Origin of the sequence: Leptospira gomenensis (genome assembly GCF_004770155.1) — a bacterium.
GTDB classification, from domain to species: Bacteria; Spirochaetota; Leptospiria; order Leptospirales; family Leptospiraceae; genus Leptospira; species Leptospira gomenensis.
Window position 1 is genome coordinate 115,344 of record NZ_RQFA01000046.1, and the last position, 57,671, is coordinate 173,014.

Annotated in this window: 52 protein-coding genes and 2 pseudogenes (1 of these 54 only partly in view); 28 read left to right on the plus strand and 26 right to left on the minus strand. The window is 46.6% G+C overall.

Annotated features, from left to right (window positions below):
- Positions 1–36: 36 nt before the first annotated feature.
- On the minus strand, positions 37–981 hold the full coding sequence (locus EHQ17_RS11225; protein ID WP_135594504.1) for a helix-turn-helix transcriptional regulator: 945 nt from the start codon (positions 979–981) through the stop codon (positions 37–39).
- A 167-nt stretch (positions 982–1,148) separates the two neighbouring features.
- Between EHQ17_RS11225 and EHQ17_RS11230 the strand changes: the two genes are divergently transcribed.
- Positions 1,149–2,570, plus strand: coding sequence for a hypothetical protein (locus EHQ17_RS11230; protein WP_135594502.1), 1,422 nt, complete (start codon positions 1,149–1,151; stop codon positions 2,568–2,570).
- 57 nt (positions 2,571–2,627) lie between these two features.
- The gene (locus tag EHQ17_RS11235; RefSeq protein WP_135594500.1) at positions 2,628–2,903 is read left to right on the plus strand and encodes a hypothetical protein; all 276 of its coding nucleotides are present in this window, start codon (positions 2,628–2,630) and stop codon (positions 2,901–2,903) included.
- A 159-nt stretch (positions 2,904–3,062) separates the two neighbouring features.
- Here the strand turns inward: EHQ17_RS11235 and EHQ17_RS11240 are convergent, their stop codons facing one another.
- Positions 3,063–3,398, minus strand: a complete 336-nt coding sequence (locus EHQ17_RS11240; protein ID WP_135594498.1) for an LIC10421/LIC12816 family protein — start codon at positions 3,396–3,398, stop codon at positions 3,063–3,065.
- Between the two features lie 1,319 nt (positions 3,399–4,717).
- On the opposite strand from EHQ17_RS11240, the gene EHQ17_RS11245 reads away from it, so the two are divergent.
- The 4 genes from EHQ17_RS11245 to EHQ17_RS11260 all read left to right on the plus strand — a co-directional run bounded on the left by EHQ17_RS11245 (position 4,718) and on the right by EHQ17_RS11260 (position 7,491).
- Entirely contained in the window at positions 4,718–5,140 is a 423-nt protein-coding gene (locus tag EHQ17_RS11245) for a VOC family protein (protein WP_135594496.1), read from the plus strand.
- 104 nt (positions 5,141–5,244) lie between these two features.
- The gene (locus EHQ17_RS11250; protein WP_135594494.1) at positions 5,245–5,700 is read left to right on the plus strand and encodes an acyl-CoA thioesterase; all 456 of its coding nucleotides are present in this window, start codon (positions 5,245–5,247) and stop codon (positions 5,698–5,700) included.
- Between the two features lie 65 nt (positions 5,701–5,765).
- The gene (locus EHQ17_RS11255) at positions 5,766–6,230 is read left to right on the plus strand and encodes a MarR family winged helix-turn-helix transcriptional regulator (protein ID WP_135594492.1); all 465 of its coding nucleotides are present in this window, start codon (positions 5,766–5,768) and stop codon (positions 6,228–6,230) included.
- Positions 6,231–6,309: 79 nt separating this feature from the next.
- Positions 6,310–7,491 carry a thiolase family protein gene (locus tag EHQ17_RS11260; protein ID WP_135594490.1) on the plus strand — a complete coding sequence of 394 codons (1,182 nt, stop codon included), beginning with the start codon at positions 6,310–6,312 and terminating at the stop codon, positions 7,489–7,491.
- A 21-nt stretch (positions 7,492–7,512) separates the two neighbouring features.
- On the opposite strand, the gene EHQ17_RS11265 is transcribed toward EHQ17_RS11260, so the two are convergent.
- Positions 7,513–8,565 carry a helix-turn-helix transcriptional regulator gene (locus tag EHQ17_RS11265; RefSeq protein WP_135594488.1) on the minus strand — a complete coding sequence of 351 codons (1,053 nt, stop codon included), beginning with the start codon at positions 8,563–8,565 and terminating at the stop codon, positions 7,513–7,515.
- Between the two features lie 110 nt (positions 8,566–8,675).
- On the opposite strand from EHQ17_RS11265, the gene EHQ17_RS11270 reads away from it, so the two are divergent.
- The 5 genes from EHQ17_RS11270 to EHQ17_RS11290 all read left to right on the plus strand — a co-directional run bounded on the left by EHQ17_RS11270 (position 8,676) and on the right by EHQ17_RS11290 (position 17,157).
- Positions 8,676–8,888 (plus strand): hypothetical protein, encoded by a 213-nt coding sequence (locus EHQ17_RS11270; RefSeq protein ID WP_135594486.1) that lies wholly within the window; start codon positions 8,676–8,678, stop codon positions 8,886–8,888.
- A gap of 408 nt (positions 8,889–9,296) precedes the next feature.
- Positions 9,297–10,400 carry a DegT/DnrJ/EryC1/StrS family aminotransferase gene (locus EHQ17_RS11275; protein ID WP_167881183.1) on the plus strand — a complete coding sequence of 368 codons (1,104 nt, stop codon included), beginning with the start codon at positions 9,297–9,299 and terminating at the stop codon, positions 10,398–10,400.
- Positions 10,401–11,017: 617 nt separating this feature from the next.
- Positions 11,018–14,350 (plus strand): efflux RND transporter permease subunit, encoded by a 3,333-nt coding sequence (locus EHQ17_RS11280; protein WP_135594482.1) that lies wholly within the window; start codon positions 11,018–11,020, stop codon positions 14,348–14,350.
- A 354-nt stretch (positions 14,351–14,704) separates the two neighbouring features.
- Complete coding sequence (locus EHQ17_RS11285; RefSeq protein ID WP_135594480.1) at positions 14,705–16,210, plus strand: PAS domain-containing sensor histidine kinase; 1,506 nt, start codon at positions 14,705–14,707, stop codon at positions 16,208–16,210.
- Positions 16,211–16,356: 146 nt separating this feature from the next.
- Positions 16,357–17,157 (plus strand): enoyl-CoA hydratase/isomerase family protein, encoded by an 801-nt coding sequence (locus EHQ17_RS11290; protein WP_135594478.1) that lies wholly within the window; start codon positions 16,357–16,359, stop codon positions 17,155–17,157.
- Between the two features lie 200 nt (positions 17,158–17,357).
- On the opposite strand, the gene EHQ17_RS11295 is transcribed toward EHQ17_RS11290, so the two are convergent.
- The 5 genes and pseudogenes from EHQ17_RS11295 to EHQ17_RS20415 all read right to left on the minus strand — a co-directional run.
- On the minus strand, positions 17,358–17,759 hold the full coding sequence (locus tag EHQ17_RS11295; RefSeq protein WP_135594476.1) for a DUF3052 family protein: 402 nt from the start codon (positions 17,757–17,759) through the stop codon (positions 17,358–17,360).
- A 50-nt stretch (positions 17,760–17,809) separates the two neighbouring features.
- Complete coding sequence (locus EHQ17_RS11300) at positions 17,810–18,310, minus strand: LIC10604 family protein (RefSeq protein ID WP_135594474.1); 501 nt, start codon at positions 18,308–18,310, stop codon at positions 17,810–17,812.
- Between the two features lie 66 nt (positions 18,311–18,376).
- Positions 18,377–18,853 carry a MarR family winged helix-turn-helix transcriptional regulator gene (locus EHQ17_RS11305; RefSeq protein ID WP_135594472.1) on the minus strand — a complete coding sequence of 159 codons (477 nt, stop codon included), beginning with the start codon at positions 18,851–18,853 and terminating at the stop codon, positions 18,377–18,379.
- 144 nt (positions 18,854–18,997) lie between these two features.
- Positions 18,998–20,779, minus strand: a pseudogene (locus tag EHQ17_RS11310) (sulfatase family protein); the annotation flags it as partial.
- Between the two features lie 189 nt (positions 20,780–20,968).
- A pseudogene (locus EHQ17_RS20415) lies at positions 20,969–21,268 on the minus strand (hypothetical protein); the annotation flags it as partial.
- 156 nt (positions 21,269–21,424) lie between these two features.
- Here EHQ17_RS20415 and EHQ17_RS11315 point away from each other — a divergent pair.
- The 4 genes from EHQ17_RS11315 to EHQ17_RS11330 all read left to right on the plus strand — a co-directional run bounded on the left by EHQ17_RS11315 (position 21,425) and on the right by EHQ17_RS11330 (position 24,140).
- Positions 21,425–22,300 carry an alpha/beta hydrolase gene (locus EHQ17_RS11315; RefSeq protein WP_135594468.1) on the plus strand — a complete coding sequence of 292 codons (876 nt, stop codon included), beginning with the start codon at positions 21,425–21,427 and terminating at the stop codon, positions 22,298–22,300.
- A 116-nt stretch (positions 22,301–22,416) separates the two neighbouring features.
- On the plus strand, positions 22,417–22,869 hold the full coding sequence (locus EHQ17_RS11320) for an FAS1-like dehydratase domain-containing protein (RefSeq protein ID WP_135594466.1): 453 nt from the start codon (positions 22,417–22,419) through the stop codon (positions 22,867–22,869).
- A 1-nt stretch (position 22,870) separates the two neighbouring features.
- A complete protein-coding gene (locus EHQ17_RS11325; protein ID WP_135594463.1) occupies positions 22,871–23,287 on the plus strand; it encodes a MaoC family dehydratase in 417 nt (138 codons plus the stop codon).
- Positions 23,288–23,492: 205 nt separating this feature from the next.
- Positions 23,493–24,140, plus strand: coding sequence for a DUF4349 domain-containing protein (locus EHQ17_RS11330; protein ID WP_135594461.1), 648 nt, complete (start codon positions 23,493–23,495; stop codon positions 24,138–24,140).
- Positions 24,141–24,198: 58 nt separating this feature from the next.
- Here the strand turns inward: EHQ17_RS11330 and EHQ17_RS11335 are convergent, their stop codons facing one another.
- The gene (locus EHQ17_RS11335) at positions 24,199–24,831 is read right to left on the minus strand and encodes a class I SAM-dependent methyltransferase (protein WP_135594459.1); all 633 of its coding nucleotides are present in this window, start codon (positions 24,829–24,831) and stop codon (positions 24,199–24,201) included.
- A 34-nt stretch (positions 24,832–24,865) separates the two neighbouring features.
- Entirely contained in the window at positions 24,866–25,636 is a 771-nt protein-coding gene (locus EHQ17_RS11340; protein WP_135594457.1) for a hypothetical protein, read from the minus strand.
- 87 nt (positions 25,637–25,723) lie between these two features.
- On the opposite strand from EHQ17_RS11340, the gene EHQ17_RS11345 reads away from it, so the two are divergent.
- Positions 25,724–26,182 carry a MarR family winged helix-turn-helix transcriptional regulator gene (locus tag EHQ17_RS11345; RefSeq protein ID WP_135736181.1) on the plus strand — a complete coding sequence of 153 codons (459 nt, stop codon included), beginning with the start codon at positions 25,724–25,726 and terminating at the stop codon, positions 26,180–26,182.
- A 281-nt stretch (positions 26,183–26,463) separates the two neighbouring features.
- On the opposite strand, the gene EHQ17_RS11355 is transcribed toward EHQ17_RS11345, so the two are convergent.
- The 4 genes from EHQ17_RS11355 to EHQ17_RS11370 all read right to left on the minus strand — a co-directional run bounded on the left by EHQ17_RS11355 (position 26,464) and on the right by EHQ17_RS11370 (position 30,312).
- Positions 26,464–27,135 carry a hypothetical protein gene (locus tag EHQ17_RS11355; RefSeq protein ID WP_246057533.1) on the minus strand — a complete coding sequence of 224 codons (672 nt, stop codon included), beginning with the start codon at positions 27,133–27,135 and terminating at the stop codon, positions 26,464–26,466.
- A 230-nt stretch (positions 27,136–27,365) separates the two neighbouring features.
- Positions 27,366–27,641 (minus strand): type II toxin-antitoxin system RelE family toxin, encoded by a 276-nt coding sequence (locus EHQ17_RS11360; protein ID WP_135594453.1) that lies wholly within the window; start codon positions 27,639–27,641, stop codon positions 27,366–27,368.
- Entirely contained in the window at positions 27,631–27,873 is a 243-nt protein-coding gene (locus tag EHQ17_RS11365; RefSeq protein WP_135594451.1) for a CopG family transcriptional regulator, read from the minus strand. The genes EHQ17_RS11360 and EHQ17_RS11365 overlap by 11 nt, the downstream gene beginning before the upstream one ends.
- Positions 27,874–28,212: 339 nt before the next feature.
- The gene (locus EHQ17_RS11370) at positions 28,213–30,312 is read right to left on the minus strand and encodes a SpoIIE family protein phosphatase (protein WP_135594449.1); all 2,100 of its coding nucleotides are present in this window, start codon (positions 30,310–30,312) and stop codon (positions 28,213–28,215) included.
- A gap of 159 nt (positions 30,313–30,471) precedes the next feature.
- Here EHQ17_RS11370 and rssA point away from each other — a divergent pair, with 159 nt between their 5' ends.
- The 3 genes from rssA (at position 30,472) to EHQ17_RS11385 (ending at position 32,926) form a co-directional block, all read left to right on the plus strand.
- The gene (gene rssA, locus EHQ17_RS11375; protein WP_135736182.1) at positions 30,472–31,365 is read left to right on the plus strand and encodes a patatin-like phospholipase RssA; all 894 of its coding nucleotides are present in this window, start codon (positions 30,472–30,474) and stop codon (positions 31,363–31,365) included.
- A 148-nt stretch (positions 31,366–31,513) separates the two neighbouring features.
- Complete coding sequence (locus EHQ17_RS11380; protein ID WP_135590240.1) at positions 31,514–32,305, plus strand: tetratricopeptide repeat protein; 792 nt, start codon at positions 31,514–31,516, stop codon at positions 32,303–32,305.
- A 6-nt stretch (positions 32,306–32,311) separates the two neighbouring features.
- Entirely contained in the window at positions 32,312–32,926 is a 615-nt protein-coding gene (locus tag EHQ17_RS11385) for a DUF2062 domain-containing protein (protein ID WP_135590241.1), read from the plus strand.
- Here EHQ17_RS11385 and EHQ17_RS11390 read toward each other — a convergent pair.
- The gene (locus tag EHQ17_RS11390; protein ID WP_135590242.1) at positions 32,923–33,978 is read right to left on the minus strand and encodes a 2-dehydropantoate 2-reductase; all 1,056 of its coding nucleotides are present in this window, start codon (positions 33,976–33,978) and stop codon (positions 32,923–32,925) included. The genes EHQ17_RS11385 and EHQ17_RS11390 overlap by 4 nt on opposite strands.
- Before the next feature lie 141 nt (positions 33,979–34,119).
- Positions 34,120–35,043, minus strand: a complete 924-nt coding sequence (locus EHQ17_RS11395; protein WP_135590243.1) for a lipase family alpha/beta hydrolase — start codon at positions 35,041–35,043, stop codon at positions 34,120–34,122.
- A 507-nt stretch (positions 35,044–35,550) separates the two neighbouring features.
- Between EHQ17_RS11395 and EHQ17_RS11400 the strand changes: the two genes are divergently transcribed.
- Genes EHQ17_RS11400 through EHQ17_RS11410 form a run of 3 tightly spaced genes read left to right on the plus strand, consistent with a single transcriptional unit; the run spans position 35,551 to position 39,317 of the window.
- Positions 35,551–36,921: an MBL fold metallo-hydrolase RNA specificity domain-containing protein gene (locus EHQ17_RS11400; RefSeq protein WP_135590244.1), complete on the plus strand. Its 1,371-nt coding sequence runs from the start codon at positions 35,551–35,553 to the stop codon at positions 36,919–36,921.
- A 1-nt stretch (position 36,922) separates the two neighbouring features.
- Positions 36,923–38,425 carry a thymidine phosphorylase family protein gene (locus EHQ17_RS11405; protein ID WP_135590245.1) on the plus strand — a complete coding sequence of 501 codons (1,503 nt, stop codon included), beginning with the start codon at positions 36,923–36,925 and terminating at the stop codon, positions 38,423–38,425.
- Positions 38,426–38,435: 10 nt separating this feature from the next.
- Complete coding sequence (locus tag EHQ17_RS11410) at positions 38,436–39,317, plus strand: ribose-phosphate pyrophosphokinase (RefSeq protein ID WP_246057534.1); 882 nt, start codon at positions 38,436–38,438, stop codon at positions 39,315–39,317.
- Here EHQ17_RS11410 and EHQ17_RS11415 read toward each other — a convergent pair.
- Entirely contained in the window at positions 39,314–41,908 is a 2,595-nt protein-coding gene (locus EHQ17_RS11415; protein ID WP_135590246.1) for a SpoIIE family protein phosphatase, read from the minus strand. The two genes, EHQ17_RS11410 and EHQ17_RS11415, sit on opposite strands and share 4 nt — an antisense overlap.
- A gap of 95 nt (positions 41,909–42,003) precedes the next feature.
- Positions 42,004–43,398, minus strand: coding sequence for an OmpA family protein (locus tag EHQ17_RS11420; protein WP_167881099.1), 1,395 nt, complete (start codon positions 43,396–43,398; stop codon positions 42,004–42,006).
- A gap of 94 nt (positions 43,399–43,492) precedes the next feature.
- Between EHQ17_RS11420 and cutA the strand changes: the two genes are divergently transcribed.
- The 3 genes from cutA to EHQ17_RS11435 are packed head-to-tail and all read left to right on the plus strand — an operon-like array spanning position 43,493 to position 45,450.
- Positions 43,493–43,813 carry a divalent-cation tolerance protein CutA gene (gene cutA / locus EHQ17_RS11425; protein ID WP_135590248.1) on the plus strand — a complete coding sequence of 107 codons (321 nt, stop codon included), beginning with the start codon at positions 43,493–43,495 and terminating at the stop codon, positions 43,811–43,813.
- 20 nt (positions 43,814–43,833) lie between these two features.
- The gene (locus EHQ17_RS11430) at positions 43,834–44,670 is read left to right on the plus strand and encodes a patatin-like phospholipase family protein (RefSeq protein ID WP_135590249.1); all 837 of its coding nucleotides are present in this window, start codon (positions 43,834–43,836) and stop codon (positions 44,668–44,670) included.
- Positions 44,671–44,694: 24 nt separating this feature from the next.
- On the plus strand, positions 44,695–45,450 hold the full coding sequence (locus EHQ17_RS11435) for a GNAT family N-acetyltransferase (protein WP_135590250.1): 756 nt from the start codon (positions 44,695–44,697) through the stop codon (positions 45,448–45,450).
- 43 nt (positions 45,451–45,493) lie between these two features.
- Here the strand turns inward: EHQ17_RS11435 and EHQ17_RS11440 are convergent, their stop codons facing one another.
- Both EHQ17_RS11440 and EHQ17_RS11445 read right to left on the minus strand, forming a co-directional pair.
- Positions 45,494–46,762 carry an amidohydrolase family protein gene (locus EHQ17_RS11440; protein WP_135590251.1) on the minus strand — a complete coding sequence of 423 codons (1,269 nt, stop codon included), beginning with the start codon at positions 46,760–46,762 and terminating at the stop codon, positions 45,494–45,496.
- 10 nt (positions 46,763–46,772) lie between these two features.
- On the minus strand, positions 46,773–47,408 hold the full coding sequence (locus tag EHQ17_RS11445) for an LIC_10572 family protein (protein ID WP_135590252.1): 636 nt from the start codon (positions 47,406–47,408) through the stop codon (positions 46,773–46,775).
- A 153-nt stretch (positions 47,409–47,561) separates the two neighbouring features.
- Between EHQ17_RS11445 and EHQ17_RS11450 the strand changes: the two genes are divergently transcribed.
- Positions 47,562–48,851, plus strand: coding sequence for a homoserine dehydrogenase (locus EHQ17_RS11450; RefSeq protein ID WP_135590253.1), 1,290 nt, complete (start codon positions 47,562–47,564; stop codon positions 48,849–48,851).
- Positions 48,852–49,185: 334 nt separating this feature from the next.
- Positions 49,186–49,557 (plus strand): STAS domain-containing protein, encoded by a 372-nt coding sequence (locus tag EHQ17_RS11455; RefSeq protein ID WP_100748246.1) that lies wholly within the window; start codon positions 49,186–49,188, stop codon positions 49,555–49,557.
- Between the two features lie 21 nt (positions 49,558–49,578).
- Here the strand turns inward: EHQ17_RS11455 and hflX are convergent, their stop codons facing one another.
- Positions 49,579–51,303, minus strand: coding sequence for a GTPase HflX (gene hflX / locus EHQ17_RS11460; RefSeq protein ID WP_476737698.1), 1,725 nt, complete (start codon positions 51,301–51,303; stop codon positions 49,579–49,581).
- 216 nt (positions 51,304–51,519) lie between these two features.
- Here hflX and EHQ17_RS11465 point away from each other — a divergent pair, with 216 nt between their 5' ends.
- Positions 51,520–52,950 carry a HEAT repeat domain-containing protein gene (locus tag EHQ17_RS11465; protein ID WP_135590255.1) on the plus strand — a complete coding sequence of 477 codons (1,431 nt, stop codon included), beginning with the start codon at positions 51,520–51,522 and terminating at the stop codon, positions 52,948–52,950.
- Here the strand turns inward: EHQ17_RS11465 and EHQ17_RS11470 are convergent.
- The 5 genes from EHQ17_RS11470 to EHQ17_RS11490 form a co-directional block, all read right to left on the minus strand.
- Entirely contained in the window at positions 52,947–53,360 is a 414-nt protein-coding gene (locus EHQ17_RS11470; RefSeq protein ID WP_135590256.1) for a response regulator, read from the minus strand. The two genes, EHQ17_RS11465 and EHQ17_RS11470, sit on opposite strands and share 4 nt — an antisense overlap.
- Positions 53,357–55,255, minus strand: coding sequence for an ABC transporter ATP-binding protein (locus tag EHQ17_RS11475; RefSeq protein ID WP_135736183.1), 1,899 nt, complete (start codon positions 55,253–55,255; stop codon positions 53,357–53,359). Before EHQ17_RS11475 ends, EHQ17_RS11470 begins: the two co-directional genes overlap by 4 nt.
- Complete coding sequence (locus tag EHQ17_RS11480) at positions 55,252–55,830, minus strand: anthranilate synthase component II (protein WP_135590258.1); 579 nt, start codon at positions 55,828–55,830, stop codon at positions 55,252–55,254. Before EHQ17_RS11480 ends, EHQ17_RS11475 begins: the two co-directional genes overlap by 4 nt.
- Positions 55,831–57,252 (minus strand): anthranilate synthase component I, encoded by a 1,422-nt coding sequence (gene trpE / locus EHQ17_RS11485; protein WP_135590291.1) that lies wholly within the window; start codon positions 57,250–57,252, stop codon positions 55,831–55,833.
- Positions 57,253–57,338: 86 nt separating this feature from the next.
- Positions 57,339–57,671, minus strand: partial view of an acyl-CoA dehydrogenase family protein gene (locus EHQ17_RS11490; protein ID WP_135590259.1) — the 3' portion only. 831 nt of this gene lie beyond the right edge of the window; the window shows 333 of its 1,164 coding nt (coding positions 832–1,164); the start codon falls outside the window, past its right edge; it ends in the stop codon at positions 57,339–57,341.

Here is a 57,671-nt window from a genome sequence, read left to right on the forward strand (position 1 = left end):
CTAATTCTTTTTGAAAAAGACCACATCTACTTTCGCTCAGCGTAAAACCGATCCGATCTCGCCTAAGATACGTTTTACGAGATGTTCGGGATTTTTCAGGATAACGTTTTTTCCGAACGGAAGAAGGATTTCCAAAAACCAATCTTCCTCCCTGATTTTGGCCTTGGACAGATGATAAACGACGCCGTCCGCTTCCTTCCGAATCGAAGTCCTTTCCAAACCCAGTTTTCGATTCAGATTGTAGAAGACCTCTTTCGTGTGCCAGATTTCGGCGACTCCGGAGGAATTTTCCCGATTTTTTCGAAACGTTTCGAACTCGAGGATATAGTCCGATTTTTTTCGGCCGGCGGGTTGTTGAATCGGATCGGTTCCGACGGCGACGGAAAGTATATGATCCAGACGGAAATTCCGCGGAGCGTTTCTTTCGTGGCAATAACCCAACAGATAATCTTCGATCGAATGAAACAAAAACCAAGGATCCACTTTTCTGCGCAACGGCCTGTCTTCCTTTCTGGATTGGTATTCCAAAACGAGCGACTTACCGTTCCGAAGCGCCTCTTCGATCGTATGTTTATAGACGGCGAACGTGTTTTGTCCGGTTACCGGAAGTATGGAAATAATTTTTTGATGAATTTTGTGGGATACGGACCGGAAATTCGGATCTTTTTCGGTCTCCGAAGATTCCTCCAAAATACGGCGTAATAAGAGCCATTCGCGGATGCTCAGCCGAAGATCGGAATCGAAACGAAACGGAAGAAACAAACCGAACGTATCCGTTTCGGAATCGTAATCCACCTGGATCAAATCTGCCACGTGCGGCGTCGTTCCCAAAAAGAAAAGTTCGCCGAGTTGTTCCTTGAGATCCTTATGATTGCCGACTCCGGTGACGCTCGCCAGTTCGTCCAAGGTCATACGTTTGCCGTCCTTAAGATGACGGATGAGATTCAATTTGAAGTTCAGTCGTGCCGTACTAGGATTCATGAAAACCTGCGTCCTCAAAGCTAAAATGTCCGCGCTTTCTGTAAACCGGAAATGACGACTCGTTCCACCGTTTTGCGATTTCGAAACCGAGGAATTTCGGATTCTCCGGTCGAAAACCGCGGGGCATAGGGATTGACAAACGCTCGCGCGGAAAAATCCTCCATGAAATGCGAAAGTCGTTTTGGTTCTGGCTTTTCCTATTCCTTCCGGCGATTTACTATGTCGGAGCGGTTCTCAGTTGGGATAAAAAAAAGAAACTTCCGATCACGGGCGACGAGCCGCATTATATAATGATTTCGGAAAGTCTTTTTGCGGATCGTGACTTCGATCTCGCGAATAATTATCGAGAGGACGAAGTTTCCAAAAGAATAATCGGCCCCGTGGACGTGGAACGACATACGATCGCCAAGGGGGAAAAACGGTTCAGCATTCACTCCGCAGGAACCGCATTTTTGGTTTGGATCGGCTACGCGTTTTCCGGAATCAAAGGAGCAAGAATCGCTCTCGCTCTTTTTGCGGGATTATTGCCGTTCATTTTTTACGGAATCGCAAGGATCTGGGAAATTTCCAAGGTGGAATCGACCCTACTTTCCCTGGCGTATTCCGCGGCTCTTCCCTTCCCCTTGGCCGCGGGACAAATTTTTCCGGATCTTCCTTCGGGAATCGTAATAAGCGCTATCGCGTTATTCGCGTTCGCAATCGAAGAACGGAATAATATATCAAAAAAAAAGAATATTCTGTTTTTTGTATGCGGTTTCTCCGCCGGGTTCCTTGTTTGGTTGCACGTAAAAAACGCTCCGATTTCGATCGTGATTCTCATTTGGATTACGAGCCTAAAACGGACGGAAACCGGGTCGAAACGGGTTCTGTGGACGGGCGCTGCCGTTCCGTTTTTTCTCCTTTTGATTTCCAATCTTCTTTGGTTCGGAAACGGACTCGGGCCGTATTCTGAAACGGACGGATCCGACGTTCCTCCAACGGTCAGCTTCGATCTTGCGCATTGGGTCACAGTTTTTGCGGGACTTTGGACGGATAGAAATCAGGGAATCTGGTTTCAAAACCCGCTCGTTTGGATCTTCGGTTCGATCGGTTGGATTCGGATTTTGAAGAATCGGAAATTCCGAAGAATGGGCGTTCTATTTTCTTTGATCGTGCTTTTACAGCTAAATCTCAACGCGGCGCATCCGTGTTCTTACGGTTGTTTATCCTTGCCGGGAAGGTTTCAGTGGAGCAGCGCCCCGCTTCTATTTACGATCGTGGCCTGCGGCTGGGCGGGAATCCGTCCTCGCTCCGCCAAGATCGCCTTTTCATTGTTAGTAATTTCTGTCGCTTATCAATTTTGGATCGGAAAGTATTGGTTCGATCACGTCGCGTCCTTGTATCATACGATGCAACCGGATCCTTCACTCAGACCCGGCTTTTTTCCCGAGGCGATTCTTTCCTATCTCCCTTCCTGGACGGACACGGAGGAATCTTGGAAAAGCGGATTGAATTGGATTTGGTTGTCTTTTTTCGTTTCCGTGCCTTTTCTCGCGGAATTTTTGTTTACCCGGAACGGGAATCAAAATGAGACCGGTCCCAATCCTTAGTTGACAGAAAACGGAAACCAGAACCAATCATTGAAAAGACGGAGCGCTGATCCAATCATGAAACGTATTTCCCATTTCCTTTTAAAAATCGTTTTCGCGTCGGCCCTTTTCGGAATTCCGACTTCCGTACAGCGGGCTCAGGAAGCGGAACAAGCGCCTCCCAAAGAAAAGATGATTTGTCAAAAAATCGAATTGATCATTAACGGACAACTTTACGACGACGGACACAAATGCGTTTCTCCGGAAGCGATCTGTTACCTCGTGGAGGGGCTTTCCCTGAGTTGTTTTGCGAATCCCAAACCGATTCCCGATCCGAACCGCAAACAGAAGTAAAACCGCATTCGCGTTTTTACTCAAACCGATTCGTCCCCTCATCCGCAACCTCCTTGCTTCGGAACCAAAACGAGAACGAGAAGAAACCGCGGGAAAAGTACAATAAAAAAGGCGTCTTTCCAGACGCCTTTTTTATTCAGTCGAAAAGCCGATTCAGAATCAGAGACTACCTAAAACGGCTTGGTATCTCTGCGCTTCTTTTTCCAGCGCCTGCGCTTGTTTCAGATATTTCTGAGATTGAGCGTTGCTGGCGAGGAATTTTCCTCCGGTGGATCGTTTTGCGAGTTCACGGAGTTCTTCCGCTCTGGTCGCTTTTTGTTGGGCAATCGCTTTCAGATAATTTCCCACGGCGGTTTTCTGTTCTTTGGTTACTGCGCTTTCCACGATCGCTTTTTCAAGAAGCTGATCTTCCACTTCTTCGGAAACTGCGAAAACGGAACCGGTCGCCAAAAGGCCTACAAGGGAGAGCACCGATACGAGTCTGCTTTTATTCATGATTGAAACCTCAAATGAGTTTTTATTTTTTGAAGAACGAATCTTCATTACCAAATAGACTCCGCCCGTTTCGAAAATAAATCAAAAAAATTTTTTACGGGCTTTTTTACCGAAAAAAATCGATCAAACGAATTTCATATATAATAAAATCATTATATTCCATTTTATTTAAGCACGAGAAATCGATTTTTGGTTCAAACTCCGCAACGTTGAAAAAGAGAGCGTATCATTTGTAAGATCCGCCGTTCGATTGATTCCTATTCGCGCACAACGAAATCGGTTGCTGAATCGAGATGCGATTGTTGCGTTTCGATACATCGGGTTTTATTCGTTGAACAGTTCTTTCCGATTTCATACTTGGAATTGAGGAAATCGTATTCAAGATTGCAAATCACAGCTTTCTATTTGAAGAAAGGGGCAATTTTACCGCAAAGTCGATTGGTGCTTATTTTATGGGCATTCATTTTTCAATTAATTTGCCGTTTTTTTGGGCTCCTTTGCACAAAAAAGACCCAAACCTATCAGGAAGTTTTCAGAAAGAATCGAACTTGGGCACGCGAAAAACACGCAAAGAAGAAAGTTTTTCGGTGATTCCCGAGGAAACCGAGGAGTTCCTACGAATTGATTCTTGTATATCGGCCTGGCACTGGCTTCCAGGCGATTCAAGCGACATAATTTAGAAATGCGTTTTTCCGAAACACTGTGTCCGTGGGTGTGAGTTCCCGCGTATTTTCCCCGTAATACAACGAATCCGCCGGAATTCAAAAAACGTATGAGTTCCCACGTTTTGCCGCACTACGCGCGGAGCCGTGTGAGTTCCCACACAATTCCCCCGCAAGCGACACGCAGGGCTTGGTCCCGTATCCAGGTAACAGCCGATCCGAAACGAAAAATACTTCGAAACACGGGGTTTTTAGGACCGAGCGAAGCGAGCCCGAAGTCGGCGCGGTCCGCAAAACGACTTGCACGAAGTAATTTTTCTCACAAACTGCGGTTCGTTTCGCGGATGCGGCCCGCCCCTTTCTTGGTGTGAGTTCCCGCGTATTTTCCCCGTAATACAACGAATCCGCCGGAATTCAAAAAACGTATGAGTTCCCACGTTTTGCCGCACTACGCGCGGAGCCGTGTGAGTTCCCACACAATTCCCCGTAAAACAACAAAACCAGCGTGTCCAACCCCGGACCAAACTCCCAACTCAAGGTCGGTTCTCAACAACACAATGCTCCCTTCCTACGACAAACGATTGGACGAAGGCTGGGGAGCGTTTTTTACGAATTGTGCAAACTCGAATTCGTCAAAATCTTGGAACCGGAGAACCCATGAAATATCTGCACACAATGATTCGAGTTTTGGATCTCGAAAAAGCCCTCGATTTTTTTTGCCTCACGCTCGGACTCGTCGTGGTCCGTAAAAAAGAACATCCGGAAGGAAAATATACGCTCGTCTTTTTATCCACGGGAGAACCGGATGCGCCCGAACTGGAACTCACATACAACTGGGGACAACAGGAACCCTATTCGTTCGGAAGAAACTTCGGCCATGTCGCGTACGAAGTGGACAACATCTACGAAACCTGCGCGCGCGTCGCCGAACGTGGAATCGTAATCAACAGACCGCCTCGAGACGGGAGAATGGCGTTCATCCGTTCTCCGGACAATATCTCCGTCGAACTACTTCAAAAAGGACACGCGCTTCCTCCCCAAGAGCCCTGGATATCCATGCCCAACACGGGAGAATGGTAAACGCGGAATTTTTCTCAGGAATCCGACTTTTCAAACCAGGTCGGATTTTTCTTGACTTTATATAGTGTATATGCACTATATAAAGATAAAACGGAGGAAAAGCGATGGAAGAAAATTTCCGATTCAAACATAGGATTCCAGTTCGTTTCAGCGACACCGACGTAAACGGACACGTAAACAATCGAAACTACAACTCGTATTGCGACGAAGCGAAAATGAGCGCATTCGTGGAATCCGGAGTGGACCTGGACACGATGAAACAAAACGGAATCGGCCCCATAGTCTACAAAGCCGAATACGAATATCTTTCCGATTTGAAATATCCGGATCAAGTGATCGTAAAAACCAAAGTGGAATTCATCAAACGTACCAGGGCTGTTTTTATCCAGGAATTGCGCCGAGAATCGGACGACTCGGTCGTATGCAGAGTTAAGTCCTACGGAATGTGGATCAATTTTTTCACGAAAAAACCCGCCTTCCTACCCGAGGAGGTCCTACAAAAAATGGGAGAATGGAAAAGTAAACCGGAATCGGAAACGAAGGAAGCCATTTCCGTTTAAAACGAAACGATTTACGAAAAAAAATCCTCATCCAATCTGGGCCACAAAACGAAAGGAGAACGATCATGAAATCTTCCGTACAGGATTTGAAACATATCGGAATGACTTGTTTCAACGTAAACCTCCGCAGAACGACACGATTGATCACCTCGTATTACGACTTCGTATTAAAACCTTCCGGTCTGCGGATCACACAATTTACGATCCTCGTGGGAATCGCCCACGGAAAAGAATGTAGCATCACCGACCTTGCGCGGATCACCGACATCGACAGAACCACGTTACAAAGAAGTCTGGAAATTCTCCGGCGGGACGGATGGATCCGGATCGAAAAAAAGGAAACCGGCAACGTCCGACTTTTGTTTCTCACGAAAAAAGGAGAATCCAAACTCGAAGAGGCGATCCTTCTTTGGAAAGAAGCACAAGCCGCGGTGACGGATTCGCTCGGAAAATCCAAATTCAAGGAAACTCTAAGACTTTTATCCGAAGTCAGACGGCTTCCCATTTTGGAAACGATCCCGGAAGTCTGAGGGAAAACCCGTTTCGTTTATCGGAATCCTGTTATAACGTATAAAATATAGTGTATATACACTACATAAGGAGAATTTTATGGTGTTTTTGGTGGACGGAGCAAGGACTCCTTTCGGAAAATTCGGCGGAGGATTGAAGGACTTTTCCTCCTCGGAACTGGCAGTGATCACGGCGAAGGAAGTCCTCCGCAAAACGGAAGTCGATCCCGAATCGGTGGAGGAATCGATTTACGGAAACGTAATACAGGATTCCAAGGATTCCGCGTATCTCGCAAGACATATCGGACTTCGTTCGGGTTTGTCGATACACTCCAGCGCGTTGACCGTAAACCGACTTTGCGGTTCGGGTATGGAGAGTATTCTTTTAGGAGCGCGCAAAATCCTCTCGAAAGAAAATCGAATCGTTTTGGCGGGCGGAACCGAATCGATGAGCAACGCTCCTTTCGTTTTAAAAAACGCGCGCTGGGGAAACAAATACGGAGATTCGATCGCGGAGGACAGGCTTGCGCAGAGCCTCACGGACTGTTTCGTCGATCTGACCATGGGAATGACTGCGGAAAACATCTCGCGACATTTCGATATTTCGCGTTCCGCTCAGGACGAATGGGCCGGAATTTCCCAGGTTCGCGCGGAAGCCGCTTCGATGGATGGAATTTTTTCGAACGAGATCGTTCCCGTTCAAAGCCGTGGAAAAAAACCGGTTCTACTCGACAAAGACGAACAGATCCGAGGCGCGGAATGTGTCCCCCTTTTGAAAAACCTTCCCGCCGCGTTTCTCAAGGAAGGTTCGGTTACCGCAGGAAACGCGTCCGGGATCAACGACGGCGCCGCTTCGGTTCTTTTGGCTTCCGATTCCTGGTTAGACGTTTCCGGGAAAAGACCGTTGGCGTCTATTCTCGGTTATGCGAACGTCGGCTGCGATCCCAAGATGATGGGTTTGGGCCCGGTTTTCGCGGTTCCCCGAGCGCTCGAAAACGCCGGAATTCCGTTAAACGAAGTGGATCTTTTCGAAATCAACGAAGCCTACGCGTCCCAGACTCTTGCCGTGATTCGGGAATTGAAACTGAATCCGGAAAAGACGAACGTGAACGGCGGTGCGATCGCGATCGGTCATCCGCTGGGAGCGAGCGGAACCAGAGTCACCCTCGCCCTCGCCTACGAACTCAAACGGCGAAACCTACGGATCGGAGTCGCATCGCTTTGTATCGGAGGGGGTCAGGGAATCGCAATCGTATTAGAAAATTATGATTTTAAAAAGTGATTCTCGATCGGCGCGATCGGTTTACGCGGAGAATTTCCGGTAATTCTCCGCGATCGCTTCCAATTCTTTTCGAAAAGCGGTCTCGACCGATTCCGGAAGAATTTTCCGTATCGTGTCCCGAGCTTCCAAAAACAAAGGAAACAATCCTTCCCGGTTGGTCACTTTGAGTCGGAAGGAATCCCGTTCGTATTCCTCGTACGGAATTTCCGAGATGGAGTTGCGGACCTTATACGAAAACTCCGGATCGCAGATCAACTCGACTTCGATCGGATCGTGAACTTGAAACAAAGCGGGATGTAGAATCCAATCGCGGGAGATCTCCTTCTTCTGTCCCAAAGGCTGGTATAAGGAATTTTCCGCGATCGATTCCAGCTTGGTGATTTTAGGAATTACGAATCTTCTTCTTTCCTTTTTTTTCCGATCGTATCCGAGCAGATAATAATCCTCTGAATTTTTTCGGATCAGTCGGATCGGATCGACTTCGACACGATACGTTTCTTCGGGAAACGTTTTGTAATACAAAAACTGGACGGGGGATTTCGTTTTCAGTGATTCCAACAATTTTTTTAGCGTTTCTTCCGAAGGTTCGTTTTCCGTCTGACTCAAGGACTTTTGCGTTTTCAGATCCATTTCCAATTCGGGATATACGTCCAACTTTCCTTCGAAAATCTTCTGCGACAAAGAATACAATTCGAGCGACGGCGAATCCTGATACGAACGTAGGATCGTTTCCGCAAGAACCTGCAACTCCTCCTTCTCCAACTTTAATCCGCGATTGGAAACGTTTCGATCGAGCACGTAACCTTCTTGCGTGGATCGGACGAGGAAACCGAGTTCTCCCAATTCCTCCACGTCTCTGGAAAGTTTTTTCCGATCGGAATCGGGGTTCTCCGCATTTTGATAATGATCCGGAAGCAAAGAACGGATCTTGGAAAAACTCATCGGCGAATGATGATTGAGCAGATTGAATAAAAGCGCGGACAATCTGGATTCGGCCTTTCCGGCCTCCCTGACGGGAAGAGGAAATTCTTCTTCGTCGTCTTCGTCTTCGTTCCAATTGTCGGTTTGAGACATAGCGAAACGTTTTCCAATCTCGGGATTCCGATCAACCCGAAAACCTCTTGAATCCTACGGCTTCCCCCGTAAAATCGCGTCATTCTTTCTTTAGAAAAAGGAATTTAAAAATGAACATTTTCAATTATATCATTCCGCATATCGTCGGCTTTATACTGATCGCGATCGGTTGGTACGTAAGCATCTTGAACGTTGGACTGACCCGATTTACGGAAAACGTTTTGATCAGCAAATGGACGGTCGGTGGTTTGATTTTGATTCTGATCGGCGCATATCTTCCTGAAATTTGGATCGGCACGATAAAACTTTTTAAGAAGGATTAGCCGAGACGGCCGATCGTCTTTTGCCGTTTTGTAGGATCTCCTACCCGGTCGAAACTTGTCGGCGTGGTTCCTTGTCGGCGCGGCGCCCGTCTCCCTACGATTCCTTTTTTTCGAATCGAATGCGACGCGGTGAAACGTAGATTTCCGCCTTGGTCACCGTGGACTCAAAAGAAGGTGCACCCAAGTCGGATCGAAACATTTCCTCATTCTTTGTTTTCCCGATCATTTGGGGGAGTTCGTAGGAGTTCTTCTTAGGAGTTCCCACAAAATTCCCCACCCAAGAAGATTTTTCTTGTACTTTTTCCCCCCTTTGTCATTCTCCGTTTGCAGGCTTCCAAAAAGATCTTTACGGGATTTTTCTTTGGACCAGAATGCGACATAATATAATTATAAGAGCTAAAGTTGGATATGAGCAGCACGGAAACCGAAATTCTCGAAAAAAATCCGAAGAAAAAAACCGAGATCGAATTTCATAAACCGACTCTTTCCAGAGAAGATCTCAAAACCGTTTTGGAATGTTTGGTCGAAGATCATCTCACCACCGGAAACGTCACTACTCGTTTTGAGAAAGTGTTCGCTTCCACCTTTCGTTTCAAACACGTCATCTCCGGCAATCAACTGACTTCGGCGTATCATCTTTCGCTTTTGGCCTTGGACATTCAACCCGGAGATAAGGTCGCTTTGTCCACGTTCGCGCCGGCTTCCGCGCTCGATGCGATTTTTCTTCTCAAAGCGATCCCCGTCGTAATCGACTTGGACAAAAATTCCTTCCACATGAGTCCCGAAGGTTTGACAACTGCGCTGGAAAACAATTCCCTCAAAACAATCATTTTGGATCATTCGTTCGGCGCGGTACTCGATTTTAAGAAATACGATTTCCGGGGAATTCCCGTCATCGAGGACATTTCCGAAGTTTTAGGCGCCCAAAGCGAAACCTTTACCCCGGGCAAACAAGGCAGTATCGCGGTGTGTGGACTTTCCGTGGATCAGATGATTACAACCGGAAACGGAGCGATGATCATTACGGATCAGGAGATTCTTGCCAAAAAGATTCGCGCCATGAAAGCGGGAAAAGAGCCGTATCAAAGGAAAGAAGGCCAGGCGAAACTCGATTACAATTTGATCGACTACCAAGCCGCCCTGGGAATCGAACAACTTTCCAAAATCGGAATCATTCTCGAGCGCAAACGAAAAATCGCGCAGGTTTATCTTCAATCGATTTCGGGAACCTCGGTCACAACCTGGTATGGAGATCCCAATCTCGATACGTTCAACCGTTTTATCATCATCGCACCCGGCGCGTATGAACAAGTGGAACGGTATTTCCGTTCTCTTCAAATCGGAACCCAAAGAGCCGGAGAAGAACCGCTCCATCATATCCTGGAACTTTCCAACGCAGAATTCCCGAACGGAGAACGTCTCTTTCAAAGAGGTCATTGTATCCCCGTCTATCCGAATCTTACGAAAGATAATATTCAGAGAATTTCCCAAGCGATCCGCAGAATTTACTGACACGGAACTCCCGCGCGTAGCAAGGCGGTTCGAACGAAAAAAAATCGGATCTCTCGGCTGTGACGTATTTCCGATTTCTCCGACAAACGCAGCGTAAAATCGCACAACGTGCGATCCAATCGGGTTCAGCTTGGGGGAAGGAAGAGGATCCGTCCGCGTCCGAATGGCAAACATCGCGCCCAACCTTTGTCCACCAAAGCCTGACCGAAACTTTCAGCGATGTTCCAGCGGCAAAAACGGAATTCTTCCGAAAACATTCGGGGGAGTTCCCACACAATTTTGTTTCACAAACAGTTTCCGTCGGCTACGGAAGCGGAGCCGTGGAGTTCCAACGTCTTCTCAGCTTGTAAAAACGAATCCACACTCCCGGACCAAGACGATTCGCCCTGGATCGCAAACTTTTCCAATCAAGTTCTATTTTTTTGCGACTTTGACAACAATACCCAGGTCACATTTTCCCTTTTTTCAATACTTTCTTTTTTCAAACCATTCACCAGTTTGAACTTAAAACAATTCATTCTATAATCAGAAATTCTAAAATTTCTGATTACGAGATCTGATATTGATTTCTTTTTTCCGACCGAAACCGGTATCTGGTAGATACACTGAGGTAATTCATGAACATCGCCCAGCTTTCCATCAAACGACCTATTTTCATTTGCAGTATCGTTCTCTTGATGCTTCTCACGGGCTGGGTGGCCTTAGGAAGAATGGGGGTCGATCTTTTTCCGGACGTTAACATTCCCGTCGTATCCGTAACGACGATTTACCCCGGAGCCGGCCCCGAAGAAATCGAAGAACTGATTTCTAAACCGATGGAAGAGGAACTTTCCTCCATCGCCGGTTTGAAAAAAATTTCCTCCCGGAATCAGGAAGGAGTTTCGATCGTCTTCGGAGAATTTACCCTCGCGACCGACATCAAATACGCGGAACAACAATTCCGAGATAAGGTCGGACTCGTGAAACCGAAACTTCCGACGGGAATCAAAGAACCGAAAGTCGTCCGTTTCGACCCGGCCGATCAACCGATCGTTCGTCTCGCCGTCTTCGCGGAACTAGGACAAGCCAAACTTTACGACTTAGCCAAAGAAACCATAAAGTCGAGATTGGAACAAGTGGCCGGAGTGGGTTCCGTAAAAATCGTAGGCGGAACGAGACGGGAAATTCAAATCGAATTGGATCGCGACAAACTCGTTTCGTATCAAATGCCCACGGTCGTAATCGCCAATCGACTGAAAACCGCAGGTTTAAACGTTCCGGTAGGAAAATACGAATCCGGATCCAAAGAAACTTCCTATAGAACCCTCGGTCGTTACGAATCGCTTTCCCAAATCGAAAACACGATCGTCTCCTTTAGCGGAGAAGTGGGCAACGCGGTACTGATCAAACAACTCGGAACCGTACGAGACGGAACCCAAGACGAAGAAACCATCGGTTATCTCTGGGCTTCCAAAGACGACGCAGCGGAGGAGCAACCTTCCCTCTTTACGAGAATCGGAAACTTTTTCAAAGGAAAAAAAGCCGACGCCGCTCCTCCCAAGGAAACCAAACCCGCACTTTTTATTGACGTTTATAAACAATCCGGAGCCAACACCGTGGCCGTCGCAGACGAAGTTCTCAAACGGATCGGCAAACTCAACGAAGGCATCCAGGGAATGGAAGGCAAACCGAAGATCCGGTTGATTCGCGACGGATCAAAGTGGATCCGTTACAACGTCGAAGACGTCACAGAAGCCATCGTCATCGGCGTCCTTCTGGCGGTCGTTACGGTTTATTTCTTCCTCGGGAATTTCCGCTCCACGGTGATCACTGGTCTGGCGTTGCCGAACTCGATGCTCGGAGCGTTCGTTCTTATGTGGGCGATGGGATTTACGATCAACGTTATGACACTCTTGGCCTTATCCTTGGCCGTAGGTCTTCTCGTGGACGACGCGATCGTGGTCCGCGAAAACATATTCCGAAAACTCGAGGAAGGAAAGGGCGTTCTCGAAGCGGCGGAAACCGGAACCACGGAAGTTACGTTAGCCGTAATCGGAACCTCCCTGACGGTGATCGCCGTGTTCCTTCCGGTGGGATTTCTCTCCGGAATCGTAGGCCAGTTCTTCAAACAGTTCGGATTGACGGTCGTGTTTGCGATGTTGATTTCTTTGTTCGACGGTCTCGCCGTGGCTCCTATGCTTTCCGCATACTTCGCCGGTAAGATCGACCACCACGCGCCCAAAAACAAGGCCATTCAGGTTTTCGATAAATTCCAAACCTGGTTGGAAAAACAATACGGAAGAATCATGAAAGTGGCCCTAAAACGTCCGGGTATGGTTCTACTCGCCTCTTTGGGAATTTTTATCCTTTCGATCGTATCCTTAAAGTTGGTGAAAAGTACGTTCCTACCTCCGAACGACCAAGGAGAATTTTTAGTCACGTTGGACCTTCCTCCCGGAACCAGCCTTCAAGGAACCAAACAGGTCGCCGACCAGGTTTTGGAGGTGCTCAAAAAGATTCCTGAAATGGACATGATTGCGGTGACGATCGGTAAACCGGACGGAGGAGAACCCAACGCCGGAACACTCGCGGTAGCATTAGTAAATTCTAAAAAACGAAAACGTAATACGACCCAGGTCAAGGACGAAATCCGAGAACTACTCAAACCGTTCGAATACGCAAGACCGGCCGTTTCCGATTACAGCGCGGTCGGAGGCGGAATTCAATATCCGTTCCAGCTCGTCATCAAGGGTGAAAATCTCGGCGAGATGGAAATCTATTCCAAAAAGGTCGTTGCCCGATTGAAAGGTCTTTCCGATCTTGCGGACATCGACACGGATTACAGAGCCGGAAAACCGGAATATCAGATCCATTTGGACAACATGAAAATGCAACTAGTGGGGGTTCTTCCCGGAGTCGCAGGATCCGAATTGCGTTATCAGATCGCGGGAGACGAGGTCAGCAAATTCTATGACAAGGGAATCGAATACGAAGTGAAGATGAGACTTCGCCCCGATCAAAGAAACCTAAGACAAGCATACGGACAAACCAAGGTTCCGAACATCGCCAACAAACTCATTCCTCTTTCCGCGATCAGCGTGGGAAAGGAAACCGCGGGGCCTTCTCGGATCAATCGAATCGACCGAGCCAGAACCATTGTCATCAACGCCAACTTAGCGCCCGGCGGAGCGGTTCAGGACGCGACTCGTATCACCGAGGAAATCCTGAAAAAAGAACTTCCTCCTCCTCCCGGAATACGATACAACTTCCAGGGACAATCGGAAGACTTTAAGGAACTTTTGGCGAACATCGTACTCGCGTTCGGTTTGGCGCTGGTGTTCATCTATTTGGTGTTAGCTTCTCTTTACGAATCTTTCATCACTCCTATTACGATCCTCTTTGCGATTCCTCCCGCGATCTCGGGAGCTTTTTTCGCATTGGCGTTGACCAACGAAATGCTCAACCTCTTCTCGATGATCGGATTGATTCTGCTCATGGGACTCGTGGCGAAGAACTCGATTCTCCTCGTCGATTACGCGATGCAAGCCATGAAGGAACACGGTAAGTCCAGGGACGAAGCGATCTACGAAGCCGGACTCGTGCGACTCAGACCGATCTTGATGACTTCCCTCGCGATGATTATGGGAACGGTGCCCATTGCATTAGGATTGGGAGAAGCGGCGAAATCCAGAACGGCGATGGGAATCGCGATCATCGGCGGGTTGATTCTTTCCACGGTCGTGACGCTCGTCGTCGTACCGGCGATCTTCGGATTCATCGATCGATTCCGCGAATGGATCGAATCCAAGTTCCGTCCGGAGTATGATCTCAACGCTTCGCTCGTTCAACCTACGGACAAACATTCGGGCAACGGACAAAAAGGTTCGTTCGAAGGCTGGGCGTCCGAAGAGACGGACGAGGAGCCGGAGCCTCCGGTCAAAAAAACGTCCTCGAAAAAATCCAAAAAATAAAATCGATTCAAAGGGAAGGTTCGCGTAAAACGCGCCTTCCCTTTTCATTCTCGTAAAACGACGGCGCCTTATTAAAATCCGAAACACGATCCCGCGAGCCGAATAAAATCGGAAAAGTCTTACACAAAGAAGTAAATTAAGTCTAAACCGGAACAAAAGGTTTAGGAAAGAAAAACGGGCGATCTTCTAAAACACAACCGCCTTACAAAGGCAATGTCAAGTATGACAAAGCAACAGCGCATTATGTTATTTGGGAGTTCACAAACGACGCCGAAAATAAAATCATAAACGTACCCGAAAAGAAAGAACGCTTATTCGTCCAATGAACCATACTCCTCTTAAAGGAAACTGCCTTTGTATTCAAAGAACGAAATCGTATTCGGCAACGTATTCACTCCCGAATCCTCGGAAGTGTTGGATCATCTTCCTCTACTTATAACTAAATTCCTTCCCGACACGACGCTTACCTACATAAACGAAACCTGTTGTAAAACTTTCGGAAAAACCAAACAAGAGTTATACGCCGTTCAATGGATCGGATTTCTTCCCGAAGAAGCCGGACGTAAAATCACCGAAGCCTTGAGAAGCGTAAAAAATTCCCTACAAGCCGAAACCCATTCCTACTGGATCAGAAACATCTCCGGTGAAAGGATGTTCGTCCAATGGAAGATCTATCCGATCGTGGATAAGGAAAACCGATTCCAAGGATATCTGGGAATCGGAAACGACAAAACGAGGGAATCACACGCGGAAACGGAAATACGCAACAAGGACAACCTGATCGAAAAAATGTTGAGTACGATAGACGACGTACTGTGGTCCGTTGACGCGAAAACGAACGAGACATTGTACGTCAGCCGGGCTGCGAAAAAGATATACGGATTGGAATCCGACGCCTTTTATAAAAACAGGGAATTATGGAGAAGCGTCATCCATCCGGACGACAAACATATCGCGGATCAAAAACTCAGGGACTTGGAGGCGGGTGGAAAATATTCCGAAGTACAGTATAGGATCGTCCGTCCCGATCGGGAAACCAGAAATATCAGCGACCGATGTTGGGTCGTCGAAGACGAATTCGGAAATCCGGATCGGATCGAAGGAATAGCGCGCGATATAACGATTCAAAAGGATATGGAAAAACGCGCAGCCTACGAAACCAAAAGCAAAAATCGGCTGATATCGGCCGCGGCCCACGACCTAAAGAATCCGATCAGCGGAATTATAAGCCTCGTCGATTTCCTCAAGGATCAGGTGGAAGGGGAAAGTAATTTAGAATTATTGAATATGATGTCGAAGGCCGGAAACAAGGCGCTTCAGATCATTCAGGACCTTTTGCAGATCGCCGAATTGGAAAACGAAAACTATCGTTTAAAACCGGAAAAGTGCGATCTGAATCTCATGGTTTCCACCGTCATCGATCACAATAAAACCGAAGCCTCTCAGAAAGGAATCGAATTGAACGCGGATTTATATAAAGGTACGATACCGGTTAAAATCGAACTTCTGAACTTCCAAAGGGTATTGGAGAATCTGATCTCCAACTCTCTCAAATTCACGAAACAGGGAGGAAGCATCGTATTACGCACGTTCGTCGATGGAACGAAAGCGATGATCGAAGTGGAGGACGACGGAATCGGAATCCCCGCTGGGTTACAATCCTCCGTATTCGACCAATTCACACGAGCGAAACGACAAGGGCTCAACGGAGAACAAGCCACCGGACTGGGAATGTCCATAGCAAAAGTCATCGTAGAACTTCACAAAGGAAAAATAGGAATTCAAAGTGAAGAAGGCAAAGGAACCAAATGTATCATAGAGATACCGATGGACGTTCCGCACGAAACAAAAACAGAATGAACGTTCTTTCTCTTTAGTTAAATTTTCAAACTAATTAATCGATCAAGTTCGAAAAAAAAGTTTGATGCAAAACTATCAAAACTCGACGTTGGAAAAGAATCACATCGATCGAAACAAATACACGATAAAAAGATAGGGGATAAAACATGAAACTCGCGAAAGAAATCATCACGAATAAAGATTCGAAAGTTGGCGTACTCAAACTCGTTGCGGAAGGACCGATGACTTTGACGTTGCCGTTGATAAAAGAAATGGATTCGATCTTAAAAGAGTTCACGCTCGATCAAGACGTACGCGGAGGAATCGTCTCCGGACCCGAAGGCGATTTTTGTGTGGGGCTGGATCCGGACGCGATCTTAAACGCGGACGAAAACGGCATCGCGGAAATCATGGGAGGAATTTTCAACATGTTCAGTTCCTTACTATCGTTTCCGAAACCGCTCGTCGCCGAAGTGGGAGGAAACGCGATCGGAGGAGGAGCGATCATCGCGTATTGCTGCGACTATCGTTTTATGTTGGACGGAAAAGGAAGAATCGGATTTGCGGAACCGCTGGTCGGCCTTCCTTTGACCAAGTCCCTGATACTGCGTATGAGACAAACGATGTTGCCCACTGCGGTAACCGAAGCCGCACTGGAAGGCGCATTGTATAAACCCGCGGAAGCCGTACAAAACGGATTGTTAACCGAACTCGGCGCGAACCTAGACGAACTCAGAAAAAAATCCCTGAGTAGAATCAACAGCGTTAGTCGCGTTCCCGCGTCCGCAACTCTCGAAACGAAAAAAGCGCTGAACGGAGAAGCCATCGCTGCGGCCAAAGCGGCTCCCAAAGAACTCGGGGACCTGTTCAAAACACAACCGAAGATGATCTACAACTTGTTAGAGGCGATGAAAGCGAACAAGGAACGTAGACGTCCCGCATTGACCCACGAAACCAACTACGTCTAAGTAGGCACTCGGGGCGGCTCCCGCGCAAAAATTTTCGGAAACGTTAAACGAATTCAAAAATACGAATATACTTTCCGATACGCGCGGGACCGGGCTTGCTCCGCGCTTCGGCTAACGCCTACGGTCCCTCTACGAGGGGACCGCTTGACGCGCGCTCCGCATCCCTGCCGCGTCGAAACGGAGGATTTAAACTAAAAAGGTCATTTTTTTCTTCTGTAAAACTTCAAACCGGACCAGATTTCCGAAACGGCGCAAACCTTAACATCCACAACTCCAAGTTTTAGTCCGATATCTCGTACGACGTTTTCGTTCAAATCGGTCGGAACCTTCGAGGAACCTTTGGGCCAGGAAATCCAGATCATTCCTTTATCGCCGAGATGATCGACGAGTTTCGGAAAAAGTATTTCCAATCCCTTGGCCTCTTTCGTGAAAACGTGAAGATAATCCAAAGCCCCCTTTAAGGATTTAAAAACCTCCGCATCGGAAAGATGATCGTTCAGCTCCTCCGAAACGTCCTCGGGAAGGTCCTTAAAAAAAACCTTCATACCTTTTTTGATTCCCAACTTATCTCCCAACGCCTTACCGGAATAACCCGCCGCCATAATCCGTCCTGATCCTTTCGATAGATATATTAAGAAAATTGAATATTTAATCACGGCCCCTGAATTCTGCGATCGACCTGTTCCAAATACGCGCGAATCGTCGCCGTATGGCCGAAAACGTATTTAGAAAAAAAACGGAATATCGGCGAAAAAACCCTACCGTTTTCCGTTATTTCGAGTTTTACTCCACCATCGACGGGAATCAATTCGAACGTCCAAGAGCCTCCGAACGGTTTGTCCTCGTCCATGATCTTGGATTCCAGCAATCGGTCCTTTTCATCCCGCACGAAAGAATACGTCGTCGTTTCCCTATTGGAATCGGTTTCCTTCCAAGAAACCGACGAAATTTCCTCGATCGATTTCAGATTCGATCTCCACGAAGGATATTCCCTCACGTTGCGGATAAGCGCGTAGACGGTTTTCGCAGGAACGGGAAACGTTTTTTCCAAGGAAGAAGTGTGTTCCACGGGAAGAACACTCCCGATTCCGTAAACGACCAAAACAAGCGCGACTACAAAACCGACTCCGTAAATTAAAATCGAATAAATCATAACTATATTAGAATTTCCTTTTATTTTAAAAACTGTATGTACTACGGAGCGATTCCGTGAAAAAAATCATTTTCCCCTGGACCAGGATCTGGATAAACTTTTATTCTTCATTTCCAATTCCGCCGCAAACGCCAACAAACCCAGTCCTTTTACCGCAAGGACCTGCTCTTCCCGATTCAATCGTTTGAGAAGTTTTTTCACCAGAACGGGATCCAAAACCGACTTTTTGCTTTTGATTTTTTCCCCCGCTCTGGAAAGACGGATGAGCGTACCTCTTCCGTCTTTCGGATTCTTTTCCTTGATCAAATATCCGAGGACTTCCAGACGCGAAACCGTAATCGACATCGTAGAGGGAGTCACCCCCATGTGGAGCGCCAAGTCGAACAAACTGACCGGTTCGTCCCCGTCCAAATGATCCAAAACACTCGCTTGATTGGCTGTCAGAATCCGTTTGGTTTTCGGGTCCTCGACGTGTCTCGTATGACACGCGAAAAAAATCCTAGGATAAAACTCTAAAATCTGACTCGCGAGATCCGTGTTCATTCGGGCCAACGATCTATTAAATAGTTTGATTAGTCAAATCAAATTATTTAAATTTGCGAAAACGTAAAGTTCGAACAAGCAGGTTGACGCGGAGCAAAACGATCGGGAGAAAAAGTCGATTAAGACGGATTCACGAACGAAGGATTACTGGTGAATGTAACCCCAGCTTTCCAGAACTTTGCGGACTTCCTTACCCATCGCCGCCTCTTCCGGAGTTTCCGTTCCTCCGGCAAAGCCGGTATGGTAATACAAAAAAGGAAGATCCGAAGACGAATAACGATACGGAATCCTTCCCAAAGAAACGTAATCGGGGTCGCTCGCTAAAACGGCTTCGGCCGCGGAGGAAACGATTCCCCATTTTCCGACTCGGTATGTTTCGGTTTTCCCGTCTTTCAGGATTTGGAGCCGGAACGAAGGATTGGGATCGACCGTTTGGACTCGAAGCTCGCGATCCCCGGAGGAAGAAACATTAGAAATTCTTAAAGTTAAATTTTTGGAATCTTCTTGGATCGTTTCGAAAAGTGCATCGAGTTCGTAACGATAAATTCCTCCTTTTACGAACATTCTAATCTCCCGATCGCATAAGGAAACGCATTTGGGAAGACGGAGAACGAATTCGTTTTTGGAAAGCCGGTTTTTACCCAGAAGCTCGCGCGCCTCCTTCAACAAAGTAGAATTTTCGAATACCAGATTTTTCGTTTCTCCCGGATCGGAACGCAGATCGTACAACTCCTCGGGCATCTTATGCGGAACCCCTTCCCTCGTCCTACGAACCGTATCGTAACCGGGATATCGACGCAGGTATTTGTAATCCGCGGTTCGGATCGATTCGGAAAACCTACCTTCCGTATAAACGACGGATTCGGACTCCGGACCTTCCTTTCCGAAAACGGCGGAGGAATAATCGTTTCCCTTTAACTTTTCCCGCGGAAACGGAATCCCGTTTAATCCTAGTAAGGTGGGGGCGAGGGACAAAAGGGAAACCTGGCCGGTAAATTCCGTTTTCTTAATACGCTCTCGGATCGATTCGGGAGGATGTATGATCCACGGAACACGTATCTCTTTTTCGTAATGTGTTTCCCCGTGCGCATACACGGTTTCGGTGATAAAATGGTGATGATAATAATGGGTTTTTTCCAGAAGTTCGCCGTGATCGCTCGTGATCACGATCCAAGAATCCTCGAAGAGGTTCTGCCTTTTCAGCTCTTCAAAAATCCTCCCCAAAAGCGCATCCGTATAACGGATTTCTCCGAGATACTTTCTCTGATATTCGTCCATGGATTTCCAGAGATCGGGCTCCGCGGAACTTTCCAAAGATTTCATAAAACGCTCCGGCGGACGATATCCCCAGTGCGGAGTGTTCAAGTTGAGATGCAAAAAGAAAAGGTCCTCCCGATGATCGCGGAAAAACTTCTCGGAACGCAAAACCAACTCCTCCGTGTCCAGAGTATCCTTACCCACCTGCTGAATATTATGAAATCCTAAATCAACACCGACGGACGTATAATCCAAAAGAAAGACGTTGTTCATGATACTTTCGGTGAAATAGCCGTTTTGCCGAAAAAGATTGGGAAGAGTCTCCGGTCTTTTGGAATAGAAAATTTTTCTCTGTGAGGCCGAGGTGTAAAACCAGGCGTTCCCTAATCCGAGATTGGACGCGATTTCCGAAGTAAAAAAGGAGATCATGGACGGTTTGGTCCAATTCCCGTTCGAGAAGGTATTTTTGAAAACGATCGAATTTTCGGATAAACGATCCAAAACGGGAGTGGTCAAAACCGGGGAACCGGCCGAGGAAAGGGCGTCCTGACGCATTGCATCGACGACTATCAAAATTACATTATGTTTTTTTGTTTTAGATTTTTTGAATATAATCGGAGAGCCCAGAAAAACACCCGATCCGCGCGGAGAATTCCATCCGATCGTAAGAACGTTTTCCTTTTTGACGTCGAAGGATCCGACGGGCACGGCAAAACCGTTCCATTCTTCCTGAATACCTTCGAAACTTCGGTTGAAAATTTCGATTCCGTTCCAAGAGATACGTAGGGTGCCCGGTCCCGAAATCCCCGCCTCGTTAAACCGAAGAACACGATTCTCCGCCGCGAAATACGAACCGTCCAATTTCAACGAACATTCCGCTCCGGAAGGTACGAACAAGGAATCCTGCGATTCGTTGATGAAAAGAGTTTCGTCCACATACAGGGTCGTTTGAACGTTTTTCCATCGTTCTTTCGAAGCCAATCCGGAATAACGACCCGGATTTTTTTTCCAGTGACTTCGAAACGTTTCGATCGATTTTTCCGTGTCGCCCGTGCACGCCAACTCCGCCGTTTTGAGCAACCTCGTAAGATCGAAGTCGATCGTATTTTTCACGGTTTCGGAATCGGAAACGAATCGGCAGGACAAAAAAAACAAGATCGGAATCAAAAGGATCTTGCCGAAGTTCGGACGTTTTCGATCGAAAAACATGAATCCAAAAAATCAGCAACACCGCTTGCGACAATCGATGAATTTTTCCCGGAGGAATTTTTTTTCTCTTTCCAAAGGACGGTTCAGAGTTATAACACGTCCGCTATGTCATGGAGTAATTCTTACAATCTACAGGACGACACTTTCGCCGGCGGCGGAGGTTCGAAAATTTTCTACAGAAGTTATCAGCCTAAGGAAGGCAGAAAAGGAAATCGTGTTCTCGTGGTTCAACACGGAATCGGAGAACACGGAGGTCGTTACGAGTTTTTGGTCGAAGCTCTCGCCGGAACCGGAACCGCCTTGTATATGATCGATTCGAGAGGTCACGGACGTTCGGAAGGCAAACGGGGCGTCGTGGATTCGTTCTCCGATTTTCTCTCCGACCTGGACCAACTGATTTCCATCGCGGCGGAAAAGGAAAAGGTTTCCAAGGTCAACCTGCTCGGTCATTCCATGGGTGCGGCCATCGTAACGTTGTATGCGGAGGAAGGAACCAACCAAGGAAACCTGAATTCTCTCGTCGTCTCCGCACTCCCGATCCGAGTTCGTCTGGATTTAGTGATGAAGATCAAAAAAGGGATCGCTCCGTTGATGGCGGATCTTCTTCCCAACCTTACACTCCCCACCGGTTTGGACATCAACGCTCTCAGTCACGATCGTGCAGTGGTGGAAGCCTACAAAAACGATCCTCTCGTCCACGGGATGGCCTCCGCTTATTTAGGAAATATGTTATTGAATAGCGAAGAACCGATCCTCGGCAACGCCGGCAAAATCAAAATTCCGATTTATATCTTTCATGGAAAAGAGGATTCGATCGCGGATTACACGGGAAGCGAGGCCTTTTTTGCGGTCGTAGGTTCGCAGGATAAATCTCTAAAAATTTACGATCATTTGTTTCACGAAACCATGAACGAACGTTTAGAAGATAGAACCAAGGTTCTCTCCGATCTCAAAAAATGGTTTGAATCCCATACCTCTTAGCAGACAGAACGTTTGTTCTGTTTTTTCCTAAAAAAATCATCGACCGGATTCTTCTCCTTTGGTATCGTTGAATCCGGTCGAAAGCCCTTCTCAAAAACAATTCTCAGGAACTTTATATGTCAGCGAAAGAAATATCCAAAGACCTGATCGGAACTAAACTGGATCGTTACGAATTCGATGTGGAAAAAGGAAAGATCCGCGAATTCTGTCAGGCGATCGGAGAGACCAATCCGATTTACTTCGATCTCGAAGCCGCAAAAAAAGCCGGGTATGAGGACATTCCCGCGCCTCCTACGTATCCGACGGTAATTCAATTTTGGGGTTATCCAAAAATTTGGCAGGATATGGAGAACATGGGAGTTGATACTTCCAGAATTCTTCATCTTAAGGAAAAATACACGTATCTCAAACCGATTTATCCCGGTAAGGTCTTCTCACAAGGGGAATGTATCAACGTAACGGTCGGCAAAATGGATACGATGACCTTTAAGACCACGATTCAAAACGCGAAAGGCGAAGCGATTGTGGAGGCCGAAATGTCGATCTTCATCAGAAAACCGGAGGCTTGATATGGCTAAGATAGATTACGATAAAGTGGAAGTGGGACAAGAACTTCCTCCCCTCAAAACGGACGTGATCACTCACGCGCATTTAGTGCGTTATGCGGGCGCTTCCGGAGATTTTAATCCGATTCACAACGATCCGGACTTCGCACGCAAAGCGGGATTGGACGGAACGATCGCCCACGGTATGTTCGTTATGGCCCAAGTGGGAAGACTCTGCACTTCCTGGGCTGATCAGGATCAAATCCGCGAATTCGGAGTCACGTTTAAGAACATGACCAAACCCGGACAAAAGTTAACCTGCACGGGCAAGATAAAACGTAAGAAGGAAGAGAACGGTCAGAGATTGGTAACCGTTTCGGTCGAAGCCGCCGACGATTCCGGAGAAGTAAAATGCTCCGGAGAAATGGTGGTTGTCGCTTAACAAAATTTTGTGTTCCCGAAATCGGATTCCGAACGGATCCGGTTTCGGGAGAATCCTTCGCGCTCCTTTTCCACGACATTCCAAAACGAACCGATTCCGATTTGTTTTCAATCCTCGCTCCTAATCCGATCCTCCTTACGACGGCTTTCCGTCCGAAAGAAAAAGAAATTGACTTCCTTATTCCAACCGATACCGATACTTCACTATGCTTTCGTCCTTCCGTCTGATTCTCGTAATCGTTTTGTTTCTGATTCAATGTTCTTCACAACGACTCGCGAAAGCGGAGGCAGGGCAGAGACCGAACTCCGATCCAAACGAAACCAACGCGATCAATGAAAGAAAAATTTCCTATACCGCCTACGTCACGTTAAACGTAAACGATTTGGAGGAATCCAGAAATAAGATCAAGTCACTGGTCAAAAGCCACAAGGGTTTCATAACCCGAAACAGCAAAAAAAACGCGTTAGTCCGCGTTCCTTCCGAAAGTTTCGAAATCTTTCTTTCCGAATTAAAACGTCTCGGCGACGTGGAAAACGAGGAGATCGTCGGTTTGGATATCACGGATTCGTATCGGGACAACCTGATCAAATTGGAAAGTCTTAAAAAAATCAAAACGAAATACCAAAACTTGATCGAAAAAGCCGTCAACGTTCAGGACATGTTGGCGATCGAAAAAGAATTGGAACGGGTCAACGTCGAAATCGAAAAACTGGAAGGAAGCAAACGGGCTTCCGATATGATGGTTCAATATTCCAGCGTTTACGTCGATCTCAACACGGAAAGACCCGGACCGATCGGTTGGGTATTCTATCTCGGATACAAAACGATCAAATGGCTCTTCGTTTGGGATTGATCGAATCCCAAAACGGAAAGCCATTTTTCAAACCGAAATCGAGCAAAGACGTCTAACGTTATCGAAAAGCCTTACCCGAAATATGAGGAACGATGGGAAGAAAGATCGTATTCATCGAATATTTATCCAAGACCAAGGTTCGAAATCCCGCCTCCTCCAGTGTTTTCGCCGTGTCCCTATTTAAATTACATCCTTCGAAAAACCAGTGCCAGAATCGATGTATCTTCTTTTGCAAAAACGCGAGCGCGCTTTTTTCCTCGGCGGCGACGTGTTCCAAAAAGGCGAATACTCCGCCGGGTTTTAGTACCCTTTTGATTTCGGAGAGCGTTTTTAACGGATCGTTCACGGTACACAAAACCAAAGTACATACGATCGCCTCGACGCTGGAATCCGGAAGATCCAATACTTCCGCGCCGGAAACCCGCAAGTCCAATTCGATTCCGTAATATTCCGCGTTCCTCCTCAGCAAAACGTGCATGTGAGGATTCGGTTCGATCGCGATCAATTTCGTACCTTTTTTGTAATATCTCAAATTCGGACCGACCCCGGGACCCAATTCGACTACAACTTCCGGTAACGAATCGAATAAATCTTTTTTGGTTTTTCCGTATTTTCGGTGCATATATCCTTCCATAATCTTGAAGAAATACGCGTTGATTCTTCCTCGGACGGGATTTCCTTTCGTATTCATTTTAGTTTATCCTACTATTCGAATATATCTTTCGTTAGTTTTTTTTCTGATTTTCGGAATTCCAATTTCCGGGAACCATCCACCCTCCTTCGGAGTAAGCGACGCAGAAGTCCTCTTTTTCCCTAAAGATCGCCGTTCCCGCCGTTCTAACTCTTCGATTCCTAGCGATTTCCCAGGAAAGGATACGATACGATTCTTCGGCTTGTATAGGAGCGAGAATTCGTCCGCTTAACTTGGCTAAGACGATCATTTGCGGATCTTCGACGGATACCGCGAAACCGCCAGGACAATCCAATGCGGCCCAGATCACCTCCTTACGAATCGAACCTGAATCGTCGCTCAGCTCCTTCCAAGGTCGCCAGATCGCGGCGTGCAGATGTTTAAAACCCGGTTGATCGGGAATTTTACCGGAAAAAATTCGCATCCCGTCCTTCTCGTTTCTTTCCGGACCGCAAACGAAACAGGACGGGAAAGGATGTTCGACAAATCCGAGATAACTTCCGGACGCTTCTAAAATCGCGTCCATCGACACGGGTCGCGGTAAATCAAGACGGAAATCCGGCGCAGGCTCCGCTTCCACAGCGACGGAGCCGGAGGAAATATCGACTAACGACGAATAGGTGTTCGGATCGAAATTCACTCGAAGTTCCGTGTCCAAGGGAATCGGAGCCTTGATCTTCACGATCGAAGAAAGGGAATTCAATTTTTTTGCCGCACTCCCCGCGGAAAATCCTCCGTTTCCGCTGAGGGGAGGTCCGCAGAATTTAGAGGGAATGGTAATCGTTTCGTTTTTTAGTTGAATCATAAATATCTCCGACTTTCATCGAGTTGTATTCAGCGAAACGGTCAACCGATTCCGAGGATTTCTTGTTCCTCGATCGAATTAATTGCTTTGCATACAAATCATTTCTGTTACGATAAAACGATGCACCATCCCGATCGAATCGCGCACATTATCAGCGGAATCAGTGATAAGATATTTCTGGATCTGACCTTGAATTATAAGAAGACGAACGCTCCGATGATCACTCCTCCTTTGGGCGCGGTACTTTGCGCTCTTTCGCCGGGAAAAACTTTTTCGATGAAGGAGTTGGCGAGAAAATCTCTGCGAGATCCTTCCACCGTAACTCCTATCGTCGCCAAATTGGAAAAGTTGGAATTTATCAAACGGATCAAATCTCCGAAAGACAATCGGATGTTCGAAGTAACCTTGACACCGCAGGGAAAGCAGGTCCGATCTTCGGTCGTCCGCGCTTCCCGTAAGATGTTTTCGAAAATCTACAGAAACACATCCCAGGAAGAAAGAAGACTGTTGATGAATCTTTTGGAAAAAATAGATTCCGGGCTCTGACGACTTTTTCGGGAAAATGGAAACACGATCAGAACGATCTTAGTAGAGTTTTTCCGTTCGCGTTTATACGTTTAGTTCGAAGCGATGCGAGGAACGAAAGAGTCTCCTCGACGTTGCGACCGCAAGCGCATTGGCGCGATGCGGTTGGTACGAGGTTCGAGCGACCTTAGTCGCGTCCCACGAACCGAAGTGGCAAAGCAATGTGTCGAAGGCCAAGCGAGGGTCGCATGGCGATCCCGAACGAAACGAGGAGACGAAGTTAGGCGACGTTTCGTATGTGTTTAATAATCTGCCTCGTACCCGTGTCCATTTTTTCCATAAAAAATAAGCCATTTTGCAAGGGAAAAAAGAATATGTAATTTTGCATCCATTGAATCCCCTTCACTTTTTGGTGGAATCCTTATTGATTTTAGATATTCTAAATTATGTTTGATTGCTAATTTATCTGCAATATCCATAAGTCTATTTCCGTAATCTAATGCTTCGTGAGACAGTTTAGAAATCCATGCTTCAGATGTTAATTTTTCACCGATTAAATCTTCACAATCTCTGAGAAACTCACCTCGAAACACATTTGCATCAGCGACAGGAGATTGATACATTGGAACACCCTCAAGCTCTTTTGCTAATTCTATTACATAGTATCCATTGTAATTTTGAAAAAATTCTTCTTTTTCTATAGATTTGTCAGTTGTTTCATAAAGAGAATTGAGCCACATATTTGCTTCGAAATCTCTTCCGACCATAGGAGCTTTTATGGTTTCGAACGGTGAAATTTGTAATTCATTCCAAATAACCAAAAGCTGTTCGAATGTATTTTCTTTTTTTCCTAATAGCTTCTCGATTAAATTAATTTTTTGTTTTTCTCGACTCTGAAGAATATTAAAGATTTTGATGTATTCGTTTTCGTATCCAGGTTTAGGCTTACCTAAAGGTCTCATATCTAATCCCATATTGATCTCATTATTTATTAAATTTTCGAACTGTCGTCTAACGAAATAGGCTTCTCGACGTTTGCGTTCCCGGAGCGCCTGCGCGAAGGGATTTTAATTCGGCTTGAGTGAGCCATAGCGAACGTCTTGCAAGCTGAGTTTAAAAGCAAATGTGCCGAAGGCCAAGCGAGAGTTGCGATAACAATCTCGAAGCGCAGTGAGAAGCCGCAGTTAGGCCATGCGATCGCATATTACTTATAACTGTCTTTTCGTTGATCAATATCAACAAAGACGACTAATAGCTCATTATCTTTTATAAGATAAAATAATCTATATTTTCCAATGCGATATCTATAAAGGCTATCGAAATCACCTTTAAGTTTCTTTATATTAGGTCCAAAGAATGGGTTCTTTTTTAAAATTGGATAAACGTAATCGATTAGCTTCTTTTGAAGTTGAGAAAATTGACGATCTTTTAACTTACTTTGAAATAATTCTGTCTCTGCTATTTTATATTCAACGGACAACTTTATATTTTCCCTGAGCTGCTTCCTTAATACCTTTCTTTAAAGATGAAACAAGTTGCTTATCAGAGAGAATTTCGTCCATTTCTTCATCTGAAGCATAGAATTCGTTCGTTAAATATTGAATAGCTGCGTTTTCAACGAAATTAGAAATTGTCCTCCGCTCTCCTTCCGCAGCTTTTTTGAAAATATCATAAATTGGATCATCAATTCTTAGAGTAATCGTCTTTGACATGTTTGAATACCTTCATTTTTATTCAAAATATATCATTATAATTCTTTTGTCAAACCGCTTTTGAAACCGAAAAGCGTTCTATAATCTGTTTGCTTTTCAAAGCTACCTTTTACTATAAAGTTTAGCGGTCATGTCGCCTAACTGCAGTTATACGTAGCGGCGTTCGTGATTGGGACAAATCCTCAATCCTCAGATTCTGTACTCGCTTCAATTTCTTAGGAAGTCTTACCTCTTGACTTCTTCCGTCGATAAATAATTTTGCGGTTTGTATAAGACATGATACGCACCCTATCAATCCGAAAAATACCGATTCCTTAGCCGTTTTTCGCGAACTTCCGCCTAACTCTTTTTTACCGAATCCGATTCCACGGCGATGACCGTGATGTCGTCGTAACGAAGGTTGTCCCCTCTCGTCAATTCTTCGATCTTCAGTATTTCCTCCACAAGAACGGGAAGGGCAGTATTCCTTCCCTCGTGTAAGGTTTTGGTTATGAGTTCCATATTGTATTGTTTCGTATTTAAGGAATCCTTCATGCGATTTTCGATCAACCCGTCCGAAAAAAGGAGAAGTCTGGATCCCGCCGGAAACGGAATCGTTTTGGATGCGATATCGAGTGTTTCAAATAAACCTAATATAGGTCCGGTCTTTTGAATCAGGGAGGGAAATTCGTTCGGCAACTGCAGAATCTGATCCGGATGTCCCGCCGAAGAATACGTGAATTCCTCCCGTTCGATATCGATATCTCCGATCAAACAAGGAAAGATACTTTCCAAAGAATCGAACTTTTTCAAGAACCTGAAATTCAGTTCCTTAAGAATCTGTCCAGGGTTCTCGAGATTTTTGAGTTCTTCGTATTCCGTTTTGAGAGCCATCGTCATCAGGGAAGCCTGCACTCCGTGGCCCACCGCGTCCGCGATGACGACGCGCACTTTACCGGGAGCGATTTCGGATATATCGAGAAAATCCCCGCCCACCTTCTCCAGAGGTTTGTATTCGTAATGAAAACGGATTCCGGGAATACTTCGATCCAACGGAGTCAGAATTTTCCGCTGAACGTTCTGCGCGATCTCCAACTCCCGATTGATCTGAAGTATATTGTCGTTTAACACCCTGGTCCGATCCTCGATCTTTTGAACGAGTTGTTCCTTCATCTCGAAAAGTTCCAGGTTGGAAGTTCTCAAATTGAGCGCCAATTCCCTGGTCTCCGCGAACTTCCTGGACCTCTCCGAAGCGAGAAGAAGTGACTGCAGAAAAACGAAAAATACGAGCGCGTAGTGGGAGGTCTGAATACTTCCGGTTTTCAGAATACGCACGTAAAAAAGATCGACCAATACCGCGATAAACAAAATCCCCGAACCGTAAAGGATATACGTATAATTTTTTTCCTTATCGAAATCTATCTTAAGAATCGTATAAAACAGATACGAGATCGTCAGAAGGATGAAATAGTGATAAACGGAGATGTTCTGATTATTGAACTGCACGTCTCCGAAAAGCGTGACTACCGTAAACAAAACCGAAAAGATAATCCCTCCGTTGATGATTTTCCTGTTTACGTACGGCGCGAACACCGAACTGAAAAACAGAAGAAAAAAGGGAACACTGACCGAAAGAGTCAGGTGATTGATTTTGTTGATCCAAGACCAGGGAATCTGAGGGAAAAATAACATTATAATTTTTGAATTCGTAATGGCGGTCCGCATACATATGACGAGGCTGTACATCCCGAAGTACAACGGCGATACGCTGCTTCGAAGATAAAGATATTGGAATATATGATATATCCCCATGATCAAAAGGCTGCTGAACGAGAATATGTCGAAAAACAAGGTGATCGCTTTGGAGACGCCGGCGGCGTTCGAAGGACCGATGGAAATCGGCAAAATGACGCCCGGCAAAGTAGAGGAAAAATTGGAGACGAACAGTTCAAGCCGGATCTCCTCCCCCTCCGCGAAAAAAAGAAAGTCCTTGGGTTCGATCCTTGCCTCGGTCGATTCTCCGTCGGTTCCCGGAGTTCCCGCTTCACCAATGGCTTGCCCGTTGACCTTGAGTCGATACGCGGAGGCCACACCTCCGATCGAAACGGAAAGAATTTTTTTCCTCCAGACGTCGGGAAGATAAACATACAGACGATACGTCGCGTATCCGAAGCGGGGAAAACCCTTATGATTTTTGGATTCGTTCGTCCAAGAACCGGGAACGGAAATAAAACCGACGGAATGATTTTCGATCGAATCCTCCGGTTGTTGCAGCCAGTCGAACTCCCACTCGCCGTTGAGTTTGATCATCCCGAATTCGGGATCTTGGATTCCTCGAAGATCGATCTTACCCTGATATGCCCGAAGTCCGTCCCCCGCCTGCCAAGGAGAAGAGATCATGACGAGAACGATCAACGCGAAGGGGCCGATTAGGAAAAAAAATATTTTTGAAAATTGCATCGCGAAAAACAGCCCGTCTCGTAGAGGTTAAAGTCGAAATTCAATTGAGGGTCGTCAATTGCATATAACAACTGACGGAATATAAAACTTAAAAAAATTGTATATGACTGAATCTTTTCGAATTTTTCGAGGAATCTTACCGAAAAAGAGGATAACGCATTGAAAAAAAACGGAAAACGAATCGTTGGGCTGGCATTGGGCAGCGGCTCCGCTCGAGGTTGGTCGCATATCGGCGTTATACGAGTTTTGGAATCCCGCGGTTGGAAACCGGACGTGATTTGCGGGACCTCGATCGGATCCATCGTAGGAGCGTTTTACGCCGCCGGGAAATTGGATCGCCTCGAGGAATGGGTTCAAACCTTGGAATGGAAGGACATACTCGGATTTATGGACATCTCATTCGGAGGAGGTCTGATTCGTGGAAAAAAATTATTGGATTTCTTCGATCGTGAATTCAAAGAGTTGAACTTCGATCATTTGGAAAAAAAATTCGGAGCGGTCGCGACCGACATCGATCGAGGTTCGGAAATCTGGCTTCGAGAAGGATCGTTGCCCGAAGCAGTGCGAGCATCCATATCACTTCCCGGAATATTTTCTCCCGTAAAAATCGGGGATCGATGGCTTGTGGACGGAGGTCTCGTCAACCCGGTTCCCGTTTCTTTGTGTAAGGCGATGGGGGCGGAATTCGTAATCGCCGTGGATCTCAATCAGGATCTTCTCGATCGTAAGGACAAGGATTCCGAAGACGAATCGATGACCAAGGAATCGGATCGTAAATCCTTCCTTTCCAAATTTTGGGGAAAGGACATGGATGAAAATCTGAAAAAGGAAACCGACGAAAAACCGGGAATGATCGAGGTGATGTCCAAGAGCATCAACGTTATGCAGATTCGAATCACACGCAGCAGAATGGCCGGAGATCCGCCCGACGTTACGATCGCGCCGAGACTCAGAAACATTGGGCTTATGGAATTCCACAGGGCGAAGGAATGTATCGAAGAAGGCAAAAAAGCCGCGGAAATGGTCTCCGCGTTTTTGGAGAGCCAGATCTGAAACCGATTCGCAAAAGAACGTCCTCCAAAAAAATCGCGCAACGAATCTTTCCGGATTGCGTTTCTTCCGCAAACCTGGATCCTTTTCTGCGAGGAACCGCGTATACGGCCGGTTCAAGTCTTCAATTTCAAATGAGAATCGAGTCCTTATGAATTCAAAAAAAAATTTCCTCAGTTCCCTGTTCCGTTTTCCGATTCGAACCTTTTTTCTTTTGGCGATTCTGATCCATTGCAACAAAAAGGATACGGTCTCGGTGTTGGAAGTGCGCGACCTCACGGAAAAGGACAATCTCGTGGAAGCGCTTCAGAAAGCGGAAGAGGAATTAAAACGAAAAGGCAACACGGGAGAACTCCTGTACATCCGCGGATGGATCCGTTATCTTCAAAAAAATCAGAAAGCCGCCAAGGACGACTTTCTACTTTGTCTGCAACTGAATCCCGATTCTATGGATTGTAAACGAGGGTTAGGGCTCGTATACGAAGCGGATAAGGATTACGACAAGGCCGAAACCGCATATCGGGAAGCGCTCACAATTTCCGCCAAACACGGATTAGATGCACAAGCCGTACTTCGGGAAAATCTGGGAAATCTTTTTCTACGTCAAAACAGGAGAAAGGAAGCGGCCGAAGAATTCCGAACCTCGGTTTCTCTTTCCGATAAAGGCGACGCTTATTACGGATCGACCCTTTGTATGATGATGGAAGGCGACACGGAAGGGGCGATCGCCTCCTTGGAAAAAGGAGTCACAAAAACGTTCCGCGGAAAGGCTCTCAAATCGGAATCCCACTTTTTATTAGCCAAGTTTTATTACGAAAAAAGAAAAGATCCGATCAAAGCGGAGATCGAGATCAAAAAGGCGATCGAAATTTTTCCTCTTCATAAGGAATATCTGGACGCGCTTCGGACTTATACGAAAGAAAGAATACAATCCGGGCTTTGATTCCGAATGTTCAAAGCGATTTATAGACTCCTATACCGTCAAATCGTCGTTCCGTTTCAGCAGTCGCACGCTCCGGTGCGCGAAATATGTCTCGGGACTTCGATCGGATTGTTCTGGTCCCTCACCCCTTTGATCGGAATCCAGATGTATCTCGGATTGATCACTTGGCTCGTATTGCGGGTTTTCGGAATCCGTTTTTATATGCCGATCGCGATCGCGATGATCTGGATCACGAATCCGGTCACCCTTCCCTTTTTTTATTACGTGTTCTACGTGACCGGCGCTGTGGCATATAACGTTCTAGGTTGGGAAATGGCGACTATGAACTTCGCGAGAATTCTCGAAGTGATCGAACGTTCCTCTTCCCTCGAACTCTACGAGGGCCTGCGTTACTGGGGACGTTTTCTGATCAACGATATGGGAGCGCCCATGTTTTTGGGCGGATTTATGATAGGAATTCCCAGCGCGATCGCCGGATATCCGATCACAAAAATCCTGTTGAACGGTTTCCGAACCAGACAAGCGGAAAAGGAAGGACTCACGCTCGACGAATGGGAAAAAAAATACGTCCGAAAGGACTCCGACAAGGATCGATCGATTTTTAATATTCTAAAAGGCTAATTTAGATCGGACTTTAGAAGTTTCGCCAACTTTTCCGGACTTAAATTCAAGATCGTAGGATCGTTTTCGGCTTGTTTGATCAGTTTTATGATTCCTCGATTGAGGGGAGCGGGATGACCCATCACGTCCGCCAGTTTAACGACTTCCCCGTTGAGGGAATCGATTTCGGTCGGTCTTTTTTTGGTAAGATCCTCCCACATCGAAGATCGGGCCTGAGGATCGATCTTCACCATACCGGATGCGATTCGGAAAAAAAGAAAATCCGGAAGATTTAAAATCAACGGAGCCAGACTCGGAATCATCTTTCCCGAACGAACCGGGTTGATCTCCGCCAGTCTTAGGATTTCAAGAGCTTCGGTCATCAACTTGGAAAGAAGTTTTCGATAACCCGCTCTGGAAATCTCCTCCTTCAACGGAAGACCGGAAAGCGCGTTGAGGGAATTGTTCAAATTAAAGATCAATTTGCCCCAAAGAACACCTTGGATGTTTTTGTGAGTGTTTGCAAAAAGACCGGCGCGATTGAAACCGGAAACGATCGAGCGCGCGGACTTGGAATTCTGGATCACCAAATTCCCGCTCGTGCCGCGATGAAAGCGGCCCTTACCTTCGGAAACTACGTTAAACGGAACCATACCGGCAAGAACTTCCACGGGCAGCTCGCTGAGCTCTTCCCGGAGAATGTCCGCGTTTCTAACCCCGTTCTGAAAACTGATCACGACGGGAAGGGAATTCGAAACCGAATGCAGCTTTTGTCTTTTTTCCAAAAGCCCGCTCAGATCTCTGGAAAGTTCCTTCGTATCCTTGGATTTGACGGTGACTAAAAAAACGTCCGCCTTGATCGTTTCTTCTAAAGAAGTGGAAAAAGGAATCGAATCCGGAGGAAGAACGGTTTCCCTGTTTTCAAAATCCGTGATTCTTGCTCCGAAGGTTTTTAATTCGTTTCGAATTTTTTCCCTTCCGTACAAAATCGTGCGATTTCCGGCCGCAATCAACTTACAACCCAGATAGGTTCCGATACTACCGGCTCCCAAAATTGCGAAGGACGGATTCATAGCGATGGTATGGAATCAGGATGCGGAATTTAATTCTACAACTATTGGTGGTTAGGCGGTAAAAAAACGAAAAAAAAGGATTCCGCATACGCGATACGCACGCGGAATCCTATCTTGCACAGTTACTGGAATTTTAGGAAACTATTGGTTCGCTTTGGCGTTGGAAGCCATCGCGAGAAAATAACCTTCTACGTCATACCAAGTCTGGCCGGACAGAAGCGTGTTGGAAGCCTGTAGGTGATCGACTCCGGTTGTGAAAATTCCGTACGAAGGACCGCCTTTCCAAGTTCCCCATCTTTGAGAACTTGCGGGAACCAAACCGTCGTTGTCTCCGCCTTGTCCGTTAAAAACTCCACCCGCCCAACACGCAGGATAGAGAATTCCCATCAAAGGATGTTGGATCAAATCGGGAATCGTAATGGTGGAACCGTACGAATAATACTTAACGGCAGAACTGTTCGGAGTGTAGCTGTTGAACGAAGCCATTCCACCGGTGGTCAGGGATTTCAGAGCCTTGACCGCGTCTTGTTGTCCTCCTCCGTACACCAACTGAACGACGACACCTAACACCGATGATACGAAAGGTTGCGCCCAACTTGGAATCACTGCGTTTACGATATCAGCGATCGGGGATCCTCTGTGCGGGGAATTCAAAGAGGTAAGCGTAGAAACCTTACCGGACATACCGAGATTGGAAACCATATAACGACTGTCGAGACCGCCTTGTGAGTGACCGATGATGTGCACTTTCGAGAATCCGTTCGCGGCCATATAAACGTTCACTTTGTCCCTAAGTTCCGCGCCTCTCGTCTCGTTGGACTGGGCCGCGGTTTTCGTGGGAGCGTACACGGTGGCACCTTGATTTCTCAAATACGTGTCCATTCCGCCCCAATAATTTACGATGCTGATCACTCCGCTGGAATCGGTTCCCCAGCCGAACAATCCATGAGAAAGAACGATCGGATAAGACCCGGACAATGGTTTAGAAGAAGCTCCCCCTCCGGAAGCCATCAAAGAACCCGTCAAAAGGAAACAAGATACGATCCATAAATTTACTTTGCGCATTTCAAATACCTCAATTCTCTTCACTATTTCAGTTATTCTATTTGGTTGAATTTCGCTTTGTATTCTTCGCTTGCAGTGTCGGAACACCGAGGTAAAAATTTAAACCGACTTCGTGAACTGTCAAGACCAATCGAACGAAATGGCAATTTTTTATATAATGAACGATTGTTTAACGATTTTATTATAAAAGACTCGTTTTATAATTTTAAATCTTTTCAGTGCCTCTCTTATTCTTGCTTGAATTCTAATTTTAACGCATTCTATTGAAAACACTTGTTCTATAATAGAATTTCGCTTCTGATTAAAAAACGATACTATGGCTTATTATAAACTTTCGTTTATGAAAAATAGGATTTCCGAAAAAAGAAGGGGGATTTCTGTCTCTTCCGTTCTCCCTTGTCGATGTATTTTTTGGAAGTGGAAGTAGGACTTGGGTGATATAAATCAAGGTTCGAATCGTAAAATTATGTTTCTATTTTTCCGATATAAAAAGGAAGTTTTCGTACTATGAAATCATCACTTCAAATTCATTTCCTAGGCGCATCGGGAACCGTGACCGGTTCCAAATTTCTACTCGATACGGGAAAAACCAAACTTCTCGTGGATTGCGGGATGTTCCAGGGTTTAAAGGAACTGCGTCTTCTCAACTGGTCGCAACTTCCCGTTCGAGCTTCCGAAATCGACGTGGTTCTTTTGACCCATGGACATTTGGATCATTCCGGTTATATTCCGCGATTGGTCAAACAAGGATTCCGCGGAAAAATTTTAGGAAGCGCTCCGACTTTGGAAATCGCGGAAATCATTTTGAAAGATTCCGGCAAGATTCAGGAAGAAGAAGCGGACCGCGCAAACAAAGGCGGTTATTCCAAACACAAACCCGCACTCCCTTTATACGATCTCAAGGAATCCGTCGATTCAATCTCTTACTTTCGATCGGTGGAACTCGACCAGTGGAAGGACATCGCGGAAGGGATCAGGGTGCGATTCCGATACAACGGTCATATTCTCGGAGCGACGTTCATCGAATTGGAGATTTTCGGAAAAACTTTCGTCTTTTCCGGAGACATCGGAAGGCCGGAAGATATTCTACTCTATCCGCCGCAACGACCGCATAACGCCGATTATATATTCGTAGAAAGTACTTACGGCGACCGCATCCATGAAAAAGGCGTCGAACAACGATTCGCCGATATTCTCAACGAAACCTTGGAGAGAAAAGGTTCGGTCATTCTACCGAGTTTCGCGGTGGAACGCGCGCAAAGTCTGATGTATCTTCTTTGGAAACTCAAATCGGAATCCGTAATTCCCGATGTTCCTATGATCTTGGATAGTCCGATGGGTCGTAACGTTTTCGAGGTGTTTCGCGAATATACGAAATGGCACAAACTCGATCCTTCCGAATGTTCACTGATCTGGGATGCTTTCCGTAAAACAGAATCCGTTAAAGAGACCTATCGTTACGCGGAAGACGAATCTCCTAAAATCGTCATAGCCGGAAGCGGTATGGCCACCGGAGGAAGGGTTCTCACTTATCTTCAACATCATTTGGGAAATCCGAATTCGACGATTTTACTTTGCGGTTTTCAAGCCTCCGGAACAAGGGGAAGGCAACTGAGGGACGGCAATCACGAGATAAAAATCTACGGAAGGTATTACGAGGTCAAAGCCCAGGTTCGCACCATCGACGGCCTTTCCTCGCACGCGGATCAAAAAGAGATCATTCACTGGTTGTCCGCGCTGGAGAAAAAGCCCGAAACCGTATTCATCGTACACGGAGAAACCGGATCCTCCGACGCACTCCGTGTAAAGTTGTCGAACGAACTGGGCATGAACTGCAAAATCCCGAAACTTTTCGATATTACAGAATTAGAATTTTAGAATGTACGAAACTTCAAACACTCTCCGCTTAAAAAACCTGGGAATCGACACGAACCAGGAATACGTCGTTTTTCTAAAACGGGACTGCCCCGCCTGTAAATCGGAAGGTTTCGTCGCGCTCCATCGGGTCGCGGTGACTTCGGGAGACAAACAAATCATCGCATCGCTGAACATCATAGAAACCGAAATTCTGCAGAGCGGACAAGTCGGACTTTCCGAAAGCGCATGGAAGGCGATCGACGCCAAAGAAGGAAACGAAGTCCGTCTTTCCCACCTACAACCGGTGCAATCCATGCACGACGTCAGATCCAAATTGTATGAAAACCGTCTGAACGAGCAATCCTTCGATCGAATCATTGGCGACATCAAGGACGAAAAATATTCCAACATCGAAATCGCCGCTTTCGTAACCGCTTGCGCGGGAGACCGACTCAACCTCGAGGAAATCAAATCGTTGACGAAATCGATGATACGGACCGGTTCCGTATTACATTGGAACGGTCGTAGGATCGTCGATAAACACTGCGTAGGCGGTCTTCCCGGAAATAGAACGACTCCGATCGTCGTTTCCATCGTTGCGGCCGCCGGCGGAATCGTTCCTAAAACTTCCTCACGGGCGATCACTTCTCCCGCGGGAACCGCCGATACGATGGAGGTCGTCACCGAAGTTAATTTGAGTCTTTCGAAAATGAAAGCCGTCGTGGAACAAGAAGGAGCTTGTATCGTTTGGGGAGGTTCTATCGGTTTGAGTCCGGTCGATGATATTCTCATTCGCGTCGAACGGGCTTTGGAAATAGACAGCGTCGGTCAAATGATCGCCTCGGTTCTTTCCAAAAAGGCCGCGGCGGGTTCGACACACGTCGTGATCGACATCCCCATTGGCAAAACCGCAAAAGTAAGAACGGAAGAAGATGCAGAAAAGCTAAAATACTATTTTACGGTCGTAGGAAGGTCGGTCGGTCTCAAAATCAAAACGATCATTTCGGACGGGTCGCAACCGGTCGGAAGAGGAATCGGACCTTCTTTGGAAATGAAGGATTGTATCCAGGTTTTAAAAAACGATCCCGATGCCCCGCAGGATTTGAGACAAAGGGCTTTGACCGTTGCCGGTGCGATGCTTGAATTCGACGATCCCGATATTTTTAAAAACGGAGCGACCGCCGCGGAGGAAATTCTTCGCTCGGGAAAGGCGTGGGAAAAATTCGTCCGGATTTGCGAGGCGCAGGGAACATTCCGCGAACCCGGTTCGGCCAAATTCAAACTCGATATACGATCGACTCGCTCCGGAATCGTAAAGGAAGTGGACAATCGCAAAATCGCCAAAGTCGCACGATTGGCCGGGGCGCCTAACTCCAATTCGGCGGGCGTGTATTTTCTTTCGCCTTGCGGAAAACGAGTGGAAGCCGGAGACATTCTCTACACGATCCATTCCGAATCGGAAGGTGAATTGGAATACGCCTACGAATACGTGCGATCGCAGACCGAAATAATTCAAATTTTATAAATTAACTTATATGAATATATCACGTTTATTATTTTCCTTTCCCGGAAACGAAGTCCTTACCCGACTCGTCGCTTCCCGTTCGAAAATCCCGGTCGGCAAAGTCCAATTCGGAAACTTCCCCGACGGGGAAACGAAACTTAGAATCGATTCGGACCCGAGCGGATCGGAAGTTTATCTGATTTGCTCCTTGGACAGACCGGATCCGAAACTGATTCCGTTGATTTTTTTCTGTCAAACGGCAAGATCGATGGGTGCGAAAAAAATCCACCTGATAGCGCCTTATCTTTGTTATATGAGACAGGATAAGGTCTTTCATCCCGGCGAAGGGATCAGCGCGCGTCATTCGGCCTCGTTGATCTCGCGTTACGTCGATTCCCTGATAACGGTGGATCCCCACCTTCATAGAATCGAAGACCTTTCCGAAATTTTCGAGATTCCTTCCAAGACATTACACTCCGCCCCTCTTCTCGCAGATTATGTTCGGGAACGGATCGATTCACCCGTTCTTGTAGGACCGGACGGCGAAAGTAGTCAGTGGGTGGCCGAAGTGGCGCGACTCTGCGGATGTCCTTACACGGTTCTGGAAAAAAATCGGAAAGGAGATCGGGAAGTCGAAATCAGCGCCCCAACCTTACAAGCGTTAGTCGGAAGAACGCCCGTTTTGATAGACGACATCGTATCCACCGGAAGAACTCTGATCGAAACAGTAAATAGACTCCGTCAAACCGCGGCAACGCCTCCGATTTGTTTATGCGTCCACGGAATTTTTGCGGAAGATTCCTATGGAAATCTGCTTAAGGCAGGCGTAAACTCAGTGGTAACTTCGAATACGATCGAACATTACAGCAACGGAATCGACGTAAGTCGTCTAATAGCGGAGAATCTTTTTTAATCGTTACGATGATCTGCAATCGGATTTTCCATCTGAATACGGATTTCGCGCGCGTGAAGGTTGGCGGGATCCAGTTTTTCCAACTTCGACAAAAGATGTAAAACGGCGTCCTTCTTGTGGATGAACAGATAGGATTCGGCGAGATGTGCGACGTTTCCCGCGAATTCCGGCTCACGCAAGAGGATCCTTTCCCCCAATTCGACGGCTTGACGATAACGATTCAAACGTTTATAAAGCAGCGAAGCGGTAAACATGGATTCAATGTCTTCCGGGAATTCGGAAATGAATTCTTCCAAAAGAGTTAGAGACTCTTGATACTTTCCAATTTTATAATATACTTTCGCTAATTCCTTGTTGAAAGTCGGAGGAGCCTCCCCTTTTATCGTGCCTTTGATATTTTCCAAGTGATCGGCCGCGAGCTCCCAACGTTCGTCCCTTAAATATCCCAAATACGCGGCGTCAGGAAATTCCGTAGCACCGATTCGAACGACAGGAACGAAACGTTTCGGCCTCCCGAGATAAGTCAGTTTTAAAATCGAAAGATCGTCGGTGAGTTCTCCGAAATTGCGGAGTCCTTGCACGAGCATCCCGATGTCTCCCCTCGCCTCTTCGATTCGTTTCAGGAATTGCGATTCGTCTTCGTTGATTACGCGCGTGCCGTCAGAATCCACTCCCAAAAGCAGATCGTCCCTTCCGTCGGATCCGATAAAAATGGAATCTCCGTTTTCCATAAAGAACGTCTTGATCTTCATCTTGCTTTCAAGACCAGTTATCCCGATCTTACGAAGTTCCAGCTTGTCCTCGATAAACGAAGCGGTTGCGTCCCGGTAGAGGGCCGTCCAAGGATGTTCCGCATTCAAAAAGAATAATATTCCGGATTTCACGTCTAACAAACCGAGAACGACGGAAACCAACATAGAACCGTCGAAGGATTCGAAGATATTCTGTAACTCGAAAAAACATTCCTTAAGCCAAAGTTCGGGAGGTTTGGATTTATAGGAGGAGACGCTTTGGGTTCGTGCAAGAAACGAACGGAATACCACTCCGAGAACCAAAGCGCCCCCGGCTCCTTGTATCGATTTTCCCATGGCGTCTCCGTTTACGAAAGCGAGGTATTTCCTGTCCTTAAGAAGAATCTCGTCGGCGACGATGATATCGCCTCCGATTTCTTTTTTCCATTGTTTGAATTCGAATTGTTTCTTTTGTCTGCTGAATCCTTCGATATTATATAAATCGCTTTTAATCTGATAACGGTTGAGGGGATCCAAAAGTAAGGACGTAAGAAAATAATCTCCGTCCTGTTGTATCTTAAGTTCGCGAATCTGATCGAGCGTATCCTGAAGTTGTCCCGTTCTTTCACGGACCTTTAGATCGAGATCCCTGTTCAACTCCTCCGCCTCGTTGTGGACGCTCAAGAACCGATTCGCCAAGATGAAGACGATCCCCAATTCGAACGTAAAAAAACCGTATTTTAGAAGTCCATAATTTTCTAATCCTGTAATCATCTGCATCGAACCCAAAAGATCCAAAATTGCGGAAGCCAAGAGTATAAAAAAACCGGCAAACAAACGCACCGAGTCCTGATTTTTCCTCCACAAGGCCTGAAACATTATATAAAACGAATATACGGAGAATACGAGTACGGAAAACTGCCAGATTTGAAGAAGTTGAATGCAGATGAATCTACTGGAAAACGGAATCAGAGAAGTCAAACCGAGCGCGAAAAAACGGTAAAATCGGGACAAAGGACCGATCTTTGACCGGAAAAAATCCTCCAGAAAAAGAAGAAAAAAAGCCGGGACGTTAAATACGATCATATATTCCAGCTTCATCTGTAATAGAGGATCCAATTCCAGTTCATACACCGCGTTGCTTCTGAAATAAATATAAGCGGAGAGAAAGATCGAAAAAAGCCCGAAGAACAGATTGTATCTGTCCTGGTTGCGTTTGAAGTAAAATAAGAAATGATAAAATCCTACGAAAAGATATAGGAAAGCCAACATCAACGTGGAACGTTCTGATAGAATTTCAGAGTTTCTAGATCGTAGGTCGATCAAAGGCGGGGTGGAATTTAGACTCGCATACGCGTTCAATTCCTCTCCCGGGTCGGAGGAAAGGACGACACGAATCTCGTTCGAACCTTCTTTTACCTTTGTCTTCGGAATCGGAAGAATGACGTGACGTTTAAAACCGTTGCGAACGATTTTCCCGCCGACCACCGAACCTCCCTGGCCGATACGTTCTCCGTTGAAAAAAACTTCGTAGACGTTGGTAAACAACGGGAAATGAACCGAAAGACCGTCCGTCGAAAGTTCGGATATCTCCTCTTTCGAGATGATAAAACTTTTCAGCAGGGTAACGCTGTGAATCGTATCCTCGGGATATGAGAAGGAGTCTAACGTGTGTTTGGGGATCGGAAGGCTTTGTAAAACGATCCAGTTAGGATCGTCTTCTCCGGATTGCAGATTTTTACCGGATGAGATTTTCCAATCCTTCGTCAACGGAATGGGAAACGCTTCCAGCGCGGAAAAAAAACAAAAAAGGCAAAGAATCGTTAGAGTTGGAAATAACTTATTTATGTTTTTTTTCATTCCCGAATCCGTTAGTATCCTACGCGTCGCCGAACACTTTGTTGGCGAAAGAGTCCGATTTGGCAAGAAATAATCCGCTTCCGGAACGAATGAATCTATTCCATCACGATCGTTATGTCCACGCGTCGATTCTTTTGTCTACCCTGCAAAGAGGCGTTATCCGCAATCGGCTTACTTTTACCGTAGCCCTCGTAGGACATACGTTTTTCTTCGATTCCTTGTTTGTCCCTCAGCTCCCGGAGAACGGATAACGCGCGTTCTCTGGAAAGTTTTTTATTATAATCCTCTCCCCCGGTGTTGTCCGTATGGCCGCTGATTCTGATTTCGCGATCGCCGTATTTTTTCAAAACCGAAGCGATCCGCCCCAGCTCGGCCTTGGCCTCTTCTTTGAGTTCGGAGCGATCATAGTCGAAAAGGACGGAGTTTAGGGAGATCGTGATTCCTTCTTCGGTTCTTCGTATTTCCACCGGGGGGTCGGCGGCTTTTTCCGATTCGGGCCTAACCCGATTTTCCTCCTCTTCCGGCCAACCTAGATTCTGGGGTCTGGACTTCGGGTCGGGTTTCGTTTTAGAGGTTTTAGACGGATCGATTCCGGTTTCCAATCCTCCGGAAAGAATCTTGCGAATCTCCTCCGCGAATTTATCCTTATCCGTGTCGGTTAACTTTAAATTTTTATTATATACTCCGTGGATATCGAATGACATCTCCTGAGCGGCTCCGTTCGGATAAACGAACGTATATGCGAGTTGTACCCTTTTGTATTGCGGAATACCGGCGTCTTTGTCGAAGAACACCATTCCTCGGGCGAAACCGATTATCTTGGACGGAACTCCGTCGCGGTTCATTTGAGAATCGTAATAAAGGGAATAATTATATTCTATCTTATCCGCATTGCCGCTTAAATTCTGAAAACTCCAATCGTCGCGACCGTGATACTTGTATTTCGCGAGAACCGTGGCGGTTACCCTTCCTCCGGGGAATTGAAAATTTTCCGTCGCCGGCTGGGTCCATTCGTCACCTACCGCAACCGGTTTTTCCGAAAAACTGGGAAGGGATCTTAGGTTCGGCATTCCGTATTCCTGAGGAACTTTGTATTGGCCGATCTCCGTGATATGAAACTGGCTCTTAAACGTTTTGTCCTTGCGAAAGGCGGGATCGATTTCGGGAAATCTAGAATACGTATCGAAAAATCCGTCGAGGAGACAGGTTTTATTTTCGCAAGAAAGAGTTTCCAAAAGAATTCTATTCTTATCCTCTCTGCGAATTTTGCGTCCCTGACTCACCAATTGGACGCGATGATATTCGTTTAGCTCGACCGTTTCACCGGGAGTCAATTTCCAACGAAAAAGAATCCGTTCCTCTTCCGCAGAAACGAATCCGCCCGCGAACAATAGAAAAATATACGAAAGACAAAAGCGGAATCCGGCGGATCCGATAGATAAACCCTTTCCCGTTTTTCCGTAAACGAAACGCAAACCAGATTTCCCCATTCTATTATTTAATTTCGTATGATTCTTGGAAAACATGAGACAAGACCAAAAAACTATCCGAAAAAACGGACAATCGGACGAAAATAAATCTTAGATGGAACCCAGACTCGTTTATATCACCGCGGAAAACGAAAAGGAAGCCTTAAAGATCGGGAAAATATTGGTCCAAGAACGACTAGCGGCTTGCGCAAACATACTTCCTAAAATGAAATCGATCTTTCACTGGGAGGATAAGTTGACCGTGGCGAACGAATCGGTTCTGATCCTCAAAACGAAAAGCGATCTGATGACGGAACTCACTCTGCGGGTCAAATCGCTTCATAGTTATTCCGTTCCCTGCGTCGTCAGTCTTCCTCTTTTGGAGGGCAATCGAGAATTTTTCGATTGGATCTTATCGGAAGTGATATCGGAGTAATTTCCACTAATCGGTGTTATATGGTTCAGATACACGTTAAAAAAAAATTCACTGCGCTTACTCTAAACTCGGCGTTCTTCGGATTTTACGCACACGCGGGATTCGCCAAAGGACTTTCGGAGATAGGATTTCATCCTTCGAAAATCACAGGTTGTAGTTCGGGCGCTTTGATAGGATCTCTCGTCGCCGCCGGAATCCCTGTAGATACGATGACCGATCTGATCTTAGGTCTGAAAAAGAAGGATTTTTGGGAAGGGAATCTGATCACGAATTTCGTAAAGCCGATACGCAAAGGTATCAAAAATTATTCTGGAATTTTATCCGGCAAAAAAATCCGAGATCTTCTCCGACCTCATCTGGGTCACAAAAAAATCGAGGAGCTTCCCGTACCTATGGGGATTTCCGTCTCCAACATCACGAAACAGATCCGCGAACTGAAAACCAAAGGCGATCTAATCGATCAAATTCTCGCATCGATGACGTTTCCGTTCCTGTTCGAAATACAAAAGTTAGGCGAAGAAGAATTTATCGACGGAGGTGTGGCCGACCAGGAGCCGATCAAGGAACTGATTCTGGATAAATCGATCAAAAAAATCGTCGTGCACAGCGTTCGTACAAAAAAAGGTCCTTCGGAAAAAGCCGTGGTCCGGGCGTTTCATTCGTCAGTCCAGATCATCGAGAACGAAACCAGAGAATTGAAGGAAATGCTCGCGAAACATTATAAAAAGCAAATATTACGGATAGAAACCGTAACGCCGTACATCGACGCTGACCGTCTTTCCCACGGAAAAGAGGCGCTGGAAGACGGGAGAAAAAGCGCGCATCACTGGAAGAAAAAAATCCTTTCTCCCGCTTGAACGTGACCGTCTAACACGCATTCTATGAGTAAAACGGACGAATCCCAAATAGCCAACAATTATATAGATCTACATCGGCTTTGTTCCGAGGAATCGAACGGAAAAATCCTGGAAAGGGAGAGTTTCGTTTTCTATTCGAATCCCGATTCGGAGTGGTTCACCAGGATCGTATTGAAGGAAGACATCAACGGACAAAAACTACGGTCGGAATTGCGCGAACTTGACGAGTCCGGATTCGAATCGAATATTTTAGATTTTTCAAATACAATAAAATTTGAATCCGTTTTTCGGGAGTTGGGATACGATCACTGCAACGAACAATTAGGAATGTTTCTCGTCGGAAATCCGTTATTTTCGGAACGGGCGGAAAACGTACGATACGAGAAGATCTCGGATTCCGAAAACCTACGACGATGGCTGGAGATCGTAAACGTTTCCTTTCAGTCGGACGATCGCGAAAATCTATATCTTCGTCTTTTAAAGAGGGAGTCGGTTTCCGTCTACGCGGCGTTTTACGACCAGACCATGGTCGCTACCGCGATGAGTTTTTATAACGGGAATTCCGTGGGCCTTTATTCGATCACGACGGATCCGGAACATAGGGGAAAAAAATTCGCCTCTTCGTTGGTCTCTTTTACTTTGGAAAGGATCCGCTCCGTTTTTTCGGGAGTCGTAATCCTACACGCGACCGAAATGGGAAAAGGAATCTACGAACGTTTCGGTTTTCGAAAAGCGGAAACCCTTCGGCACTGGGGTCGATCCGCTTCCGGATTACAGTGAAATCGTATCGATTACGTTATGCGAAATTGCGAAAATCGGTCCGTTAACGGATCCGATTCCCCATAAAAAACGCAGCCTCGATCGAACCGGGAAATTCGAAATTTTCGAACGGCGACCAGCCGGACTTGCTTTTGATCTCCTGTTTTAGGAACTTTTTCGGCTTCTTTAGATTCAACACGGTAAAGTTGGCGGCATAACCTTGTTCGATTTTTCCGAAACCCCTTCCGTATTTTTTCGGCAGATATTCGTTTACGAATTCTCCGGGATTTTTAGCGCAGATGTTCGCGATCGTTTTTCGATCCACGCCGGCGTTTAAAATCAACCAGGTGACGAAGAGGGAATACGTATCAAGTTGTGATATTCCGCTCGTTCCTTTTTTCTTTTCCTCTACGCTGTGGGGAGCGTGATCGGTGGCGAGATAATCGATCCAACCTTCTTTGACTCCTTGTAACATCAGTTCCCGATCCTGCTTTTCGCGGAGTGGAGGATTCATCTGAAACCAATGTCGATTCTCGTCGGTTAACATCGATTTGTCGAAGAAGAGATGTGTGGGAGTGGCCTCGCAAGTGACCTTGACCCCCCTTTTTTTGGCGCTTTTGATCTTTTCCAAACCGTCGCCGGTCGAGTAATGACAAAGTTTTCCGCGGAGTTCGTAGGTTTCGATGAGATACAACGCGAAATCGGTCGCCAAGGTCTCCGCGATCGCCGGCCTCCGATCCTCGTGGAAACGTTCCTCCTGATGTTTTTCGAGGATTTCCGGATCCTCGCAATGAAAACTAACGTTCTGCCCTCGATAACGACGGATCGTATCCTCGAGACTTCGATTATCGTGAAAGAATAATTCTCCGATACTCGGTCCCATAAAAACCTTATACGGAACCGGTCTATCCAAAGGATTCGTCTCCGGACCGATCCCCGCGTAGAGGGTGATATGGATGGAGGAACGATCGGCTAACGCGCGTTTTGTGCCGTAACTTGTAACGTCAACAGGCGGAATCGGATTGTTGGGCATATCTGCGATATGGACCACTCCTCCGTTGACCGCGGCGGCGCTTGCGGAATCGAAATCCTCTTTATATTTATGTTTGCCGGATTCGTCCTCTCTGGCATGAACGTGGATATCGCCGAACCCGGGAAAAATAGCCGACTCGTTGGGATCAAACCAAACCTCGTCGTTCGTCCTTTCGGAATCCACGTCGAATTCCAACCCGTCGCGTACGGAGGTGATCCAACCCGTAGTAGGATCCCATTCCACGGTTCCGTCGAACTCCCTTTCGTGGGTTACGATTCTTCCGGAAATTTTTTTAATCATCGGAACGGATTTATTTAACGCAGATAACGTTGTATTTCATCGTTCCGAGACTGCTGGCCTCGACTCCGTCTTTGAAGTTTACGGAAAAGTAATATCCCGAATCACCGTCCGGACTGGAGGACCAAAACACTCCCGCGTTTTTCAACTTTTGATCGGCGCGTTTGCTGAAGTTTTTGAGCTGGTCCTTTCCGGGAAGACGTTTGGATTTTTCTTCGCAGATATCTTTCGCTTCGGCCCAGGTTACGGATCGATTGAAGGAATCGTCCCAACCTCTTTTACCGTAAACGGGAGTTTTGGTGTGATAATTCTCGCAGATGAAATAACTGAAAATACCGAGCACGAGGATCGAAACGGATAACAAAACTCCCGCGAAGTATTTTCCGTTTTCCCGAGGCGCTCTTACTTTAGGAACGTTGTTTTCCATCGCGAGCTCTTGGCTTTTGCGATGAAATTCCTGATTTCGGTGAAAATTCTTTCCGTGTTGTTGACGCTGCTGATGGGAATGTCTTCGATTTCCTTCTTTCGATTCGTTGCGTTCGTTTCCGCCGCGGTTGGAATCGGAATTTTCGCGGTTCCTTTCGTTCCCCCCCGACCCTTTTTGGTTTGAATTATGTTTCTTTCTGGGAGGTCTTCTTTTATTTGCCATTTGGACCTTGTAAGCTGTATTTGAAAAACTATTCTACGATTCGTACCAGAGATTTGAAATGTTGTAAATTAAAATTTAGATCTCCGCAGGAAGCCGTTCCTCCTCGTTGAAAATTGAGTGAATCCTCCCCGCAAATTCCGATCATGGTAAACAATGGAACGCATTCGTATCGGTTTGATTGGAGCCGGAACCGTCGGCTCGGGAGTGATCGAAATTCTTAAAAAGGAACGGAACGTTTATCGGGAGAAGTTCGGATTGGATCCGCTTCTTGTTTCGGTTTGCACCCGTTCTCCGGAAAAGATCCGAAAAGAACTCACCGATTTTCCGGATTGCAGCTTGGAAACCGACTATCAAAAAGTCGTCACCGATCCCGAGGTGGATCTCGTGGTGGAGTTGGTCGGCGGAACCGACGTCGCTTATTCGATCGTGGAAACCGCGTTACAAAACGGTAAAACCGTCGTTACCGCCAATAAGGCTTTGTTGTCCCAAAGGGGGGACGAATTGTTCTCGCTCGCTTCGCAGAAGAACCTCGAAATCGGAATGGAAGCCGCGGTCGCCGGCGCGATTCCCGTCATTCGTTCCATCAAAACGGGGTTAGGCGCCGATTCTTTCGTTTCGTTGTACGGAATTCTCAACGGGACAACGAACTTCATCCTTTCCAAAATGGAACTGGAACATCTGGATTACTCGGACGCGCTTCGTATCGCTCAGGATCTCGGTTTCGCGGAAAAGGATCCTACGTTCGACGTCGAAGGAATCGATACGGCTCATAAGATTTCCCTCTTAGGAACGTTGGCCTTCTCTCGGAAAATCCCGTTCCGAGACGTTCAGATAGAGGGTATAACGAAGATTAGCGGTTTGGATATTCGATTCGCGGGAGAACTCGGTTATCGGATAAAACTGCTGGGATTGGTCCGCAAAATCGGGGATCAGCTCGAAGCAAGAGTACAACCTGTGATGATTCCCGTAAAACATCCGTTTGCGAATATCATGAACGAAATGAACGCGGTATACTACCAGACCTCGTATGCTGGGCCGGGAATGTTCGTAGGAAAGGGAGCGGGTTCTCTTCCCACCGCCTCTTCCGTGGTTTCTGACGTTCTTTACTACGGTTCCAGAATCAACAAAACGAAAACTCCGGAAAAAAACTTGTTTCCTAAGGCGGAAATTTCCGAAGCCAATGGTCAATTGGTCAGGTATTACCTCCGGTTTACTACTTCGGATCAGCCCGGAGTTCTTTCCGAAATTTCCAAAGTTCTCGGGGACCACGGAATTTCCATCTCTTCGGTAAGACAAAACGAGGCGGAGAAAGAACCGGTCGAAGTCGTTGTGATCACTCATCCGGCGACGGAAGCGAATATAAAAAAATCATTGAAGATCATAGACGGTCTGTCCTTAATCCGACATACGTCCGTCGCGATTCGGTTAGAGGATAAACTTTAGGAAATTCTTCTCGGAAAGGAAAGGATTTTACTTTATCTTTGCATTTTGAAAAGACGGGGATACATCTGGACTTATCTTCGGATCGAGCGAGGGAATTCGTTTTTCCTCCGGAGCTCCTTCCGTGAAACCGGATTTATTTTCTAAGCGACAACGGAATGGAATTTGAAAATAAACGTTCTCATAAAAGGATTCCGTCGAGGCCTTGGACGCGTAACCGAGAAAGGGAAACAACCGAATTTCGTGGAGATTCGATCGATCGTTTTTAGGATCGCATTCAATCCGAACGAAATACGAAGAAAGGAAACTTTATCCGAAAAGTTAAGTAGGAATTTTCATGGCGAGAGTAGAATTCGATTCATTGTACATTGAAACCACAAAAACGGGACTTTCCGACAAGGACGTTCAAGTGGTCGTTTTCAACGGGAAAGTGACCAACTCCAATTCCTTTGAAATTTCCAGAAAGATTCACTTCATCTTCGAAGAGGAAGTTTACAATATCATTTTGGATTTATCCAATCTGGAATACATCAACAGCGTGGGAGTGGCCACGATCCTGACATTGATCAAAACCGTGGATCAACATTCCGGAAAAATCGTGATCGGCGGCCTCAATCACTTTTTGGAAAACGTGATTCGTCTGATGGAACTTCCCAAAAAAGTGGAAATCTATCATTCCGTCGAGGAAGCCAAACGGGCGTTTTCGTAAAGTGAGACCGATTCGATCCTTCTAAAACTTTTCCGCCGCGGAATAACCGTTTTTGGATCGATCATAAATTCTTTCTTCCAAAAGATCCAAAAGAATCTTTAAACCCCATCCTTGATACGCGGAAACCAAAACCGAATCCGCGTGAACGTCTATCCCTAATTCCTCTTTGAGATCGGCGACGGCTTCCAAACCGGGCCCGTGATTGGCCGCGATTCGGGAAGGTTTTCCGTTTACGAAAGTTTCCTCGAAACGGTTTTCGCTCATCCAAGTCCGGAACTTTTCCATACGGTCGATCTTATTGTATACTTGTATCGTAGGAATATGAGAAAGTTCTAATTCTTCCAGAATTTTTTCGACGGCTTCCATCTGAAGTTTGTAATCGGGATTGGAAATATCCACGACGTGAACCAGAAGATCCGAATCGCCTAACTCCTCTAAGGTGGCCTTGAATGCGTTCGATAGTTCCGGAGGAAGATCGTGTATAAAACCCACCGTATCGGAAATGACGATTTCCCTTTCTTCCGGAAAACGGATACGCCTCGTAGTCGGATCCAATGTCGCAAACAACTTGTTCTCCGATATTACTTCGCTGTCGGTGAGCGCGTTGAGAAGAGTGGATTTTCCCGCGTTCGTATAACCGACGATTCCGACGACGGGCAGTTCGTTTTTCTTTCTTTGACGGCGATTGACTTCCCTGCGTTTTTTCAGGGACTTCAATTCCCCTTCGAGACGGGTAATCCTTTCTTCCACTCTTCGTTTTCCGATTTCGAGTTTGGTTTCACCGGGTCCTCTTCCTCCGATTCCCCCGGTCAAACGCGACATGTTATCGTCCAGCTCGGTGAGACGTCCTTTGAGATATTTCAATTGAGCCAATTCGACCTGGAGTTTACCGTCGCGGCTTTTCGCGTTTCTCGCGAAGATATCCAGGATCAACTGCGTACGATCGATGACTTTGATGTCCGCCACGTCGGAAATTTTTTTCGCCTGTGACGGAGTGAGTTCCAGATCGAATACCAGAAGTTCCACGTGTTTTTGAATCGCCTTGAGGATGATTTCTTCCAGTTTTCCCTTTCCCAAAACGGTGGAAGGATCGAGACGGTTTTTTCTCTGCACAAAAGTGTCTACGACGTGGACTTCCGCCGTTCGGCACAACTCCTTGAGTTCCTCCATCGAAAGAGAAGGATGCCGTCCCGAAGTTTTTTCGGGATACACTCCTACGAGAAAGGCGCGATTCTCTTTTTGTGCGTCCTTGAGATTGCGTCTGGAGCGGGAAAGTCTGGACTCTATCTCCAGGATCTCCTCGAGAATTCCCTCCTTCAATTGACCCGGGTATTGTTTGGGCAAAACGGTCCAGAGTTCTTCTTCCGAATCCGGATTAAAATGCGCGGAGTGATATCCGTTCGGATTCCCGGCGGAATCGAGAGTCACCGCGGTGATATAATCCAAACGCAATAAAGCTAAGTCGGTCAAATCCTCCTGATTCAGCGATTCTCCTTTGAGGTGGGTATGGACCAAACGAAGACCGCGTAACCTCGCTTCCGAAGTACGGAGTCTGTCTAAAAACGGGATTTCGATGGAGTTGTCCGTGCCGACTAACACGTGTGTGACGTAGCCGGAACGATCGATAAGTATGCCGATTTGTTTCCCGATTTCCAGGGACAATTCGCCAAGGGAGCGTGCAATTTCTTGACTAACGAGTAGGTCTTCCCGGATTCTTTTCTCGGAAATTTTTTTCAATCTTTGGATCTGGTTGGATTTAAGGCCGTTGAGATTACCGCTGAGCTTGCTGATAAATAATATTCTCCCTTTTGCTAAAAGTTTACAGGCGAAACCGCTTCCGTCAAGCATTCCGATTCCGGGAAATCATGCTTGTCACGGAAAAAAGTAGGAAAAAGCTAAAAAATCTGACGAACTTAATACTAATAGTCTTTAGTTTAAAAAATTATCCCATCGAAGGTCCGGATGTTCTCTGATTCTAAACTTCAAAACACGATTTTTGCCCTGATTCTTTTTCTGATGATCGACTCGACTTTGGTGGCGGATTCGAATCGCTTGAACCGCGGGGAAATCGATCTTCCGCTGACCGTGGACGCCCCGGAAGACGGGACCGGCGATTCGGACAACACAAATAATTCCGACGGAAGCGCTTCCTCCGGTTTGAACGTAGACGATCCTCGAAATCTTTCGGAGGAATCGGACGGAGTTTCCTCCTATGAAAAACGCAAACGCAAAAATCTAACTCCGAAAGAAAGACAGGAAATCGACTACGACCTTTCCCTCAAAAAAGGGATTCTCACCGTCTTCCGCGCCGAAACCGAAAAACGATACAAAACCCTGGATCGGATCGCTCTGACTCATCCCATCCCCAGGGTGCGCGCCGCGGCCGTTTTGGCCTTGGGAAGAATGGGGAAAAGCGGAGTCAAAACCCTACACCGTGTGATCGAACGGGACGGAGAAGCGGTGAAACAAGCCGCCTATCGAGCGTTAGCCGACATCGGATCTCCTTTCTCTTTGGATTATTTTTTCCGCGGAATAAAATCCAACGATCCGGACATTCAATTTTCCTCATGGAAGGGAATGGGAAAAACGAACGACCCTTCCGCAAGGGACGCACTTCTCCGTCAGGGAATCCGTTCCACGAGAATCGAAATCGTAAAGGCTTCGCTTCTCGGTTTGGCGGCGTATCAGGTGAACGAAGACCTGAAACTGTTCAAAACGTATTTGGATTCGGAGGATCCCGATCTGCAAAAGACCGCGATCGAAGCGCTGGGAATCCACAAAACGAGGGCTTCTCTGCGTATCCTGGAACAAACTCTGGAAACCAAACCCGAATTGACCAGAAACATCATCGAGGCCATCGGACAAAACACCAGTCTTTACGGAACATATTCGTTTATTAGAATTTTGGAAAGTTCTCCTTCGGAGGAACTCGCCCAGAGAGTATTAGCGCAATTGTATATTCGAAAAGCGTTTTATCAGTTCGGAACCGTGAACGTGGAAGGAGGCTTTTCGCAGGAAAATCCCTATCCCACTTCGCGTAAGATCCGAAATCTTTCTTCCGGAGAAGTGGGAAAGATTCTGAAAAAGAGCGATCGCCGTTTCATCCAAAAAATCGGGGACAAATACGCCGAGGACCATTATTATCTTCTTCTTTTGGAATCCAAAAATCCCGAGAGTTATTATGAAACCCATCAGTCCTGGGTGTTCGGATCGTTTCTAAAACTCAGAACGATCGTCGCGCCGCCTAAGGAAAAAACGAAAAAAGGAAAACGGGAAAAGTTACGTAAAAAGCCGAACGGGTTTACACCGGCTTCGGATATGGAGGAAACCGACCCGGCCAATCCGGGAAGCGGCGAAACTCCGAACGAAAACGGTCCTCCGTTGGAAAACTAAAGGACCGATTCGAAGGGGACGTTTTTATTAAGCGAAGTGGGAAGAAATACGACCTTCCCTTGTTTTAGCGGTACTTTCGGAACCATCCAGCCGACCCCAGCGAACGCGGGAAGAATCGAACTTGAAACCCGCATCACTCCCGGAAAATCAAAACCGGTCGTCGCGATGATCTTGTTTCCTCGATAGCCGTCTTTGTGAATACGTCGGATCATCCAAAGTCCGGAAGTCTGCGTTTCCATCGTAATGTCGGTGACGATCGTATGAAATCGATTTTTATCGGCTGAATAGATTTCCCAACCCTGCGCCGCGTCGATCGCTCGAACGGTCTCGAATCCCTTTTGCTCGAACCAGATTTTCAGATTATTCGCGTAACGATCGTTGTCGTCCACGATCAACACGGCCTTTTTCATGGCAGAACTCCGTTGTTTGCGGTGAATTGATTATCCGAAAGTTTTCGGTATATTCCATTTTGCTCATAAAGGGAATTATGATCCCCTTCCTCGACGATTTTCCCGTTTTCTATCACGATGATTCTCGGGATATCCTTGATCGTGGAAAGACGGTGAGCGATTACGAACGTGGTACGATTGGCGTATAATCGACGTAAGGCGTCGCTTACGAGTCGCTCGGATTCCACGTCGAGGGCGGAAGTAGCCTCGTCCAAGATCATGATTTCCGGGTCGCGCAACAGAGCCCTCGCGATGACGAGCCTCTGCCTTTGTCCGCCCGAAAGATTGAGACCTCGAACTCCTAAAATGCTGTCGTATCCGTTATCCATCTTTTTGATGAAGTCGTGTGCGTGCGCCAATCTTGCGGCGCGGATCACGTCTTTACGCGTTGCACCCGGTTTTCCGTAGGCGATGTTGTCCGCGACGGAACCGTGAAACAAAAATATATCCTGCGTAACGATTCCGATCTTTTTGCGGAGATCGCCCAAACTGATATCGCGGACATCCACTCCGTCGAATTCTATGGAACCCGAACTGGGATCGAAAAAACGCGGTAGCAAATCCATCAACGTGGATTTACCGCAACCGCTCGCTCCTATGAGCGCGACGGTTTCGCCTTTTTTCACTTTGAGATTGATGTCCTTCAGGACGGCCGCGTTCGTCCCCGGATAGGAAAAGAAAAGATTTTTGAATTCGATGCTTTTGTGGAGAGGAGTCGCGGAAACCTTGCTCTCTTCGCTGTGGTCCTCCGTTTCCAGATCGATGATTTCGAAAATCCTTTTTCCGGAGGCGATCGCCTGTGTGATCTTTCCCACCATCTGGGAAAGTTGGGTAAGGGGACGAAGCAAAAACAAAAGCGTCAACAGAAAGGCCATAAACTCGCCTTGTGTGAATCTTCCGTTGTAGATCAGACTCGCCCCCGCCGCAAAAAAACCGAGGACCACGATCGAAGAGGTCAGCTCGACGAGCGACGGAGCGATCTGAAGATAAAACTGGCCTTTGAAGTTTCTCCGGTAAACGTTGTGGTTGATCTTACCGAATTTTTCCTGTTCGTAGGTTTCCGTGTTAAAGACGCGTATCACTTTGATTCCGGAAATCATCTCCTGAATGTTGGCGTTGAGATCCGCCATTTTTTCCTGCGAACGTACCGTCGATTTCGTGATCTTCCGGGTAAAAAGGGTTACCGGAAGAATGATGACGGGAACCGTGAGACACGCAACGAGAAGAAGTTCCGTATTCAAATATAATAATACCATTAAGTGCGTGATCACGTAGAAGAAGTTGATCGTCGCGTCGCGAAAATTGCTGGAAATGACCGCCGCGACCACTTCGACGTCGTTGATGATACGACTCATCATCAAACCGGTCTTTTCCTTAAAAAAATAAGTAAGCGGAAGAAGCTGATTTTTTTCGAACAACTCCTGACGGATATCGCGCACCGCCTTATAACCGGCCGTGGCGATGCAGAAAACGGATAAAAGATACGTGATCAACTTCAAAAGGTAAAGCGGCATAACGATGATACAGATCGCCCAAACGACTTCCTTCGGCTCTAGACCTTTGGTTCTGCCGTTGACCCATTGTTTTACGTCGATCAACACTAGTTTGGTCCTTTCGAGACCGTCCAGGGATTCGTCTCCGAACACCTTCTGTTTTAGGACGATCCTCTGTTCCGGCAACGTTAGTTGCAATTGAAACTGCGTCTTTTTGTCGTTTCCCAACGAGTCGAATAACGGGATAAAGGCGGTAAGGGAGATAGCGTTTAAAATCGCAGTTAACAAGGCAAAGACGATTCCCAGCGTGAATCGATACTTATACCGTACGGAATAGGACAAAAGCCTGAAAAAAAGTTTCATAACTCCTGAACGATGGAGGAAAAGTTTCGGATCAGATCCAAACCCGCGCCCGTCATGATGGACTCGGGATGAAATTGGACTCCGTAAAGATGTTTTTTGGTTTTATGTCTGACGCCCATGATCACTCCGTCCGGAGTTTTGGAAGCGACTTCCAATTCCGAGGGGATACTTTCCGGTTGAATCACGAGAGAATGATAACGAGTCGCCACAAAAGGAGAAGGAATACCGCGGTAGATGTCCTTTCCGTCGTGTTCGATCAGGGAAACCTTACCGTGCATGATCGAAGGAGCGGAGACGATCTTTCCTCCGTGAACGAGACCGATCGCCTGATGTCCGAGACAGACTCCGAAAATGGGAAGTTTGCCGCCGAGTTCCCGGATCACGTCCAGACAAACCCTTGAATCCTCGGGACGTCCGGGGCCCGGGGAAAGAATGATTCCTTTGGGATGAAGTTCGTTGATTTCGCTTAACGTAATTCTATCGTTCCTGAATACTTCGACCTGATTTCCGATCTGACAGAAATATTGGTAGAGATTGTATGTGAAAGAATCGTAATTATCGATGAGGAGAAGCATTTACTTCCATTCTCCTTTGAGTCCGTTTCTTGCGAATTCGACCGCCTTTAATAACGCCGCCATTTTGTTTTTGGTTTCTTCCAATTCCGATTCGGGAACGGAGTCGTAAACCACGCCTCCACCCGCCTGCAGGAACGCTTCATCGCCGTAGAACACGATGGTTCGAATGATGATCGCAAGATCGCTTTCTCCGGAAAAGGAGATATAACCCAAGGCGCCGGAATAGATGGCACGGCGGGTAGTTTCCAATTCGTCGATGATTTCCATCGCGCGGATTTTAGGAGCGCCGGAAACCGTTCCCGCGGGGAGAGTCGCTCGGATAAGATCGTAGACGGTTTTTTCCTCGTCGAGTTCCCCCGAACACTGACTTACGATGTGCATAACGTGGGAATATTTTTCGATCACTTTGAAGTCGTTCACCCGGACGCTTCCCGGTTTACAAACGCGTCCGAGATCGTTGCGTCCCAAATCCACGAGCATGATATGTTCCGCGATTTCTTTCGGATCCGAAAGAAGATTCTCTTCGAGGAATTTGTCCTCGCTGGAATTTTTTCCTCTCGGTCTCGTGCCCGCGATCGGCCTAAGATAGGTATGATTACCGGCGTATTTCACCATAATTTCGGGAGAACTGCCCACGATGGTGATTTCTCCGATACGTAGAAAATACATATAAGGACTCGGGTTCACCGTTCTCAAACCGCGATAGATTTGAAACGGAGAAACTTCGGGTTTAAACCTGACTTTCCTCGAAGGAACAACCTGAAAAATGTCTCCTGCTTTGATGTATTCCTTTGCACGTTCGACATTTTTCTTATATTCTTCATCTGGAATATTCGGATTTAATTGTAAAGGTCCGGAAACGGTTTTCGGATTCCGGATTCCGTCCGGTACGATTCCGTCGCGAATCTCGTTTTCGATCGCGTCGATCCTCCGGAGCGCCGCTTCATAACATTCCCTAAGAGAAGAATGAGAGGCCGTCCTTGCGTTGACTACGATTCTTAGGACGTGATCGATATGATCCACGACCAAAAGTTCGTCGTAGATCGCGAAATAACAATCCGGCGCGTTTTCGTCCTCCGGTTTCGTATCCGGAATGTTTTCGTAATAACGGACCGCGGAATAGGAAAGAAATCCCACCGCACCTCCCGCGAACGGAGGCAAACGATAGTCCTGCACAAAAACGTCGTCTCCCAAAAGATTCTCCAAAAGAACCAAAGGATCATAGGTGATGATTTCGGTCGGCGGTTCCGTTCCTTCGGAAATGTAAAAAAGACCGTTTCTGCCTTGCAGGATGCGATGTGGAGTTTTACCGAGAAAGGAATTTCTTCCGAGTTTTTCCCCTCCTTCCACACTTTCGAGAAGAAAGGAATGTTTTGCGGATTCGCAGCCCCATTTTGCGAAGAGGGAAACGGGAGTTTCCATATCCAGAAAAATCTGTTTGAAGACCGGGATCAAATTCCCCCGGTCCGCCAGTTTGGAAAACTCTTCGAATGTGAGCGAATGATCCTTCAGAGGTTCGGTCCCTCGATTCCCTTTCCGTCGGCAAGGAAACGAGAAACGATCATTCTTTGGATTTGAGAAGTTCCTTCGTAAATTTGGAAAATTTTAGCGTCACGCATAAGTTTTTCGACGGGATATTCCGAATTAAAACCGTACCCGCCGAGAACTTGAACCGCGTCCGTGCAAATTCTCATACACATGTCTGCGCAGAACATCTTAGCGATCGAGGCCTGATAGGTGTTGCGGAACCCGTTGTCGATCATCCAAGCGGCTTGGTAGCAGAGAAGCCTTCCGGCTTCGATATCACGGGCCATTTCCGCGATTAGAAACGAAATTCCTTG

Excerpts from the sequence above, each read along its gene's own strand:
- EHQ17_RS11225 (WP_135594504.1), bottom strand. The coding sequence starts at position 981 with ATGAATCCTAGTACGGCACGACTGAACTTCAAATTGAATCTCATCCGT.
- EHQ17_RS11230 (WP_135594502.1), top strand. The coding sequence starts at position 1,149 with ATGCGAAAGTCGTTTTGGTTCTGGCTTTTCCTATTCCTTCCGGCGATT.
- EHQ17_RS11235 (WP_135594500.1), top strand. The coding sequence starts at position 2,628 with ATGAAACGTATTTCCCATTTCCTTTTAAAAATCGTTTTCGCGTCGGCC.
- EHQ17_RS11240 (WP_135594498.1), bottom strand. The coding sequence starts at position 3,398 with ATGAATAAAAGCAGACTCGTATCGGTGCTCTCCCTTGTAGGCCTTTTG.
- EHQ17_RS11245 (WP_135594496.1), top strand. The coding sequence starts at position 4,718 with ATGAAATATCTGCACACAATGATTCGAGTTTTGGATCTCGAAAAAGCC.
- EHQ17_RS11250 (WP_135594494.1), top strand. The coding sequence starts at position 5,245 with ATGGAAGAAAATTTCCGATTCAAACATAGGATTCCAGTTCGTTTCAGC.
- EHQ17_RS11255 (WP_135594492.1), top strand. The coding sequence starts at position 5,766 with ATGAAATCTTCCGTACAGGATTTGAAACATATCGGAATGACTTGTTTC.
- EHQ17_RS11260 (WP_135594490.1), top strand. The coding sequence starts at position 6,310 with ATGGTGTTTTTGGTGGACGGAGCAAGGACTCCTTTCGGAAAATTCGGC.
- EHQ17_RS11265 (WP_135594488.1), bottom strand. The coding sequence starts at position 8,565 with ATGTCTCAAACCGACAATTGGAACGAAGACGAAGACGACGAAGAAGAA.
- EHQ17_RS11270 (WP_135594486.1), top strand. The coding sequence starts at position 8,676 with ATGAACATTTTCAATTATATCATTCCGCATATCGTCGGCTTTATACTG.
- EHQ17_RS11275 (WP_167881183.1), top strand. The coding sequence starts at position 9,297 with ATGAGCAGCACGGAAACCGAAATTCTCGAAAAAAATCCGAAGAAAAAA.
- EHQ17_RS11280 (WP_135594482.1), top strand. The coding sequence starts at position 11,018 with ATGAACATCGCCCAGCTTTCCATCAAACGACCTATTTTCATTTGCAGT.
- EHQ17_RS11290 (WP_135594478.1), top strand. The coding sequence starts at position 16,357 with ATGAAACTCGCGAAAGAAATCATCACGAATAAAGATTCGAAAGTTGGC.
- EHQ17_RS11295 (WP_135594476.1), bottom strand. The coding sequence starts at position 17,759 with ATGGCGGCGGGTTATTCCGGTAAGGCGTTGGGAGATAAGTTGGGAATC.
- EHQ17_RS11300 (WP_135594474.1), bottom strand. The coding sequence starts at position 18,310 with ATGATTTATTCGATTTTAATTTACGGAGTCGGTTTTGTAGTCGCGCTT.
- EHQ17_RS11305 (WP_135594472.1), bottom strand. The coding sequence starts at position 18,853 with ATGAACACGGATCTCGCGAGTCAGATTTTAGAGTTTTATCCTAGGATT.
- EHQ17_RS11315 (WP_135594468.1), top strand. The coding sequence starts at position 21,425 with ATGTCATGGAGTAATTCTTACAATCTACAGGACGACACTTTCGCCGGC.
- EHQ17_RS11320 (WP_135594466.1), top strand. The coding sequence starts at position 22,417 with ATGTCAGCGAAAGAAATATCCAAAGACCTGATCGGAACTAAACTGGAT.
- EHQ17_RS11325 (WP_135594463.1), top strand. The coding sequence starts at position 22,871 with ATGGCTAAGATAGATTACGATAAAGTGGAAGTGGGACAAGAACTTCCT.
- EHQ17_RS11330 (WP_135594461.1), top strand. The coding sequence starts at position 23,493 with ATGCTTTCGTCCTTCCGTCTGATTCTCGTAATCGTTTTGTTTCTGATT.
- EHQ17_RS11335 (WP_135594459.1), bottom strand. The coding sequence starts at position 24,831 with ATGAATACGAAAGGAAATCCCGTCCGAGGAAGAATCAACGCGTATTTC.
- EHQ17_RS11340 (WP_135594457.1), bottom strand. The coding sequence starts at position 25,636 with ATGATTCAACTAAAAAACGAAACGATTACCATTCCCTCTAAATTCTGC.
- EHQ17_RS11355 (WP_246057533.1), bottom strand. The coding sequence starts at position 27,135 with ATGGGATTAGATATGAGACCTTTAGGTAAGCCTAAACCTGGATACGAA.
- EHQ17_RS11365 (WP_135594451.1), bottom strand. The coding sequence starts at position 27,873 with ATGTCAAAGACGATTACTCTAAGAATTGATGATCCAATTTATGATATT.
- EHQ17_RS11370 (WP_135594449.1), bottom strand. The coding sequence starts at position 30,312 with ATGCAATTTTCAAAAATATTTTTTTTCCTAATCGGCCCCTTCGCGTTG.
- EHQ17_RS11380 (WP_135590240.1), top strand. The coding sequence starts at position 31,514 with ATGAATTCAAAAAAAAATTTCCTCAGTTCCCTGTTCCGTTTTCCGATT.
- EHQ17_RS11385 (WP_135590241.1), top strand. The coding sequence starts at position 32,312 with ATGTTCAAAGCGATTTATAGACTCCTATACCGTCAAATCGTCGTTCCG.
- EHQ17_RS11390 (WP_135590242.1), bottom strand. The coding sequence starts at position 33,978 with ATGAATCCGTCCTTCGCAATTTTGGGAGCCGGTAGTATCGGAACCTAT.
- EHQ17_RS11395 (WP_135590243.1), bottom strand. The coding sequence starts at position 35,043 with ATGCGCAAAGTAAATTTATGGATCGTATCTTGTTTCCTTTTGACGGGT.
- EHQ17_RS11400 (WP_135590244.1), top strand. The coding sequence starts at position 35,551 with ATGAAATCATCACTTCAAATTCATTTCCTAGGCGCATCGGGAACCGTG.
- EHQ17_RS11405 (WP_135590245.1), top strand. The coding sequence starts at position 36,923 with ATGTACGAAACTTCAAACACTCTCCGCTTAAAAAACCTGGGAATCGAC.
- EHQ17_RS11410 (WP_246057534.1), top strand. The coding sequence starts at position 38,436 with ATGAATATATCACGTTTATTATTTTCCTTTCCCGGAAACGAAGTCCTT.
- EHQ17_RS11415 (WP_135590246.1), bottom strand. The coding sequence starts at position 41,908 with ATGAAAAAAAACATAAATAAGTTATTTCCAACTCTAACGATTCTTTGC.
- EHQ17_RS11420 (WP_167881099.1), bottom strand. The coding sequence starts at position 43,398 with ATGGGGAAATCTGGTTTGCGTTTCGTTTACGGAAAAACGGGAAAGGGT.
- cutA (WP_135590248.1), top strand. The coding sequence starts at position 43,493 with ATGGAACCCAGACTCGTTTATATCACCGCGGAAAACGAAAAGGAAGCC.
- EHQ17_RS11430 (WP_135590249.1), top strand. The coding sequence starts at position 43,834 with ATGGTTCAGATACACGTTAAAAAAAAATTCACTGCGCTTACTCTAAAC.
- EHQ17_RS11435 (WP_135590250.1), top strand. The coding sequence starts at position 44,695 with ATGAGTAAAACGGACGAATCCCAAATAGCCAACAATTATATAGATCTA.
- EHQ17_RS11440 (WP_135590251.1), bottom strand. The coding sequence starts at position 46,762 with ATGATTAAAAAAATTTCCGGAAGAATCGTAACCCACGAAAGGGAGTTC.
- EHQ17_RS11445 (WP_135590252.1), bottom strand. The coding sequence starts at position 47,408 with ATGGCAAATAAAAGAAGACCTCCCAGAAAGAAACATAATTCAAACCAA.
- EHQ17_RS11450 (WP_135590253.1), top strand. The coding sequence starts at position 47,562 with ATGGAACGCATTCGTATCGGTTTGATTGGAGCCGGAACCGTCGGCTCG.
- EHQ17_RS11455 (WP_100748246.1), top strand. The coding sequence starts at position 49,186 with ATGGCGAGAGTAGAATTCGATTCATTGTACATTGAAACCACAAAAACG.
- EHQ17_RS11465 (WP_135590255.1), top strand. The coding sequence starts at position 51,520 with ATGTTCTCTGATTCTAAACTTCAAAACACGATTTTTGCCCTGATTCTT.
- EHQ17_RS11470 (WP_135590256.1), bottom strand. The coding sequence starts at position 53,360 with ATGAAAAAGGCCGTGTTGATCGTGGACGACAACGATCGTTACGCGAAT.
- EHQ17_RS11475 (WP_135736183.1), bottom strand. The coding sequence starts at position 55,255 with ATGAAACTTTTTTTCAGGCTTTTGTCCTATTCCGTACGGTATAAGTAT.
- EHQ17_RS11480 (WP_135590258.1), bottom strand. The coding sequence starts at position 55,830 with ATGCTTCTCCTCATCGATAATTACGATTCTTTCACATACAATCTCTAC.
- trpE (WP_135590291.1), bottom strand. The coding sequence starts at position 57,252 with ATGGAAACTCCCGTTTCCCTCTTCGCAAAATGGGGCTGCGAATCCGCA.